Annotated in this window: 38 protein-coding genes and 10 pseudogenes; 22 read left to right on the forward strand and 26 right to left on the reverse strand. The window is 68.6% G+C overall.

Annotated elements, in window-relative coordinates; translation table 11 throughout:
- Positions 1 to 577: 577 nt before the first annotated feature.
- From AB0M99_RS32565 to AB0M99_RS32580, 4 genes and pseudogenes are all read right to left on the reverse strand, one after another.
- A complete protein-coding gene (locus AB0M99_RS32565) occupies positions 578 to 910 on the reverse strand; it encodes a hypothetical protein (protein WP_365926904.1) in 333 nt (110 codons plus the stop codon).
- Positions 911 to 967: 57 nt separating this feature from the next.
- Positions 968 to 1951 carry a hypothetical protein gene (locus tag AB0M99_RS32570; protein ID WP_365926906.1) on the reverse strand — a complete coding sequence of 328 codons (984 nt, stop codon included), beginning with the start codon at positions 1949 to 1951 and terminating at the stop codon, positions 968 to 970.
- 232 nt (positions 1952 to 2183) lie between these two features.
- Positions 2184 to 2660: pseudogene (locus AB0M99_RS32575) on the reverse strand (transposase); the annotation flags it as partial.
- 58 nt (positions 2661 to 2718) lie between these two features.
- Positions 2719 to 3384: pseudogene (locus AB0M99_RS32580) on the reverse strand (DMT family transporter); the annotation flags it as partial.
- Positions 3385 to 3612: 228 nt separating this feature from the next.
- Between AB0M99_RS32580 and AB0M99_RS32585 the strand changes: the two are divergent.
- Positions 3613 to 3792, forward strand: a pseudogene (locus AB0M99_RS32585) (DDE-type integrase/transposase/recombinase); the annotation flags it as partial.
- 137 nt (positions 3793 to 3929) lie between these two features.
- Here the strand turns inward: AB0M99_RS32585 and AB0M99_RS32590 are convergent.
- Both AB0M99_RS32590 and AB0M99_RS32595 read right to left on the reverse strand, forming a co-directional pair.
- Positions 3930 to 4037 (reverse strand): annotated as a pseudogene (locus AB0M99_RS32590) (integrase); the annotation flags it as partial.
- A gap of 71 nt (positions 4038 to 4108) precedes the next feature.
- Positions 4109 to 4246, reverse strand: a pseudogene (locus AB0M99_RS32595) (5-amino-6-(5-phosphoribosylamino)uracil reductase); the annotation flags it as partial.
- Positions 4247 to 4459: 213 nt separating this feature from the next.
- Here AB0M99_RS32595 and AB0M99_RS32600 point away from each other — a divergent pair.
- Positions 4460 to 4615, forward strand: a complete 156-nt coding sequence (locus AB0M99_RS32600) for a hypothetical protein (protein ID WP_365926907.1) — start codon at positions 4460 to 4462, stop codon at positions 4613 to 4615.
- Between the two features lie 182 nt (positions 4616 to 4797).
- Here AB0M99_RS32600 and AB0M99_RS32605 read toward each other — a convergent pair whose 3' ends face one another.
- The 6 genes and pseudogenes from AB0M99_RS32605 to wrbA form a co-directional block, all read right to left on the reverse strand.
- Positions 4798 to 5628, reverse strand: a complete 831-nt coding sequence (locus AB0M99_RS32605; RefSeq protein ID WP_365926909.1) for an MBL fold metallo-hydrolase — start codon at positions 5626 to 5628, stop codon at positions 4798 to 4800.
- A gap of 614 nt (positions 5629 to 6242) precedes the next feature.
- On the reverse strand, positions 6243 to 7328 hold the full coding sequence (locus tag AB0M99_RS32610; protein WP_365926911.1) for an ABC transporter substrate-binding protein: 1086 nt from the start codon (positions 7326 to 7328) through the stop codon (positions 6243 to 6245).
- 507 nt (positions 7329 to 7835) lie between these two features.
- Positions 7836 to 8597 (reverse strand): class III extradiol ring-cleavage dioxygenase, encoded by a 762-nt coding sequence (locus tag AB0M99_RS32615; protein ID WP_365926971.1) that lies wholly within the window; start codon positions 8595 to 8597, stop codon positions 7836 to 7838.
- Positions 8598 to 8651: 54 nt separating this feature from the next.
- Positions 8652 to 8915 (reverse strand): annotated as a pseudogene (locus tag AB0M99_RS32620) (DUF2218 domain-containing protein); the annotation flags it as partial.
- Between the two features lie 428 nt (positions 8916 to 9343).
- Positions 9344 to 10003, reverse strand: a complete 660-nt coding sequence (gene ribA / locus AB0M99_RS32625; RefSeq protein ID WP_365926913.1) for a GTP cyclohydrolase II — start codon at positions 10001 to 10003, stop codon at positions 9344 to 9346.
- A gap of 170 nt (positions 10004 to 10173) precedes the next feature.
- Positions 10174 to 10797 carry an NAD(P)H:quinone oxidoreductase gene (wrbA, locus tag AB0M99_RS32630; protein WP_365926915.1) on the reverse strand — a complete coding sequence of 208 codons (624 nt, stop codon included), beginning with the start codon at positions 10795 to 10797 and terminating at the stop codon, positions 10174 to 10176.
- Positions 10798 to 11117: 320 nt separating this feature from the next.
- On the opposite strand from wrbA, the gene AB0M99_RS32635 reads away from it, so the two are divergent.
- The gene (locus tag AB0M99_RS32635) at positions 11118 to 12026 is read left to right on the forward strand and encodes an AraC family transcriptional regulator (RefSeq protein WP_365926917.1); all 909 of its coding nucleotides are present in this window, start codon (positions 11118 to 11120) and stop codon (positions 12024 to 12026) included.
- Between the two features lie 253 nt (positions 12027 to 12279).
- Positions 12280 to 12699 carry a DoxX family protein gene (locus tag AB0M99_RS32640; RefSeq protein ID WP_365926973.1) on the forward strand — a complete coding sequence of 140 codons (420 nt, stop codon included), beginning with the start codon at positions 12280 to 12282 and terminating at the stop codon, positions 12697 to 12699.
- 392 nt (positions 12700 to 13091) lie between these two features.
- Here AB0M99_RS32640 and AB0M99_RS32645 read toward each other — a convergent pair whose 3' ends face one another.
- A complete protein-coding gene (locus AB0M99_RS32645; protein WP_365926919.1) occupies positions 13092 to 13490 on the reverse strand; it encodes a VOC family protein in 399 nt (132 codons plus the stop codon).
- 240 nt (positions 13491 to 13730) lie between these two features.
- On the opposite strand from AB0M99_RS32645, the gene AB0M99_RS32650 reads away from it, so the two are divergent.
- The 4 genes from AB0M99_RS32650 (at position 13731) to AB0M99_RS32665 (ending at position 18302) form a co-directional block, all read left to right on the forward strand.
- Positions 13731 to 14510: a nuclear transport factor 2 family protein gene (locus AB0M99_RS32650; protein WP_365926921.1), complete on the forward strand. Its 780-nt coding sequence runs from the start codon at positions 13731 to 13733 to the stop codon at positions 14508 to 14510.
- 678 nt (positions 14511 to 15188) lie between these two features.
- Complete coding sequence (locus AB0M99_RS32655) at positions 15189 to 15803, forward strand: TetR/AcrR family transcriptional regulator (RefSeq protein ID WP_365926923.1); 615 nt, start codon at positions 15189 to 15191, stop codon at positions 15801 to 15803.
- Positions 15787 to 17421: an isovaleryl-CoA dehydrogenase gene (locus tag AB0M99_RS32660; RefSeq protein ID WP_365926925.1), complete on the forward strand. Its 1635-nt coding sequence runs from the start codon at positions 15787 to 15789 to the stop codon at positions 17419 to 17421. Before AB0M99_RS32655 ends, AB0M99_RS32660 begins: the two co-directional genes overlap by 17 nt.
- Complete coding sequence (locus AB0M99_RS32665; RefSeq protein ID WP_365926927.1) at positions 17418 to 18302, forward strand: amidohydrolase family protein; 885 nt, start codon at positions 17418 to 17420, stop codon at positions 18300 to 18302. The genes AB0M99_RS32660 and AB0M99_RS32665 overlap by 4 nt, the downstream gene beginning before the upstream one ends.
- A gap of 954 nt (positions 18303 to 19256) precedes the next feature.
- Here AB0M99_RS32665 and AB0M99_RS32670 read toward each other — a convergent pair.
- From AB0M99_RS32670 to AB0M99_RS32685, 4 genes are all read right to left on the reverse strand, one after another.
- Positions 19257 to 19757 (reverse strand): hypothetical protein, encoded by a 501-nt coding sequence (locus AB0M99_RS32670; protein ID WP_365926929.1) that lies wholly within the window; start codon positions 19755 to 19757, stop codon positions 19257 to 19259.
- Between the two features lie 49 nt (positions 19758 to 19806).
- Complete coding sequence (locus tag AB0M99_RS32675; protein ID WP_365926931.1) at positions 19807 to 20493, reverse strand: triacylglycerol lipase; 687 nt, start codon at positions 20491 to 20493, stop codon at positions 19807 to 19809.
- A gap of 154 nt (positions 20494 to 20647) precedes the next feature.
- Positions 20648 to 21985, reverse strand: a complete 1338-nt coding sequence (locus AB0M99_RS32680) for a M14 family metallopeptidase (protein ID WP_365926933.1) — start codon at positions 21983 to 21985, stop codon at positions 20648 to 20650.
- Positions 21986 to 22173: 188 nt separating this feature from the next.
- Entirely contained in the window at positions 22174 to 23376 is a 1203-nt protein-coding gene (locus AB0M99_RS32685; protein WP_365926935.1) for a S8 family peptidase, read from the reverse strand.
- A 457-nt stretch (positions 23377 to 23833) separates the two neighbouring features.
- Between AB0M99_RS32685 and AB0M99_RS32690 the strand changes: the two genes are divergently transcribed.
- Together AB0M99_RS32690 and AB0M99_RS32695 are read left to right on the forward strand one after the other, a co-directional pair.
- Positions 23834 to 24124 (forward strand): transposase, encoded by a 291-nt coding sequence (locus tag AB0M99_RS32690; RefSeq protein ID WP_365926937.1) that lies wholly within the window; start codon positions 23834 to 23836, stop codon positions 24122 to 24124.
- Positions 24125 to 24132: 8 nt separating this feature from the next.
- Positions 24133 to 24522 (forward strand): hypothetical protein, encoded by a 390-nt coding sequence (locus tag AB0M99_RS32695; protein WP_365926939.1) that lies wholly within the window; start codon positions 24133 to 24135, stop codon positions 24520 to 24522.
- 445 nt (positions 24523 to 24967) lie between these two features.
- Here the strand turns inward: AB0M99_RS32695 and AB0M99_RS32700 are convergent, their stop codons facing one another.
- The gene (locus tag AB0M99_RS32700) at positions 24968 to 25363 is read right to left on the reverse strand and encodes a peptidoglycan-binding domain-containing protein (RefSeq protein ID WP_365926941.1); all 396 of its coding nucleotides are present in this window, start codon (positions 25361 to 25363) and stop codon (positions 24968 to 24970) included.
- Between the two features lie 409 nt (positions 25364 to 25772).
- On the reverse strand, positions 25773 to 27062 hold the full coding sequence (locus AB0M99_RS32705; RefSeq protein WP_365926943.1) for a tetratricopeptide repeat protein: 1290 nt from the start codon (positions 27060 to 27062) through the stop codon (positions 25773 to 25775).
- A 417-nt stretch (positions 27063 to 27479) separates the two neighbouring features.
- On the opposite strand from AB0M99_RS32705, the gene AB0M99_RS32710 reads away from it, so the two are divergent.
- Positions 27480 to 29549, forward strand: coding sequence for a S8 family serine peptidase (locus AB0M99_RS32710; protein ID WP_365926945.1), 2070 nt, complete (start codon positions 27480 to 27482; stop codon positions 29547 to 29549).
- A 207-nt stretch (positions 29550 to 29756) separates the two neighbouring features.
- Positions 29757 to 31580, forward strand: a complete 1824-nt coding sequence (locus tag AB0M99_RS32715) for a transcriptional regulator (RefSeq protein WP_365926947.1) — start codon at positions 29757 to 29759, stop codon at positions 31578 to 31580.
- A 53-nt stretch (positions 31581 to 31633) separates the two neighbouring features.
- Here the strand turns inward: AB0M99_RS32715 and AB0M99_RS32720 are convergent, their stop codons facing one another.
- Positions 31634 to 32236: a hypothetical protein gene (locus tag AB0M99_RS32720; protein WP_365926949.1), complete on the reverse strand. Its 603-nt coding sequence runs from the start codon at positions 32234 to 32236 to the stop codon at positions 31634 to 31636.
- A gap of 303 nt (positions 32237 to 32539) precedes the next feature.
- On the reverse strand, positions 32540 to 32839 hold the full coding sequence (locus AB0M99_RS32725; protein ID WP_365926975.1) for a group II intron maturase-specific domain-containing protein: 300 nt from the start codon (positions 32837 to 32839) through the stop codon (positions 32540 to 32542).
- On the opposite strand from AB0M99_RS32725, the gene AB0M99_RS32730 reads away from it, so the two are divergent.
- Positions 32805 to 33230 (forward strand): hypothetical protein, encoded by a 426-nt coding sequence (locus tag AB0M99_RS32730; RefSeq protein WP_365926977.1) that lies wholly within the window; start codon positions 32805 to 32807, stop codon positions 33228 to 33230. The genes AB0M99_RS32725 and AB0M99_RS32730 overlap by 35 nt on opposite strands.
- Here AB0M99_RS32730 and AB0M99_RS32735 read toward each other — a convergent pair.
- Positions 33173 to 34062 (reverse strand): annotated as a pseudogene (locus tag AB0M99_RS32735) (MFS transporter); the annotation flags it as partial. The gene AB0M99_RS32730 and the pseudogene AB0M99_RS32735 sit on opposite strands and share 58 nt — an antisense overlap.
- Before the next feature lie 119 nt (positions 34063 to 34181).
- Between AB0M99_RS32735 and AB0M99_RS32740 the strand changes: the two are divergent.
- The 4 genes from AB0M99_RS32740 to AB0M99_RS32755 all read left to right on the forward strand — a co-directional run bounded on the left by AB0M99_RS32740 (position 34182) and on the right by AB0M99_RS32755 (position 35758).
- Positions 34182 to 34328: a hypothetical protein gene (locus AB0M99_RS32740; protein ID WP_365926951.1), complete on the forward strand. Its 147-nt coding sequence runs from the start codon at positions 34182 to 34184 to the stop codon at positions 34326 to 34328.
- A gap of 414 nt (positions 34329 to 34742) precedes the next feature.
- Positions 34743 to 34907 carry a hypothetical protein gene (locus tag AB0M99_RS32745; protein WP_365926953.1) on the forward strand — a complete coding sequence of 55 codons (165 nt, stop codon included), beginning with the start codon at positions 34743 to 34745 and terminating at the stop codon, positions 34905 to 34907.
- Between the two features lie 117 nt (positions 34908 to 35024).
- On the forward strand, positions 35025 to 35630 hold the full coding sequence (locus AB0M99_RS32750) for a transposase (RefSeq protein ID WP_365926955.1): 606 nt from the start codon (positions 35025 to 35027) through the stop codon (positions 35628 to 35630).
- Entirely contained in the window at positions 35615 to 35758 is a 144-nt protein-coding gene (locus AB0M99_RS32755; RefSeq protein ID WP_365926957.1) for a hypothetical protein, read from the forward strand. Before AB0M99_RS32750 ends, AB0M99_RS32755 begins: the two co-directional genes overlap by 16 nt.
- A 256-nt stretch (positions 35759 to 36014) precedes the next feature.
- Here the strand turns inward: AB0M99_RS32755 and AB0M99_RS32760 are convergent, their stop codons facing one another.
- Positions 36015 to 37925 (reverse strand): oleate hydratase, encoded by a 1911-nt coding sequence (locus AB0M99_RS32760; protein WP_365926959.1) that lies wholly within the window; start codon positions 37923 to 37925, stop codon positions 36015 to 36017.
- Between the two features lie 119 nt (positions 37926 to 38044).
- Between AB0M99_RS32760 and AB0M99_RS32765 the strand changes: the two genes are divergently transcribed.
- Positions 38045 to 38833: a transposase gene (locus AB0M99_RS32765; RefSeq protein ID WP_365926961.1), complete on the forward strand. Its 789-nt coding sequence runs from the start codon at positions 38045 to 38047 to the stop codon at positions 38831 to 38833.
- Here AB0M99_RS32765 and AB0M99_RS32770 read toward each other — a convergent pair.
- Positions 38815 to 39045: pseudogene (locus AB0M99_RS32770) on the reverse strand (ISKra4 family transposase); the annotation flags it as partial. The gene AB0M99_RS32765 and the pseudogene AB0M99_RS32770 sit on opposite strands and share 19 nt — an antisense overlap.
- A gap of 74 nt (positions 39046 to 39119) precedes the next feature.
- On the opposite strand from AB0M99_RS32770, the gene AB0M99_RS32775 reads away from it, so the two are divergent.
- The 3 genes and pseudogenes from AB0M99_RS32775 to AB0M99_RS32785 all read left to right on the forward strand — a co-directional run bounded on the left by AB0M99_RS32775 (position 39120) and on the right by AB0M99_RS32785 (position 40353).
- Positions 39120 to 39437, forward strand: a complete 318-nt coding sequence (locus AB0M99_RS32775; RefSeq protein ID WP_365926963.1) for a transposase — start codon at positions 39120 to 39122, stop codon at positions 39435 to 39437.
- A pseudogene (locus tag AB0M99_RS32780) lies at positions 39434 to 39973 on the forward strand (IS3 family transposase); the annotation flags it as partial. The gene AB0M99_RS32775 and the pseudogene AB0M99_RS32780, both read left to right, overlap by 4 nt.
- Positions 39974 to 40056: 83 nt before the next feature.
- Positions 40057 to 40353: an integrase core domain-containing protein gene (locus tag AB0M99_RS32785; protein WP_365926965.1), complete on the forward strand. Its 297-nt coding sequence runs from the start codon at positions 40057 to 40059 to the stop codon at positions 40351 to 40353.
- A 149-nt stretch (positions 40354 to 40502) separates the two neighbouring features.
- On the opposite strand, the gene AB0M99_RS32790 is transcribed toward AB0M99_RS32785, so the two are convergent.
- Positions 40503 to 41468: a helix-turn-helix domain-containing protein gene (locus AB0M99_RS32790; protein ID WP_365926967.1), complete on the reverse strand. Its 966-nt coding sequence runs from the start codon at positions 41466 to 41468 to the stop codon at positions 40503 to 40505.
- A 135-nt stretch (positions 41469 to 41603) separates the two neighbouring features.
- Here AB0M99_RS32790 and AB0M99_RS32795 point away from each other — a divergent pair, with 135 nt between their 5' ends.
- On the forward strand, positions 41604 to 43694 hold the full coding sequence (locus tag AB0M99_RS32795) for a PKD domain-containing protein (protein ID WP_365926969.1): 2091 nt from the start codon (positions 41604 to 41606) through the stop codon (positions 43692 to 43694).
- A 358-nt stretch (positions 43695 to 44052) separates the two neighbouring features.
- Here the strand turns inward: AB0M99_RS32795 and AB0M99_RS32800 are convergent.
- A pseudogene (locus tag AB0M99_RS32800) lies at positions 44053 to 44180 on the reverse strand (DUF4331 family protein); the annotation flags it as partial.

Here is a 44180-nt window from a genome sequence, read left to right on the forward strand (position 1 = left end):
TCAACATGGACATGCCCACCAAGCGGCCCGGACCGCGATCAGTACCACGATCGAGCGATCACGAACCGAGGAAGATCGGACTTAACGCCCACTCAGGCAGAGCCTGACCGTCATCGTCGAGCGGAAGCAGGCCGACGGCTGGGTCGAGGTGGACCGCGATGCCTTCGACAAGGCGCCCGCGAAGGGGGTCACCAAACAGTCCAAGCTGGCTGTCCCCTGCACCCCTGGGGCGTACCGTACGAGGTACCACGCGACCGTGGAGGCGCTGAAGGAACCCGACGGCATGGCGGACAAGGGTGGCGGCTACTCGCCCACGGCCGTCATCAGCAAGGAGCAGTGCACATGAGCATGAGCGAGGGGCGCCCGGCCAAGTCGTACCCGGAGCCCGCCGGAGAACTGTGGCTCGGCCGGTACAGTAACGGCCCGCTGCCTCTGCGACGCCGCATTCTCGGCTGGTACTGGGCGAGCGGCGGTCGTCACCTCCACAATGCCCGGATCACGCTCCGGGACGCCCTAAGGAGTGTCCGCGCGCTCAAGACACACTGACCTGATGATCACGGGCGGGCCCTTGCCCGGTCTACCGCGGGCGCAGCAAAACCACATCAACGGCAGGACCGCGACGCCTAACGGTAGCGACCAGGTCGCGTAGCTTCGCGTTCGTAGGGTGCTCGGCAAGCAATCGGTCGTCATCGACGATCAGGAAGTACGGGGAGCTTGCACGCCACCGGCGCCACGAGAACCACCGCTTTTTCTTTGCCGATTCACGACTTTCGATCTCGCTCACTACACCGTTCAACACCTTCACGCACACACGGATGCTTGCACTGTCCGGCAGTGTCTTCCCGATTGCCGGACGCCCGCCCCAAGCCGCCGCCGCCGAGCTGTCCGTCTGGCCGATCTTCAGCTCCATGAATCCCATCCTCTCAAACCCTGCCAAGGCCATGCACCGCGGCCGGCGGGGTGCTGTTCATCCTTCGGTCTGGTCGTCCTGGTCCTTGGGGTGTTTGCCGGGGGGTGGGGTGGCGGCGATGAAGTCGGCGGAGAGGCGGCTGACGTGGGGGGCGAGTTCTTCGTGGGTGGCGATGGTGTTGCGGACGATGCGGTTGATGGTGTCGGAGCGGGCCATGCGGGCGCCCCGGGCGCGGGCGGCTGTCGTCGTCAGCAGAGCGCCCCGGCTGGGGTAGGTGCCGTATTTGGGGTTGGTGAGGCGGCCGAAGATGGGGTCGGGTTCCAGGGTTCCGGCGCGGGTGAGGCCGGTGTAGGTGTCGAGGATGCGGGCGGCGTCGCGGCTGATGGTGACGGTGACGGTGCCGGTGGTGTCGCCGGTTTTGGGGCGGATCTTCCAGGTGGTGCGGAAGCCTTCGTTGGTGCCGTCTTCGACGTCGAGGGCGAGGATCGCTCCTGGGCGCAGTTTCTCGTGGCCGAAGTAGCCGTTGAGCAGGAGGTAGATGACGGCGCGGTCGCGGAGGGCGTCGGGGCCGCTCAGGCGGTCGGCGGCCTGCATGAGCCAGCGGGGTCCGTCGCCGCGCAGTCCGGTGCGCAGCGGGTCGGTGGGGACGACGGCTCCGGTGAGGGCGGCGCGGGTGATGTCGGGGCTTATGCCGTCGGCGGCGCCGAGCGCCAGGAGGTGCTGGTAGTAGGAGCGGACGGCGGAGACCATGACGCCCCGGGTGGCGAGTGGCCGGGCCGCGTGTTCCTCGCCGATCCAGTCCCCGATCAGGAGGCGGTCCAGGGTGTACGGGTTGTGGCCGGCGCGGTCGCACCAGCGCAGCCAGTCGGTGACGTACCCCTGGTAGTGGCGGCGGGCTTCGGGGGAGAACGCCCCGGACTCCAGGTGGTAGGGCGAGCCGCCGGCTGTCCAGTGGTCGAGGCGTACCCAGGAGTCGTGGGCGTACGGGCAGGGTTCGCTCTCGTCCGGGCCGCAGGTCGTGCTGTGGAGATGGTTCGTCACACCTCAGCACCCTACTCCCTTTAAGTGTGGTAACGGCCCTGGTGACCCACCGTGATACCGGTTGGTGGCTGATCACGGATGTCACGGTGCACGAAGGCGGCGCAGGGCTCGCGCACCCGGGGTGAGTGGGTGGTGGAGGGCCGTTACCACACTTAACCTCTCTGGGGGGGTGCCTCTATGTCTTTCGTCAAGGCACCTCTGTCGGGTTTCGGGTGGTTCGGGCCTGCGGGGGCTATGCGGCGAGCTCGACGTCCGTCGGTGTCCGGGGTTCGTATAGGGTGCCGTCGCGGAGCATGGCGAACAGGACGCTGATGCGTTGGCGGGCGAGGCGGAGGAGTGCCTGGGTGCGGGTCTTTCCGCGGGCGCGTTGCTTGTCGTAGTAGGTGCGGGAGGCCGGGTCGGCGTTCATGCAGGCGAAGGCGGACAGGAACATCGCCCGTTTGAGCTGCCGGTTTCCGCCTCGGGGTGCGTGTTCGCCGTGGATCGAGGTCCCGGACTGCCTCGTGGTGGGGGCGAGGCCGGCGTAGGAGGCGAGGTGGGCGGCGGTGGGGAAGCTGGTGCCGTCGCCGACGGCGACCAGCAGGACGGCGGCGGTCCTGACGCCGACGCCGGGCATCGACGTCAGGACCGGGGAAAGAGGGTGAGCCTCCAGCAGAGCGTTGATCTGGGCTTCCATCGCCCGGCGCTGGGTGTGGACAGCGGCGAGCGAGGGAGGCGGCCAGTGGGGGGAGCCGCTCTGTTCCGCGGAACCAGATCGGGCAGGAGAGCAGGGCTCCGATGACGCCGAGGTAGGCGAAGCCGCCCAGGTTCTCGGTGGTGAGGGTGGCCGGCAGGCCCTCGGCGAGCAGCATGGTCGGGGCCAGGAGGAGGCCGCCGGCCGTCAGTTGCCAGCCGGTGAAGGTCAGCAGCCCGGTCCCTTCGGGGCGGCCCCAGTGCTTGGTGAGTACGAGCCCGCAGGCCAGGCTCAGCGCGCCGGCGAGGCCGGCGGCCACGCCGACCGCGTCGAGGCCCGCCGCCGGCCGGAGCACCAGCAGTGCGATGCCCGCCGCTCCCAGCGCGCAGGCCATCACATGGGCCGGTGTGATCCGGTCCTTGAGGAGGAGCGCGGACAGCACCAGTACCAGCACGGGCTGGACGGATCCCAGCAGGGAGGCAACCCCGCCCGGCAGGTGATAGGCAGCCAGGAACAGCAGGTAGAAAACGGCGCCGATGTTCAGGGTGCCGAGGGCCAGAGCCCGCCACCACCAGACGCTGCTCGGCAGCGAGCGCCCTGTGAGCAGCAGGACCAGACCTGCCGGCAGGGCCCGGAGTACGGCTGCGAGCAGCGGCCGGTCCGGGGGCAGGAACTCGGTGGTGACCACGTACGTCGAGCCCCAGACCGTGGTGGCGAGGGCGGTCAGGGCGCAGTCCGCGACGATGCGGTTGCCGCTCATCGGAGGGTCACGGCCTGGTCGTTCGTGCCGGGGAACCGGCCCGGGATCACGGGGGTGTGGGGGTTCAGGCGCTCCGCGACGCAGAGGGTGGTGCGCATGACCCGCAGCCGGTCGGTATCGTGTCGACGGAGGGCTTTGGCGCATCCCGCAGCGCGCCCGGGCTGGGCCTGGGTAGCCTTGCCCGGATGAGCGAGCAGTCGGTACGCGAGGACACCCCGGCCAGCCTGCCTGCCGACGGTCGAGGGATGGCTGTATCTGGCGACGGTGATCGATCTGTGCACGCGGGAGGTCGTGGGCTGGTCGATGGCCGACCATATGCGCACCAAACTGGTCGCAGACGCCATCCGAATGGCCCATGAGGGCGGGCAAACGGCAGGAAACGCGATCTTTCACTCCGATCGCGGGTCGCAAGGTGGATTCAATCGGTCGTCGCAACACCTTGATCGAGGAGAGGTGCGACGTGGCCACGGCGGACTGGAGTTTGAAGACCAGCGATGTTTCTGAGGGGGTGCGTCGGCAGTGGCGTGCTGATCGGGCGATGCGGCAAAGAAGCTCTCCGCGGCGGCGTTGTCGAAGCACGAACCGGTGCGTCCCATGCTCTGCCGCATGTCCAACTCGCCCAGTAGATCGCGGAATTGATGGGACGTGTATTGGGTGGGTTCAACCAGTCGTTGCAACACCGGCCTGTTTCAGCGAGCGTAGCTGCTCTTCGAAGACCTCGGCTGGCGTCCGCCCAGGCCCGCACCTCGTCGACACGGTCGAAGTCGGCCGCTCCGGAGAGCAGCAGCCGCTCGGGCCCGGTGTCGTCCATGAAACCGTCAAGGGAGACGGCGGCGGACAGCATGACGTAGGGATGGGGCATGGGAGACGCGCCCTCCGGCTCTCGGCGGTTCGAACCGGCTCGCGTCGGCCAGCCCGGCTGGACTCAGTGGTTCAACTTCTAATCAATGCATAGACCGGCAGCAGGCCGGCCCGCTGACTCTCCCCCGCCGAACAGCGCGCCTGGCGCTCGTACGCCTCCGCCTCCTCGCTTCTGGAAGGCACGATCAACCGCCGACTTCAGGCGGAGGCGGGCGTGCCGCACCTTTACTACTCCCTCCTCGCCATGCCCCCCGGGGCGCCCGCCCGCCGGCGGCTGCACATGCCCGAGCTGACCGAGATCCTGAAGATCACCCGCAGTCGGCTGACGTACGCGGAGACACGACCGACGTTCCTGCACTGGCGGGCGTAGACCCACACCTGGGGGCCGAAAGCACCGTTCGATCGCGCGGGTGGGTTTGGCTGCGCCGCAACTGGATGCTGCTGCGCGGGATGACCATGCTGGCCAGGCAGCCGAGCCGGCCTGCCGCAGCCACCGACGCCGTTCCACAAGGAGCCAGCGAAGGTGGCGGCAGGCGGCTTTCCGGATGTGTGCTACGGGTTGATGTGGCCGTAGAGCATCTGGCTGGAGAAGCCCAGCCACATTTCGGGCGTGCGGTCGGGCATGCTCGCGCTGAGGGCGGCGACATAGTCCTCGGCGGTGGCCGCCGACGCGTATGCCTTCTTGGCGGCTTCGAGGTAGGCGATGCTCGCGGGCAGCACGTCCGCCCCCACGGGGGCGCCGTGGCCCACGATGATCGTCTTCAGGCCGTACCGGCCGACCTCTGCCCGCATCTCGTTCACCCCGGCGATCCAGCCGTCGAAGTGGGGGTTGACGGTGAACAGGTGATGGTGAGCGGCGGCGAGCAGGTCGGCGACGAGGGCGAGGCCGTGGTCGGGCAGGGTGATGGTGAGGGTGTGGTCCGACTCCGTCTCCTCAACGTGCTGGAAGAGGAACCGCACTCCGCTGATGACCACCTCACCGGGCACGATGTCGGCGTCCGGGACGACGATCCGGCTGGCGACCTCGTCACCGAAGACCTTCCTGCGGACGTCGAGGACCTGCTGGCCCGTCCGGGCGAGGTATTCGCGGACCGGGGGCAGAGCCGCGACCTGTACGCCGGGGAAGCGTTCGGTCAGGGTCTGGAAGCCGGAATAGTGGTCCGGGTGTCCGTGCGTCAGGATGAAGCGGTCGATGGGCTTGCCGAGGCTCTCGATGAAGTCGCTGACCTCGCGGGCGAACTTCTGGAAGAGCTGGCCGTCCACGACGATGAGTCGGTCCGCCAGCTCGAAGACCGTCGTGTTCACGAGTACGGATTCGTCCGGGGCGGTGTACACGTGGGCCTTCAGCCCGTCCAGGTCGATGGTCTTAACCGTGCCGTTCATGGAATTCTCCTCATGGTGCTCTCTGCTTGGTGCTTGTGGTGGGAGCCGAACAGCTTCAACAGGCTTCCTTTCACGAGATTGACCGGAATTGTTGATTCCGTCCGTCTTTTAAGCGTATGGCTCCGCCGGCCGGAGGAAAGGTAGGGGCGCGTCGAGGACAGGTGAAAGTGGGACATGTCGCGGTGGGAAGGTGGAAGCAGCGGCTGGCCGTCCCTGGCTTCCGGGAGGCTTCGCTCATGGTGGCAGGGGACCGTACGCCCTTCCTTGTTCACGCGTCTGTCCACGCGTCGCCGTCGAACCGGGCCCGCTGGCGGCCGGATCAGGCAGGGGCGGCCCTCTCCGCGCCGGGTGGTCAGAGCTTGCCCTGTTGTTCTCCTCGGCCGTCGACGGAACGGGTTCGGCGACGCCCCGGTGTTCGACGATCAGGCCGTCTTCCAGCCGGAAGGTGTCGAACACGGCCGTGGGGTTGCCCGCCCAGTCGGCTTCGCTGAAGTTGAGGGCGAAGTTTTCCTGGCCGATCAGACGGTGTAGATCGGGGTAGGTCAGGGACTTTCCTTCGGGCGCGAGACCGGCCGCGATCGCACGGCGGAGGAGGCTGCCCGCCGGTGTGGGTGTCAGGTCATCGCGGGATTGGGGCCCTGGGGAGTGCCGACGAAGTACTCGAGCTGGAGCCGGAATTTCTCGATCTCGGCGCGGTCGGACTGCCAGTCGATGAAGTCGTGCTGATCGGTGTTCAGCTGAGAGAGGTCCGCGAACGGCCCGGACGTGGCGACATCACGGCGGGCTGGCCACTGAAAGGCGGTGGCTTGCTCGGCGAGGGACAGACTCCAGCTGACGAACAGTTTCGCGGCAGCAGGGTGTGTGGCGGCCTTGAGAATGGCCGAGGGTTGACCCCAGGTCATGAACCGACTGCGCGCGGGTGCCTGCCATACGAGTCCGGCAAGGGGCGTGCGGGACCAGATGTTGGAGAAGGAAGCCGCCCGCTGCCCGGACATGAGTGCGTTGTTCATCGCTCCGGTGCCTCGGACGATCAGCGGGTCCTGCCTCATCAGGGCTTCCATGTAGCCCAGGCCCATGCCGGACTGGTCGATCATGTACTTCCAGGCCAGCAGGATGGCCTCGTCGTCGGTCGGGTAGGAGAAGACCAGCCTGCCCTTCAGGCTCGGGTCCAGGTAGTCCTTGGGGTCGCGGGGTGCGGAGGCTGCGGGGATGACGTTGGTGTTGACCACATTGGAGAAGGAGAGAACCGTCGTGGCGGTGAAGAAGCCGTCGGGGTCCTTGATGTGCGCGGGCACGGACCGCCAGCCGAGCGGCTTGTACTGGAGGAGCCGGCCTTCGCGCTTCCAACGGGGGAAGCTGTGTACGTTCTGCAGAGAGGTGACGTCGGCTTCGACTTTGCGGGCGGCGAACTGCAGGTCGAGACGGGTTTCGTGGTACTTGCTGTAGTCGGTCAGCTTCGTGACGCGCATGCCGGGGAAACGCGCCTGGAACCTCTCGACGGTGTCGGAGCCCTGCTCCTTGCCGTCTCCGCCGTTGTACCAGACGAGGTTGCCGCCCTCGGCCTTGGCGGCCGCGTACAGCTCGGCCAGCGCCTCCTCCTCCGCGGCGTAGCCCCCTGCTCTTGCCGTCGCTGACGCGGTACTCGTCCAGCCCGCCGTGACGGCTGCACCGGCCGCCGCTGCGGCGGAGGCCCTGAGCACCGATCGACGACTCCATCTGTCGGATGTCGATCCGTTGTTCGCGTTCACTTCGTGTCCTTTGAGTGGTGGTGGCGAGCATCGGGGCGCAGGCTGTCCCGTTGCTCCATGACGTGTGGTGTGCGGGTCAGGGAATGATGACGGTCTTGGGGACCAGGTCCCGGACCGGATCGACGCCGTCGGGGTGGGCGGCCAACACCTGCGGGCCCGGAGATGGGAACGATGGGCACCGCGACACGGGAAACGAAGGGTGGATCTGCACGCTCTCGACGCGCGCCGTGAAGCCTCATCGTTCGCCTGCCTGGTCAGCCGACCTCGACGGCGCAGACTCAAGCCACGCCAGACACACCTTGCCGTGCTCGGAGATGAGGGTGTACTCGCTGCAGGAGCGGACCAACATCTCGCCGCTGCCCGGCTCGGGGAGGGGAAGGGGGACGATTCGGGGCTGCGCTCCGAAGGCGGTGACGGTCACGGCTTTCATGGCGTGCCCACTTCTCAGAAGGAGTTCGGTCAGCCGATCTGGAGGGAGCGTTTGGCCATGCCGGACCAGAAGCCGTCGATGACGGTTCGCTGCGCTGCCATATCCTCGTGCCCTGCTCCCAGGGTCACGAACAGCGGCGCGAAGTGCTCCGTGCGAGGGTGCGCGAACGATCCGGCCGGTGCCTTGTGCTCGAAGTCCAGCAGCGCGTCCAGGTCCTGGTCTTCGAGGGCGCGCCGGCCCCAGTCGTCGAACTCGGCGATCATCGACGGGACCCGGTTGTGCTGGAAGTCCATGGCGCGCAGGTTGTGAGTGAAGAAGCCGCTCCCGACGATCAGGACGCCCTCCTCTCGCAGCGGGGCGAGACGACGGCCGATCTCCATCAGCTTTCGCGGGTCCAGGGTGGGCATGGAGATCTGCAGGACAGGAATGTCGGCGCCCGGGTACATCTCCTTGAGCGGGACGTAGGCGCCGTGGTCGAGACCGCGGTCGGGGACGTCATGGACCGGCGTGCCGGGGTGGCGCAGCAGCTTGCGGACCTTCTCGGCGACCTCGGGAGCTCCGGGGGCCGCATAAGTCACCTGGTAGTACCGCTTCGGGAAGCCCCAAAAGTCGTAGAGCAGCGGCACGGTCTCGGTCGCGCCGATGGCCAGGGGCGCTTCTTCCCAGTGTGCGGAGATCATCAGAATTGCCTTCGGGCGCGGCAGGTCGGCGGACCAAGCGGCGAGTTCGCCGGGCCAAAGGGGGTCGTCGGCCAGCGGTGGCGCGCCGTGCGACAGGTAGAGGGCGGGCATCCGGCCGCCCGCGGCCGGGGTGTTCTCAGCCACTCGGGGTTCCTCCCAGGTCACGGTCAGTTCGTTGCGGCGGCCGAACCGTTCGAGGTGGCTGCCCAGGACGTCCTGGACGGTGGCGAGCGCGGCGGTGTCGGCAGCGGTGGCCCGCATCACCAGGTGACCGTCCTCGGGAGTGAGCAGCGCCTCGGCTTCCTGGAAGGTGAGGCGATGGCCCTCGGGCGTCTCCTCGACCGGGATCTTCCGGCCCAGGTGCGCGGCCAGCTGCTTGGCGTAGCGGTGGGCGGCCTTGGTCGCCACACGGGCGATGGATGCGGGCATGAGCTTCCTCCAGGGGGTTCGGATTTCGTCGGTGGCCCCTGGGTGGGACCGACTCCGGAAGGGGGTCAGCAGACCGCGCCGCCAGATCGGCCGCGGCGGCCAGATTTATCGTGTGCTGGGTGTGCTGCGCCCTGGTGTGCAGGTTGCGCGGGTTGGAGTCGGTGGCGAAGCCCCCATGGGCTGTCGCGGACGCCCATCCGTAGTTCGCGGAACTGGCGGCCCTTGTCGGGGTTGTCGGTTGGAAGGTCCAGTTCGGTGTTGTTCAGGGCGGTAAGCGTCTGCGCCGTGCTGTGGTCGCGGCCCTTCTCGGGTGCCGTCGACCAGGCCATCGAAGGTGACCACCTCGCCGGTGACCGAGTAGCAGTCATGAGACCGCAGCCGGAGCAGCAACGCCAGGCTTCCGGCCGTGGACCGGTCTAGCGGGTGTTTCAGCCGACTGGAGTGCTCACGCGTGTACCGCTCTCGGCCAGGCCGCCAAGGTGGATGGTGTGGCGGGTGTGTTCCACCTTGGCGCGCAGGTAGCGAAGGTTGTCGGCGGTGGCGAAGACACCGGTGGGTACCTGGTCGCGGACCGCGATGCCCCGTCCGCGCAACTGGTCTGCCTTGTCGGGGTTGTTGGTGAGCAGGTCGATTTCCCGGACGCGGAGAGCGGTGAGCATCTGGGCGGCGGCCGTGTAGTCGCGGGCGTCCTCGGGGAGGCCGAGCGCGGTGTTCGCGGCGTACGTGTCCAGGCCCTGGTCCTGGAGCGCGTAGGCGTCGAGCTTGCGGTACAAGCCGATGCCGCGACCCTCCTGGCGCAGGTAGAGCAGGATTCCGCCCTGGTCGGTGATCTTCTCCACGCCTTCCCGCAGCTGCGGACCGCAGTCGCAGCGGGCCGAGCCGAAGACGTCGCCGGTCAGACACTCGGAATGCAGGCGAACCAGAGGCCTCGACGCCCTGTCCGGGTCTCCCAGGACGATGGCCAGGTGCTCTGCGCCGTCGACGAGGCCGTGGAAGGTCACCACCTGCCCCTCGGCACTGTAGCCGTCGCCGAGGTGCAGCGGGACACGCACCCGGCTGCGGACCGTCGCGGCTGGGATCTCTGTCATGAGGGCTCCGCTCGATGAAGAGTGATTCAAATTCGAACTACTGGGCCCATAGCATACAGTTCAATGTTCAACAATGTCGAGATGTCCCCTGCCGCTGGCGGCGGCAGAAGTTCCGCCGCCGGGATTTCGTCGCCGGGCCGGTCCTGCCCCAGTCGACGGTGGCGGCGCGATCAGGTCGCGAGGCGGCCCTTGAGGGCGGCTGCCACGTGGACGACCCGTTCTGCCTGGACGCGGGCGGCCTCGCGAGTGGTGTCGCTGATCGGGTTGTGCCCCTGGGCGTCGACATGGCTGGTGCCGTAGGGATTGCCGTCGGCGAACTTGGCGGGGTCCGTATAGCCGGGGGCGACCAGGATGCCGCCGAAGTGGTGAACGGAGTTGTACAGGGCGAGGAGCGTGGACTCCTGGCCGCCGTGGGCGCTGGAGCTCGTGGTGAAGCCGCTGTAGACCTTGTCGGCGAGCTGTCCGCGCATCCACAGCCCGCCCAGGGTGTCGATGAACTGCTTCAGCTGTGAGGCGATGTTGCCGAACCGGGTGGGGCTTCCGAAGATCACGGCGTCGGCCCAGATCATGTCGTCAGGGGTGGCGGTCGCGATACCCGCGGTCGCGGCGTGGTTCGCGGCCCATGCGGGGTTGGAGTCGATCGCCGCTTGCGGAGCCAACTCGGCGGCCTTGCGCAGACGGACCTCGGCGCCGGCCTTCTCGGCGGCTTCGGCGATCAGCTGCGCTATCTCTGTGTTGACCCCCGTGGAGGAGTAGTAGACGACGGCAAGCCTGACGGGAGCGGCGGTGATCACGGAAGTGTCCTTCTCGTTCAATGGGCTGGCGCTCTCTCCAGGCGGAGAAGGCCGGAGGCGAGTCGCGCTTCGGGTGCCGGAGGGATCGGATCCTCAGGCGGCCCGCCCAATCTAGGAAGCAGGCGGACTACCGGAAAAGGTGCGCACGGGCCGGTTCCTTGTGAAAGTGGGACTGGCCGGGAGGCGCAACCGTCGGAACGGACGAACAGGCGAACAGAGGAACAGACGAACAAACAAACCGACGGACGGATGGCCGGATCGGGGGCCGCCGCCCGATGGCCGCGTACGAATCCGCACGGCGCCCCGGGAGGAGCGATGCCATGGCGAATACCCGGCGGCGGGACAGCGCGTACGACACGATCGAGGTCGAGGGCTTCCCGGCCCCCGGCTCGCTGGAGGCGGATCTTCAGGTCCGGACCGTGAGGGAGTTCGCCGAGGCCGGGCTGGCAGCCCGGATGGCGCGCCCGCACCGCGCGGACTTCCTGGTGGTGATCCTCTTCCACGGCGGTCCGGTCACCCATGTGATCGACTTCACTGAGTACGAGCTCACAGCGGGGGACCTGCTGTGGACCTGGCCCGGCCAGGTTCATCACTTCTCCGATCCCGCACGGTACGACGCGACAGCGGTGGCCGTCCGGAAAGGCTTTCTACCCCGCGCGACCATCGACGCGGCCAGGGTGTACGACTGGGACCGCCCGCCCGTGCTGCGCCCGGACAAGCGGGAGCTGGCCGGCCTTCAGCGGGCTCTGCAGGCGCTGCGGTACGAGTACCTCGACATCCTCACCCTGCCGCAGGACGTGCGGGCCAAGGTACTGCGGCACTCGGTGTCCGTCCTCCTGCTCCGGGCCGCCCAGGTCGCCTCCCGGGTGACCCCCTCCCGGCCGGAGACCGACAGAACCCCCTTCGTCCGCTTCCGCGCAGCGGTGGAACGCGACTACGCGCGGACACGCAGCGTGAGCGAGTATGCCGACCGGCTGGGCTATTCCCGCCGTACGCTGGCCCGATCGGTACGGGCGGCGACCGGGCAGACCCCGAAGTCATTCATCGACAGCCGGGTGGTCCTAGAGGCGAAGCGGCTGCTGGCGCACTCGGACGCGCCGGTCTCCCGGATCGGTGTGGCGCTCGGATTCCCGGACGCGGCGAACTTCGCGAAGTACTTCCAGCAGCGCAGCGGTGCCTCGCCAAGTGCGTTCCGGTCCGCCGAGCGCCGCGACCCGTCCGGGGATTGACGGCGCGAGGGCGCGGAGGGGCCTGTCAGCTCGTGCCCGGAGCATAGGGTCCGCCACCCCGGATGGCGCAGTCGGCGGCGCACAGTCGGGGGATACCGGGCAATCGGACCGGGCCTCTACAACCGGAGCTGGACGCGGCTCGCGGTCGGCGCTGCCGAGACATTACGCCGGTGGGCCCGGCGTGAGTCTTGTGCTCGGGGTAGCCTGGAGGCGTGAGATCGGTGCTTCTATCGAACTCGTGCTGGAGGCCGCTATGGACGTCCTCGTGCTGATCGGACGCGTACTATTCGCGGCCCTGTTCCTCGGCAGCGCATTCGCCCACATGACCCAGTCCAGGGCCATGGCCGCTTACGCTTCATCGCGGGGCGTGCTGGCCCCCGTTCCGGCTGTGTTCGGCAGCGGTGTACTGCTGCTCGCGGGCGGGCTGAGCGTTCTGCTGGGGATCTGGCCGGACCTTGGGGCGCTGCTCCTGGTCGTATTCCTCGTGCCGACCGCCCTGCTGATGCACGGTTTCTGGAAGGAGACTGATGCCCAGGCGCGTCAGATGGAGATGGTCCAGTTCCAGAAGGACTTGGCGCTCGCGGGCGCCGCACTCATGCTGTTCGGCTTCATCGCCCGTACGGGCAGCGACCTCGGTCTGACCGTGACCGGACCGCTCTTCGACCTCCGCTAGAACGGGCTGACCGGCATTCGTCGCCGGGCGCCGCGCCCGTTGGCCCGCCCCGGGTCAGCGGTCCTTGCCGGGGCAAGCGGCGGTGAGAGTCTCGGCAGCGGCCAGCCGAGGGGCTCGCCGACCCGGAGTCATCCTTGTGCTCTGATCGGAGATCCGGGCCACCGTGTCGCTGCCCGTCCGGCGCAGTGCAAGCCATCCCCCGAGAGCGAGGAGCGAGCCGGCGGGTGTGGAGCCGGGACCGTCCAGCGCAGTCGGCCATGTCCTTGGCGCCGCAGGTTGATGGGCGTCCTGAGATCTGTCGGGGAGGACGGGGATCCGACCTCGGCACCAGGCATTCAGCACTGTTTCGACGGGGTCGAAAGCGGGCTCCGTCCTAATGCGCGAGGGGGCCGTCACCGTGCTTCGCTCAGTTTGAGCAGGTGTCCATCTGGGTCTCGGAAGAAGCAGCGCACCTCGAATCCGTGGTCCACGGGCGGGGTCAAGAACCGCGCGCCCCGGGCGCGCAGCGTGTCGTAGGCGGCTTGGCAGTCGCTCACCCAGAAGGTCATGGCATGGCTGACCGTGTAGGGGTGCTCGAGCTCGGTGAAGGGCATGGTGGGCTTGTCGTCGGTCGGTCCGCCGCCTGTGACCGGTAGTAGCCAGGTGCCGCACAAGCGGAGGACAGCGCTCGTGCCCCCGTACTCGCGGATGAGCTCGGCACCGGCGATGTCACGGTAGAAACCACGGGACCGGTTGACGTCCCTGACCACCCGGATGTGGGTCAGCTCGGCTCCGGCCGGGAAGTCCTGCATGTCGTGCTCGGCCTTTCAGGAAGTTGCGGACACCAGACCCGAGCGCTGGCCCGGGTCGAAGCAGCCGGACACGCCGGCAATCCGACGCCTCCTCACATCCGTTGTGCTCGGTTAGGCGCGCGGGGGACATACCGCACATGCTCCTGGACCGTTCAGCCTGTCATAGCGGCCCGCAACGGGAGGTGAACACCCGGGCGTGTGTCGAGGACGCAGGCCGTCCCGGCTGTCACAATCGTGCGTATGACGGCGAAACTGGACAACGCTGTGGGGCTGTATCTCCGCGGCATCCGAGACGGTGAGGCCCGTGAGGCCCTGGACCAGTACGTGGGCCACCGGTACACCCAGCACAGCACGGGCGTCGCGGACGGCAAGGAAGGATTCCTGGCCTTCTTCGAGCCGTTCCTCGAACGCAATCCGCACCGGGAGATCGAGGTGGTCCGGGCCATCGAGGACGGCTCCTACGTGTTCCTCCACGTCCGGCAGACCCTGGGCGCGACGACCCACTGGGTCACCGCTGACCTGTTCGACACCGACGACGACGACCGGATCGTCGAACACTGGGACACCATCGCGGCCGGGGGGCTGACCACCCCGTCTGGTCATACCCAGACCGACGGCGCCACCGAGGTCACCGATCTCGACCTCACGGAACAGAACAAGCAGCGGGTCGGCGAGTTCGTCACCGAGGTTCTCCAGGGCGGCCGGACCGATCGAATCGGCGAGTTCGTCTCTCCGTATCAGTATGTGCAGCACAATCCACTGGTCGGCGACGGCATCGAGGGGTTCGCGGCCTTCGCGGCCGGCCTCGCAGCCGAGGGTCAGTCACTGAGATACGCCAAGGTCCACCGCCTGATCGGGCAGGGAAACTTCGTCGTCACCCTGAGCGAGGTCGACTGGGCAGGCACGCCCACCGCCGTGTTCGACATCTTCCGGCTGGCCGACGGCCTCGTCGTCGAGCACTGGGACGTGGCGGAACCCGTTCCCTCCCCAGCCGAGGCGAACAACAGCGGCAAATTCTGACGTCCGCACACCGGCCGGGGCACGAACGGCAGGTCCATGAGCAGGCCCCAGGACGACGAGGCAGATGTCATAGCCGATGTTGTCGCGTCCGGCGGCGGAACCGTCGCGTTGCCAGGCGGCGCCGAAAACCTTCTCCCCGCGCCGTTCGAACAGCGTGTCATCCACCACCACGGCCAGCGGAGCACCGTCCAGAAGCATCGGCGGACACCTACTTCGGGACGTGGCACAGGCACCGCCGACGCTACCTCCGCCTCGGCTTCCCAGCCGTGCTGACGGCCGCACATCACCCGCACGCGTAGCTTGTCTGACGGTTGGCCAGAGCGGCGACAGCCGAGTGCTCGGGAACTGACGAAAACAGATGCTGCCTCCTTCGTGGCCGCCTCGACGAGGGAGATCCCGGCTGCACCGGTGGCGCCCAGGACGACGGAGTGCCGAGAGCACGAGCGGTCACACCGCACGGCAAGGAGCGGTACGGAGCCTGCAGAGGCCGAAGGCCGACCCCACCGGTCTGGCCCGCATGCAAAGGCTCCTGGACGACGCCGCGTCTTCAGCGATCTCCCCGAAGCCCGGCGGTCAGCCGGAGACGGTGGCGGACGCCGGGACGTGCGCGGGTGAGCCGGCCTTGATGAGCGTCGGCCGGAGGGCATGAAGTAGTGAATCTGTGCTTCAATGCTTTGTATGCCCTACCGCAGACCTCCCGCTGTCCAGGCCCGCCTCGACGCCCGACGCGATCAGGTGCTGGAAGCCGCCGTCCGCCTGCTCTCCCGCGAGGGGTACGCGGGCTGCTCGGTGGCCGCCATCGCGGCCGAGGCCGGGATCTCGGCAGGCAGCGTCTACCAGTCGTTTTCCGGCAAGGCGGAACTGGCGGCCGCCCTGTTCCGCGCCCTGGCCGCGCGTGAGGTGGCGGCGGTCACGGACGCCGCCGCTGGGCCCGGTACGGCGGGCGAACGTGTCGCCGCCGCGGTGGAGACGTTCGCCGCCCGCGCCCTTCAGTCCCCCCGGCGAGCTTTCGCCCTTCTCGCCGAACCCGTCGACCCGGCCGTGGACACCGAACGCCTGGTCTTCCGCCGAGCCTTTCGCGATGTCTTCGCCGTGCTCATCGCCGCGGGCGTGGCCAGCGGCGAACTGCCGGCCCAGACACCCGAGTCCACCGCCGCGGCACTCGTCGGCGCCGTCTCCGAATCGCTGGTCGGACCACTGGCCGACGGTGACGCCGCGAGCGGCGACGTCGTACCAGCCCTGATCACTTTCAGCTTGCGAGCCCTTGGAGGACACGTTGCCGCAGACGCATGAGGTCACCAACCAGGTGCCCCCGCACCACGGTCACGACGTGGCCGCCGACCCCTCTCTCACCGAGGCACTCGGACGCGAGGGCGCCGGCTGGGCCGCCTCCGAACTCCACGAGCTCGGTGTGCTGGCCGGCTCCGAACAGGCCGCCGAATGGGGCCGGCTGGCCAACGAGAACCCGCCCGTGCTGCGCACTCACGACCGCTGGGGCCACCGCGTCGACGAGGTCGAGTTCCACCCCTCCTGGCACGAGCTGATGAGCATCGCCGTCAGCCACGGTCTGCATGCCGCCCCCTGGCAGGAGCCCCGCCCCGGCGCCCATGTCGCCCGCGCCGCCAAGTTCTACGTCTGGGGCCAGGCGGAGGCAGGCCACTCCTGTCCGGTCTCGATGACGTACGCCGTCGTGCCGGCCCTGCGCACCACCCCGGAGCTGGCCGGCCGGCTGGAACCCCTGCTGGCCTCGCGTACCTACGACTTCGGTCTGCGCGAACCGAACGGCAAGCGGGGCCTGATCGCGGGCATGTCGATGACCGAGAAACAGGGCGGTTCGGACGTCCGAGCCAACACCACCACCGCGGTGCCGGCCGCGGACGGTACGTACCGGCTCACCGGCCACAAGTGGTTCACCTCCGCGCCCATGTCCGACGTGTTCCTCACCCTCGCCCAGGCTCCCGGGGGCCTGTCCTGCTTCCTGCTGCCCCGCGTGCTGCCCGACGGCACCCGCAACGCTCTGCGCCTGCAACGGCTGAAGGACAAGCTCGGCAACCGCTCCAACGCCTCCGCCGAGATCGAGTACGAGGAGGCGCACGGCCAACTGGTCGGCGAGGAGGGCCGCGGGGTGGCCACCATCATCGAGATGGTCAACATGACCCGCCTCGACTGCGTCCTGGGCAGCGCCTCCGGCATGCGCCTGGGCCTGGTCCGCGCTGTCCACCACGCCACCCACCGGCGCGCCTTCGGCAAGGCCCTCATCGACCAGCCCTTGATGCGCAACGTCCTGACCGACCTGGCCCTGGAGTCGGAGGCCGCCACCACCGTCGCCCTGCGGTTGGCCGGGGCCACCGACCGGGCCGCCGCGGGCGACACGGCAGAGGCCCTCTTCCGGCGCCTGGCCCTGGCCGTCACCAAGTACTGGGTGTGCAAGCGGGCCCCGATGCACGCCGCCGAGGCCCTCGAATGCCTGGGCGGCAACGGCTATATCGAGGAGTCCGGCATGCCCCGCCTCTACCGCGAGGCGCCGCTGTCCTCCATCTGGGAGGGTTCCGGCAACGTCGCCGCCCTTGACGCGCTGCGTGCCATGGCCCGCGCGCCGGAGGCCATCGAGGCCTTCTTCGCCGAAGTGGACGGCGCCGCGGGGGCCGACCGGCATCTGGATGCCGCCACCGCGGAGCTGCGCAAGCAGCTGGCCGACCCCGCCGAAGCCGAGTACCGGGCCCGCCGCCTCACCGAGACCATGGCCCTCGTACTGCAGGCCTCGCTGCTCCAGCGTCACGCGCCGAACGCGGTGGCCGACGCCTTCTGCGCCTCCCGGCTGGGCGGCGAGCACGGCGGGGCCTTCGGCACCCTGCCCCGCGGCGTCGACACCGAAGCCGTGCTCGGACGGGCCCGGACGGTCACGGCGTGAGCCGGCCGACGGATGTGCAGCAGGTGACCGCTTTCTGGCGGGAACTCGGCCTGCCCGGACTCGTCGACGTGCACACCCACTTCATGCCCGAACCGGTGATGACCAGGGTCTGGGAGTACTTCGACGCCGTCGGCCCCCTCACCGGACAGTCCTGGCCCATCACCTACCGGATGGGCGAGGAGCAGCGGCTCGATCGCATCCGCGCCTTCGGGGTACGGGCCTTCACCGCCATGGTCTACCCTCACAAGCCGGCCATGGCGGACCGGCTGAACTCCTGGGCCGCGGACTTCGCCGCCCGGACTGCCGACTGCCTCCACACGGCCACCTTCTACCCCGAACCCGAGGCACCGTCCTATGTCCCCCGAGCGATCGCGGCAGGCGCCCAGATCTTCAAGGCTCACCTGCAAGTCGGCGGCTACGACCCCAACGACCCGTTGCTGGACGACGTCTGGGGGACGCTCCGGGACAACGGCACCCCCATCGTCATCCACTGCGGGCACAGTCCGGTCGCGGGCGCGCACACCGGGCCCCGTCCGGTCACCCGGCTGCTGGAGCGCTTTCCCGGACTGCGCCTGGTGATCGCCCACATGGGCCACCCCGATTACCCGGCGTTCCTCGACCTCGCTGACCGGCACCCCGATGTCAGGCTCGATACCACGATGGCCTTCACCGACTTCGCCGAGCGGGACGCCCCCTTCCCGTACGAGGAGCGGCACCGGCTGCGCGACCTGGGAGATCGCATCCTGTTCGGCAGCGACTACCCCAACATTCCTTACGCCTACGATCACGCGCTGCACGCGCTGGCCAGACTGGATCTCGGCGACGACTGGCTGCGGGCAGTGTGCCATGACAACGCGGCCAAGATGTTCGTCCTACCCTGACCGCGGACTGCGGCAGCCGTCCACCCGAAGACCCAGAAGACCAGAAGACCCGCCGGAGAGGAGCGTTTCCCGTTCGAGCCGAAGTCAGGGGTGTGCGCGGCCGTAGGTCTTCTGCGCAGCCGAGGCCCGCATGGGCGGCGATGACGGGCTCGTCGCGGTGAGGCCGGTGGCGGTCTTCAGCAAGGTCCTGCTGGAGCACTTCAGCGCACGGCCGCCCGGAGGACATCGCGGAAGCCCTTGCGGGGGACGCGCTCCTACTGTCTGGACAGCGGATGCCCTGACCTCGCGGCCCTGACTCCGGGCCGTGGGCCGCTCAGATCGGGCTCCGCCTCGGAACGGAGTCGCAGATTGGCGTCGAGCGGACGGGCGCCGGGCAGCACCGCCGCAGTATCACCTCAGCGACCGCATCCGGCGAGGCGGAGAGGATCGTGGGCCTGTAGGATTTTGGCCATGCCGTCCGCCGCGGCGCCCAGCGCGGCGGACGGGCTGGGGGGCTGGCCAGACCCGGGGAGGGTACCGGAGGCGGCCCGATGCCGCGTGCCCGCGGGGTACGGCACATTCGGGCCGGCTGGAGCACGGGCCGGACGGCCGCGCACGTGCGCGAGGCAATCAAGGGATGGTGTAGTCGAGTTGATTTCGACGAGCTCGGACGCGTACAACAACGACACCAGGGCCTCCCGGCACTGCTCGGTCAGATTCTCATAACCGAGCTACCGAGAGGCCCTGCCTTCATGCGTGCACCCCGAGAAAGATCACCCCGGCGGGAAACCCGTTCGACCTGCCGGTTTCATGATCGGTTGAGGCGTGGCTGCTGACGCCGCCCTGGTACGGAGGTTCTGAGCAGCGCGGTATACGGCCGCGAGGAGGAGTTGACGACGGCCTCACTGCGGGGAACGCGTCCGAGGTATCAGACCGGAAGGAAGACCGTGCCCAAGGGCGCAACGCGGTGGGGGCTCAGTGGAACAGGACGGACGCGTCACCGGCGTCCGCGTTCACGGTGCCGGGGCATAGGGAGCCGCCGGAGATCCTGGGCGCGGTGAAGGGCCGGTTGACGTAGTTCCTGGTCGTCCCGTCGCGGTCCCAGGTGATGTTCGTCGCCTTGTAGCGGCAGGAGACGAATCCCTGGCGTCCGGTGATGTCGATGACGTCGGCGGTGGCGGTGCCGGCCGCGTCGTCGAAGGTGAAGACGGGGCTGTTGTTGAGGGTGGCGGAGAGGCCTCCGCTGCAGGACAGGTTGCCACCCGGCTTGTTGATCGTCGTCCGGTCGATGGTCACGGTGCCCGGGGGGTTCGCGCTGGTGGCCGCGTTGGTCCAGGTACAGGTGTCGTCCCCGACCACGATCTTGCCGTCGGCCTTCTGGTGGGAGGCCGTGCCTGCCGAGGCCGCGGTCGTGCCGCCGACCGCCGCCGTCAGGACGAGCGCGGTGATCGCAGCCCACTTCGGTAAGTTCTTCACTCTGAATCTTCTTTCTGTCGGGTTGGTGAGGAGGTCCGTGGGGGGCCGGTCAGCCGGTGACGAAGGACTTGACCTGGCCGTAGACGGTGGTGTCGGTGCGCAGTTCGCCGTGGCTGAGGCAGGCGGTCTTGGTGTTGGCGGCGCCGGTGAGGGCGACGCTGCTGTCGGGGTTGATGACGCTGTCGCAGGGCGACCACCAGGTGGCGTACCGGGAGACGCCGGGGGTCTCGTCGCCGGAGTTCAGGGCGTTGAGGAAGGCGGACCCCGGGCGCATCTCGGTGCAGGAGGCTCCGCCGCACCAGTAGGCGGTGTCGGTGCCGTGGTTGGGGCCGCCGAGGGAGATCCAGGCGTCGACCTTCGCGTCGCCGCCCAGGTTCTTGAGGTAGTGGCGGGAGGAGAGTCCGCCCATGGAGTGGGTGACGACGTCGACCTTTGCCGCGCCTGTGGCGGCGAGTACCCGGTCGATCTCCGTGGAGAGCTGGGAGGCGGTGGTGGCGTTGGACTGGCTGGTGTTGTACGTCCACTGGTCGAGGCGGTCGGCCGGCCAGCCGTCGGTCTTGAAGCGGCCGGCCATGGTGTCCCAGGTGGAGCCGTTGGAGTTCCAGCCGTGGACGAAGACGATCGGGTCGGGGCCGGCCACGGCGGGCTGGGCGCCGGCGGCGGGGGCTTGGAGGGACAGGGCTGCGAGGAGGCCTGCGGCCAGGACGCCGTAGGCGAGGGGGCGTGAGATGGGCATGGTTGCACTCCCGATGGCGTGAAGGGGGCGGCCCGGGCTGCCTGTGGCAGCCGGTGGGCAGGTGAGTGCGGGGCCGGGCGAGAGGTGATGGAGGTCCGGTGCCGCGGGCGGGGGAGGGATCCGCGGCACCGGAGGTCAGATGGTTACCGGCCGTTCAGGAAGCCGGGCAGTACTGGGCTTCCTTGCCGATGGAGCGGTACATGCAGTCCGAGTTCTCGATCAGCTGCAGGACGGCGTCCCGGTTACGGCTGGTCTCGCTCTCGATAACCTCGTCCGGCGGGTAGAAGCCTCCGCTGAATGCACTCTTCGGGTACATCTCGAAGGTGTAACCGAAGATCTTCTGCGAGCCCCAGAGGTAGTCGTCGATCGACCCGTCGGTGATGTAGAGGTCGCTGGACTGCTCCGGCTTGTAGCCGTTGCTGGCGGCCATCTTCTGGCCGACGGTGGCGAAGGCGTCGCGGTCGTCCTGGGTCATGCCCGCAGCCGTGTCCGCGGTGGTGTAGCCGAACGGCCACAGCACGAGTTCGCTGTAGGTGTGGAAGTCGATGCCGGTCCTGATCTGCTGCTTGCCGCCGACGACGCGGCTGCGGACGAAGTCCGCGACGACCTTGACCTCGGGAGCGGATTCGGGGTTCTTGCCACGGTAGGTGTCGGAACTGGTGCTGCCGGAGGAGCCGCCGCAGCAGCCCCACTTGTAGTCCCAGTTGCGGTTCATGTCCGTACCGACGTACGAGGAACCGGTGTTGGGCTGCCGGTTCTTGCGCCAGTTCTTGTAGTTGCCCGTGGAGATGTCGTATTCGCCACCGTCCGGGTTGAGGTCCGGGATGATCCAGATCTCGCGGCTGTTGACGGCATTCGCGATGCGGGAGTCGGTCGCGTAGTCCTCGCCGAACTCGCGCAGCAGGTACAGGGCCATCTCCACGGTGAGATGCTCGCGGGCGTGCTGGTGGTGGGTGAAGAGCACCTCCGGCTCGTTCTCGTCCGTGCCCACGTTGTCGCTGACCTTGATGGCGACGATATCCCTGCCCTCATAGGACTTGCCGATCACCTGCTTGCGCATGATGTTCGGATAGGCCGCGATGCGCTGGTCGATCTCGGCCATCATCTCGGCGTAGTTGTGGTACTTCGAGTCGGCGGACGGGAAGTCCATCGCCCCCACCCCCTCGTCGTGCGCGTGTGCCTCGGGGACGGCCAGCTCCTGGAGCCGGTAACCGAGCGCGCGGAGTTTCGCTGCCTCGATCCGGTCGGCGCTGACGATCACCGAGCGGGCGTGGACCTCGTCGATCGAGACGCCGGTGGCGGCGAGTGCGGTGCGCTCGGCCACGGTGGCGGGCCCTTGGATCTCGTACTGGCGGATGTCCTCATCGAGGGTCGCGGTGGAAGGCCTCGGCGGTGGGGACGCGGTAGCGGACGCGGTCAGCGGGGCCGCGAGGGCCAGTGCCATCACGGCCGCGAGGGTGGCGGTGCGGCTGCGGCGGGTGCGAAGTCGCATGGAGACTCCTGGTCAGAAGCGGGGGTAATGGGGGGGATGCCTGGAGCGGTGGCGAGACGGGCGCGGACGGGAGAGCTGACGTGACGGCCGGCGACGGTGATCCGCCCGGCCCGGCCCCGGCGGGCGCCGAAGCGCCCACCGGAGCCGGTCGGTCGCCGGGCCAGCCCCCACGTTCCGTGCGACGACGGTCAGAAGAGCGTGTAGAGGAGCTTGTTCGGGGAGCCGGTCTTGGGGTCCTGGACCTTGCCGCTGGTCGCGTTGTTCACCAGGGCGTCACGGACCTGCGCGGGCGTGGCGCCCGGGTTGGCCGCCAGGTACAGGGCCGCGGCGCCCGCCGTGTGCGGCGAGGCCATGGACGTGCCGCTGATGGACTTGGTGGCGGAGTCGCTGTCCTTCCAGGCGGAGGTGATGCTCACACCCGGGGCGAACAAGTCCAGGCAGGTGCCGTAGTTGGAGAACGAGGCGCGCTTGTCGGAGCTGTCCGTGGCACCCACGGTGATGGCCTCGGGGACCCTGGCCGGAGAGGAGTTGCACGCGTTCTGGGGCTGGCCGAGGAAGTTGCCGTTGCCGGCGGCCAGGGCGTAGCTCACGCCGGAGGCGATCGACCTCTTCACGGCATCGTCGAGGGATGTGCTGGCACTGCCGCCCAGACTCATGTTGGCGACAGCCGGCTTGACGGCGTTGCTGGTGACCCAGTCGACGCCGGCGATCACGCCCGAGGTGGAGCCGGAGCCGTCGCAGTTGAGGACCCGGACAGCGACGATCCTCGCGCCCTTGGCGACCCCGTAGGTGGACCCGGCGGCGGTGCCGGCGACGTGGGTGCCGTGGCCGTTGCAGTCGTTGCCGTTCTGGCCGTCGCCGACGGTGTCGGTGCCGATGGAGGCCCGGCCGCCGAACTCGCCGTGCGAGGCACGCACCCCGGTGTCGATGACGTAGACGCTCACGTTGGAGGCGGTGGTGTTGTAGGTGTACGTGCCGCTCAGCGGCAGGTTCCTCTGGTCCACCCGGTCGATGCCCCACGTGGCGTTGGGCTGGGTGTCGGTGACGGCGACCACCGAGTCCTGCTCGACCAGGGCGACGCGCGGGTCCGCGGCCAGCCGACGGGCCTGGGATTCCGTCATCTTCACCGAGAAGCCGTTCAAGGCGCTGCGGTACACATGGGCCAGCCGGCCGTTGCCGCGCTGCGCGAGCTGCTGCGCGACCGAGCCGGTCGAAGCGGTGCCGTTCTTGAGGGTGACGATCCAGCTGTCGGTTATCCCTGTTCCGGACGCCGCGAGGCGGACGTCGGCGGACGGGGTGGCGCCGTGCGCCGGGAAGCCGGCGAACTGAACGCCGGCCACCAGAAGGACTGCGGGGGCGAGGGCACTCAGGCGGCGTGTGAGGGGTCGCATGGGTGGGGCACCAGACCTTTCGTAGACCGGATCGCGGTACGTACGGACCGCGCGCCCGCGACTCGCTCCTGGGTAGGGAGAAGTGCACGGTTCGCGCGCTGTGCGGTGGGTCAGGTGGTGCACGGGGCCGCATGGGGCGACGTCAGGCGCTGGAGTCCGCCCAGGCGCGACGCATCCGTCAACAGAAGTTCCGGAGCGTGTTACCCCGCTTCCGTGCAGTCTGCGGCCCGCTCGAACAGAGCGTCAAGTACCCTGTGGGACAAGGGATATGGAGAGTTAGCGTGGATCTTGGCGATCAGCTGTTTTCGATGATCTCCAGCCCTCTCGACTTTCGTCGTTCTGGCCAACTGTCAGATAGGTAGCTCACACGGGTGACCTGTGGCCGTTGGCCCGGCCGGGAGACGACGCGAAGGAAGCATCGGCGGTGCTTGTGTCGCCTGCTGTGAGGGACCCGCCGATGCTTCCGGATCCGACCGTACCCGCCTCGCTGCTCGCGGTGCTGGGCGCTTTGCGCTACTGCTTCACCTGTCCGACCTTCTCCACGTTCGCCGCGCTGGTCACCGGGCTGATCTCGAACACCGGCCGGGGAACGGTCACCGGGATGCTGCTGGGCGCGAACTTGACGCGGCACTGGTCTCACGACCGGGTCCACGCCTTCTTCGCCCGCGCGAGCTGGGACCCGCATACGCTCGGCGCGTCGCTGTCCCACCTGGTGTGCGCGCGCTGGTGCCTGACGGCGCCCGATTGACGGTGGCGGTGGACGACACACTGTTCAAACGGCGGGGGAAGAAGGTCTTCGGCGCCGCCTGGCAGCACGACGGCTCCGCCGCCGGCCGCGACGGGATCGGTTACGGCACCTGCTTCGTCGTCCTGGGCCTGGTCGTGGACCTGCCGTTCCTGCCCCGGCCGGTGTGCCTGCCGGTGGCCGCCCGGCTGCACCGACCCAAAGGCGAGCAGACCAAGGTCGAACTGGCCGCATCCATGATCCGGTTTGGGTGCAGATCCTTTGAGGGTGCCTGTCCATCCTGGCTGACCTGCACTTTCACGCTTCGGTCGCTACGCGACGGCCACTTCGCGCAGTCGGCACCGCGCTGGTCAGCGAAGCCCGAGACTGCGGCTCGGCTATTCCCGCGTGAAAGGCCATAACGCGGGTCCTCCCCGATCACGGGGCAACGACGAACGCGCTGGTTGCGGAACTCTGATTAACCCTCAGAAGATCTGCACCTATCACCGATCGCGGACTGCGGCCGACGTCGTCTACGGCGATCACAGGGATCTCGCGGATGAGTTCCGAGCGCGGGCCAAAGCACAGAACCTCACCAGGCCGGGGCAGGGAAGCCGCCTTGTGGTCCTGCGCGGGCGACGCTTTCCCTTCGCGCCGACCGCGCTGACGGACGATCTTCTCCGCAGACTGCCGCCCACGACCCGCGTGAACACCCCGACAGACCAGCACACCAGCCCTTTGACCCGCGACTTCAAGCTCGCGGAGGCTCTGTGAGTCTGAGGACACCTGGATGAGCTCAGCGAGGTCCGCTCGTGCGTAGATGCTCGCTGTCTCCTCTGGGACGCAGGAGGAGACAGCGAGGCTGGGCTATGGCACCCGTATGCAACCCCCGTTGATGGCCTGGTGGTACATCGCTTTGCGGGTGTTGGGTCCGTACTCGCCGTCTGCGGCGGTTCCCGCCTTGCGCTGTGTGCGGATCAGAGCGTCTCGGGTCTTCCCGCCGAAGTCGCCGTCCTCGACGAGGTTTTCGCCGTAGCACAGGTTCATCGAGTGTTGGAGTTTCTGGACGGCGGGGCTGTTGGTGCCGCGGACCATGTTGCAGTCCACGGTGTTGCTGGCCTTGTACATCGGTACCCAGGCTCCGGCGTACGAGGCGACCCAGTCACAGGTCGGCGTGGCGGCGTGGGCCGTGCTCAGGGGGACGATTCCCAGCAGGCCTCCGGTGATGAGCGCCGCGGCGAGAGTGGTGGCTCTCTTGCGCATGTGAAATCCCTTCGGATAGGGGTCAGGTGATGTACAGCAGTCGTTCGGATCAGACGGCTCAGCCACGAAGGACTTGACCTGGCCGTAGACGGTGGCGTCGGTGCGCAGGGCGGGGTGCGGTGTGGGGCACGGTGCAAGGCGCTTGATGGGGCTGGCGAGGTAACAGCCGACCGAGAAAGCCTGTTGCCCCCCGCTACCGTGACGCCCGAGGGTCGAGCCTCGCCCCTGGGAACGGCAGCGGCATGCAGGACCAAAGGTGCGCCATGACTGTCAACAGAAGTATCTGATGGTGTTACCTCGCCGGATGGAAGTGTGCCGTCCGCACGGGGGGTGCGTCAAGACAACGGCAGGCGAGGAGTAGCAATGCGCGGATTCCGGCCGACTGGTGCAGATCTGGGGGAGTTTGGGGTTATGGCTTTTCCAGTGCCATCAGCCCGCGGCGGTAGACGGCCACGGCTGCGTCGGTACGTCCCCACTGGATCAGCTGGTCACCGAGGAGCCTGCAGGTCGTCGCGATTTCGAGCGTGGCGCCGACCGTCTGGTAGCGGTCGATCGCCGACTCGAAGAGTGCCTCCGCACCGGATTCGTCACCGCTGTCCACCGCGATGTGCGCGCCGATGCGGTCCAGCTCCGCGGCCTGCTCCGGGTCGTGGCAGGAAAGGGAGAGTTCGCGGCACTCCTCCACCAAGGCGCCGGCTTCCTCGGTGCGCCCCATCCGGCGCAGGACTTCGGCGAGTTCCGAGGTGGCGTTGACCTGGCGGGGCAGCGCGCGCGTTTGCGAGAAGCCGGCTGCGGCATGGCGCAGACGCTCCTCGGCCTGCCGGAGGTTGCCCCGGCGCGCCGACAGGTACCCCTGGGCGAAGTGGCACATGCCGACCTCGGTGCGCAGCCCCAAGTGCTCGTACAGGGCCACCGCCCGGGTCAGGACCTGTTCCGCTTCCTGATAGCGCGCCTGGGCCACCAGTACGCGGTTGATGTGGTAGTAGCCCTGCGCGAGGATCTCGGCATCCTTCACCTGCGGGGCGATCGCCAGAGCGGCGTCGGCACAGGCGGCGGCTTGGTCGATGTCGCCGCGTTCCACCAGTGGCAGGACGGTCGCCGCGCGCAGGGCGAACTCCGCAGCAGTCTGTCCGGTCCGCTGGGCTGTGCGCAGCTGTTCCTCCGCCAGCGTGAGCGCGTCGGTGATCGTACCGCGGGCGAAGAAGGCTCCCATCCGCCCGATCACGGCGTGCAGCCGGACGTTCAGGGGTTGTGCGGCCAATAGTTCTTCGGCCCGGGTGAACAGCGTCAGGGCGCGGGCGGGGTCTCCCTGGTGCCGGGCCACCAGTCCCAGCCCGCAGTGGCCCGCGGCGTTCAGCTCCGGATCGTCGTGGAACTCGGCGGTGGTGGCCACCTCCTGGTACGCCTCGGTCGCCTGCGTCACTTCTCCCCGGGACAGCGCGAGGCGGGCTTCCGTGAGGGTGTTGCGCAGAGCCTTGCGCCGGCCGGGCTCGTACGGATAGCAGAGGTCCTCCATGGTGACGCCGAGGCGCTCGGCGAAGTGAGAGGTCGCGCGTGCGGACGGGGTGCGCTTGCCTCCCTCGATCGACGACACGTAGGCGCGGGTGAACAGATCCCCTGCCAGGTGAGCCTGGGTAGCGCACCGCTGGGTGCGCAGACGCAGGATCCGTGAACCGATCCCGGCAGCGTCAGTACCCACGGGAAACACATCTTCGGACATGCCCGTCACTGTAGGCCCTCCATTGATCCCGGTTTGCGGCGCCTGGCACCGAGCTGCTCCAACTCCCCTAGAAGCAGCTTGCGTTCATCCACTTGACGTTCTCCGAGGGCCGACCCCAGACTCGGCCCCAGCGAGGTAACGGCGATCGTAACGTCTGTTTACAGCATGGGCGCGATATGTGGTTACTGAGGTCCGGTACGCCCGTGGGGGGTGCAAGTCCGGACCGCGCGCCCCATCCGCAGCCCTCCCCGGGCGGAGGGTCGCCGTTGCCTCGCCCCTGTGCACGTCCAGATCAGCAGCCCGTGCCGCCACACACCTTCGCTCGCCGCCTCGCGTTCCTGGGTGCCCGGGCGAGAGCGGCGCGACGCGGGTCTGCCCGTACCCACGAGGAGCCACATGCGATCCGCCCTCGGCCGCAAGCGCGGCCGGATATCCATCGCCATCACCGCCAGCGCCGTGGCCACCGCCGCACTGCTCGGCGCACAGGCCACACCGGCTGCCGCCACACCCGGCCGGGCACCTGCCCAGGCCCAGGTCCCCGTCGTACCCGCCGCCGGAACCTACGACGGATTCATCGTCGGTTTCCGCAAGGGCACCGCTGCCGCCGGCTCCGATACCGAGGCCGCAAAGGCCATCGCGGCTGTCGCCAAGGCAGACAAGCGGCAGGCCGCGCTCCAGCGGCGGCTGGCCACCGGCGGAGTGCTGGTCAAGACTCCGGGCACACTCAGCCCGGAGCACGCCCAGCGTCTGATGGAACGGTTCGCGGCGCGCGGCGATGTCGCGTTCGTCGAGCCGAACACGGTCATGCAGGCCTTCTCCACCCCGAATGACACCCGCTTCAGCGAGCAGTGGGACTTCCACGAGGCCGCGGCCGGCATGAAGGTGGACACCGCCTGGGATGTCGCGACCAAGCGCGGCAGCGGGGTCACCGTCGCCGTGATCGACACCGGCTACGTCGCCCACTCCGACCTCGCCGCCAACGTGGTCGCCGGCTACGACTTCATCTCCGACGCCAACAACGCCCACGACGGCGACGGCCGCGACGCCGACGCCTCCGACCCTGGCGACTGGTCCGCCTCCGGCGACTGCCTCTTCGGCAGCGCCCGCAACTCCTCGTGGCACGGTACCCACGTCGCCGGCACCATCGCTGCCGTCACCGGCAACGGCAAGGGCGTCGCCGGAATCGCCTACAACGCCAAGATCCAGCCCGTCCGGGTCCTCGGCCGCTGCGGCGCCACCGCCGCGGACATCGCCGACGCCATCATCTGGGCCTCCGGCGGCACCGTCAGCGGGGTGCCCGCCAACGCCACCCCCGCCAAGGTCATCAACATGAGCCTCGGCGGCGAAGCGGCCTGCGACACCACCACCCAGAACGCCATCAGCAGCGCCGTCTCGCGCGGCACCTCCGTGGTTGTCGCGGCGGGCAACTCCAACAAGGACGTCTCCGGCTTCACCCCGGCCAGCTGCAACAACGTGATCTCGGTCGCCGCCTCGGACCGGGCCGGCAACCGCGCCTCCTACTCGAACTTCGGCGCCAAGATCGACGTCACCGCGCCGGGCGGGGACGGCAGCGCCGCCGACGACCCGGGCCGCATCCTGTCCACCCTCAACAGCGGCGCCCAGGGACCGCAGGCCGAGTCCTACGCCTTCTACCGCGGCACCAGCATGGCCTCCCCGCACGCCGCCGGACTCGCCGCCCTCATGCTCGGCGAGAAGAACATGACCCCGGCCGAGGTCGAATCCACCATGAAGGCCAACACCCGGCCCCTGCCCGGCACCTGCACGGGCGGCTGCGGCGCAGGACTCGCCGACGCGGACAAGACCGCCCGCGCGATCGCCGGTACTCCCGCAAGCGGAGTAACGGTCACCAACCCCGGCAACCAGACCAGCACCGTCGGCACTGCCGCAAGCCTTCAAATCCAGGCCACCACCACCGCGGGCGGCACCCTCTCCTACAGCGCCACCGGCCTCCCCGCCGGACTGACCGTCACCAGCTCCACCGGCCTGATCTCCGGCACCCCGACCACCGCCGGCACCAGCACCGCCACCATCACCGCCACGGACAGCACCGGCCCCACCGACAGCAAGTCCTTCACCTGGACCGTCAACAGCACTGGGGGCGGGGGCTACTTCGAGAACACCGCCAACCTCAACATCCCCGACCCCGGCAACGTCACCAGCTCCATCACCGTCACCGGCATGAGCGGCAACGCGCCCGCCGCCCTCAAAGTCTCCGTCGACATCAAGCACACCTATCGCGGCGATGTCATCATCGACCTCATCGCCCCCGGCGGCACCTCCTACCGGCTCAAGAACCTCGACGGCTGGGACAGCGCGGACAACATCCTCGCCACCTACACCGTCAACGCCTCCTCGGAGGCCGCCAACGGCACCTGGAAGCTGAAGCTCACCGACTGGTACGGCGGCGACTCCGGCTACCTGGACGCCTGGAACCTGCAGTTCTGACATCCATCCGCCAACAGCGGTAGCCGGCCTCTGCGACCGAACCAGTCGCAGAGGCCGGTTCTGCCCCATCTCCGGGCCCGGGCCTTCTGCGCCGTCCATCACTGAGGCCGGGTCGCATGAGCGGTGCAACTCACGGGACAGCTATCAGTCTATCCTCGGCGCTGCGAGTGCCGTATCGCGGGAGCAAGGACTTGCATGGGGGGTCGCGTGCGCTTCAGTGTGCTCGGTACCGTCCGCGTCGAAGACGAGGGCGCCGAACTGCCGTTACAGGGAGCGAAACAGCGGGCGCTCCTGGCCGTGCTGCTCGCCCGTCCTGGGGCCGCGACCCCGGCCGAAAAGCTGATCGAGGCATTGTGGGCATCCCCACCGCCCTCCTCGGTCAGCCAGATGGTCCGCTGGCACGTCCACAAGCTGCGCAGGACGCTGGGCGCCGAGGACCGGGTAGTGCGAGTGGACTGCGGGTACAGGCTGGTTACCGCCCCCGGCGAGGTCGACGCCGAACGGTTCCAGTCCCTTTACGCGAAAGCCCGCGTCTTCTTTGAGGCGGGCGACCCCAGGCGCTGCGCAGATGCGCTCGAGGCCGCGGAGAGGCTGTGGCGCGGTCCCGCCTATGGGGACCTCGACCTCAAGGTGCTGCGCGAGAAGGCAGCCAGCCTGGAGGCGCTGCGGCTGTCGGCCATGGAGTTACGCGCAGAGGCCGACCTCGCGCTCGCCCGGACCGAGTACGCGATCGCCCTGCTTCAACGGCTCGTCACCGGGCATCCGCTGCGGGAAGGCCCCCGCGCGCTGCTGATGCGGGCGCTCTATCTCGCGGGACGGCAGGCAGAGGCCCTGCAGGTCTACCAGGAGGGCCGTCGGCTGCTCGCGGACGAGCTGGGCATCGACCCCGGTCCGGAACTGCGCAGGACGGAGGTCCTGATCCTGTCCCAGGCGCCGGAACTCCGCTCCGGTGTACAGGTGTCTCCCACCGCCCTCCATTCCACCGCCGGCCCGCCCGGACGGCGGGTACCGCCTGCTGCGGCCGTGCCTTCATGCCCGTTCGCCGCGCCGCCCAGCGAGCTGCCCCGCGACCTCGCCAGTCTCATCGGGCGGGCTGCCGAGACCACGGCGCTGGTGAGTGCCCTGGCGGACGGGGGAATCGGCGCCATCTGCGGCCCGCCCGGCGTCGGCAAGACGGCACTCGCCGTACATGTCGCCCATCGCCTGGCCGACACCTACCCGGACGGGCAGTGCTACGTACGGCTGGACACCGGTACCCGGCCCGGCCAGCTGCTCGGCAGGCTGCTATGGGCACTGGGCGTACCCGCGGAACGGCTGGGTACGGAGGAGCGCGCGGCCGCCTTCCGTACCGCCACCGCAGAGCGGCGGATCCTGTTGGTCCTGGATGGTGCCGACCACGCGGCCAGTGTGGCCAGCCTAATTCCCGCCGGGCCCGCCGCGGTGCTGACCACCTCCTGGTCCCCTCCCACCGTGCTCACGGTGGACCACCGGATCCAGCTGGCTCCTCTGGGCCTCGACGATTCAGTGGCCCTGCTCGCACGCGCGGTACCGGATGGCAGGATCCTGGCCGACCCGGCGGTGGCGGCCAACCTGGCAGGGTTGTGCGGCGGACTGCCGCTGGCCCTCTCCGTACTGGCCGCCAGGATGCTGGCCCGACCACACTGGTCCGCCGCCGAGTTCGCAAGGCGGCTGAGCGATCCGCAGCGGCGGCTGCACGAGCTCGACGACGGCGAGAGATCGGTTCGGTCCGCGCTGCTCGCCGCCTGCCGGGCTGTGAGCAGGCGCCAGGGCCCGGGCAGCCTTGCCCGGCTGTGGCAGATGTTCTCGATGGTCGGGGCGAGCGGACTGGTCGATGTCCGTCAGGCCGCCGGGTCGGCTGGGCTGACGGACCGGGGGGCAGAGATTCTGTTGGAGGCGCTGGCCGACGTACATCTCATCGAGAGTGAGGAGCCGGGCCGCTACCGTGCGGAGGGGCTGTTCCGGCTGTTCGCCCGGGAGTGTTCAATGATCATCGGATCCGCCGATCATTGAACACTCCCGCCCCGGCGGACCGTCGCCAGGTGATCAGATGCTTCGGCCGGCGATCAGCAGGGGTCGATGTAGTAGACCGAGGTCCAGTTGACTCCGTAGGACTGGGCGGCGTACGCGCCGGCCGAGTAGCCGATGATGCCGTAGCCGGAGTTCTTGAACTTGGCGCGGGTGCCAGCAGTCTGGTTGTTGATCCAGGACCCGTTCGTCGTGGTCCAGGGGATGAACGTGTTGGTGTTGCACTTCTCGGCCTTGCGGGAGTCGCCGTTATAGCCCGACTCCGCGAAAGCGCAGAACCAGTAGTACGCGCAGTCGCCGCCCAGGGTCGCGGTCGGGTTGAGGCTGCGGGCCTTCTTCTCGCCGGGGAGGGTGAGGGTGAGGGTGCCGCCGCCGGCCGCGGGGCTGTACGTGATCTCGTTCGCGGCGGTCTGGGTGCCGCCCGTCTGGGCCAGGTAGCCGTTGACCCGGGTCTGCAGCGCCTTGGCCTGAGTGGCATTCAGGCCGGCTTGCTTGGCCTGCGCCGCGAACGGCACGTCGGTGGCGCCGGCGCCTGAGGCGCTCGCCGAGGACATCCCGACGGTGATCCCCAAGAGGGCGGTGGCGGCGGCGACGGAGGCCCGCAGCAGGGCGCGGTGCGAGGCGGGGCGAGGAGCGGTCACGTCGAAACTCCCAAGTCGGGTCGGGTTGCTGGTGTGTCGTGATGTCCGACGTGTGCCACTCTCACAGCGGCCCGTTGGACGGACGTTGTCCCTCCGTTGTGGTGGTGGCGGGCGGGGACAGCGTGGCGGGAAGTACCGCAGCGGGGTCGGCAGGCCACCCACCCGCCGCGCAAGAAGCCCGAGCTGGTCGCCGACGGGCCGAACCGCGTGTGGTCGTGCCGAGTAGCCGGGAGGAATCTCACCTCCCGGCCCTCACAGAGTGCGTAACAGTCTCCCGTTACAAGGCTCTTGTCGCCCTGATCATCAGACCATCCAGAGCGCCATCGTCACTCGCCAGTGCGCGAACATGCCGGGATATCGCTTCGAGATCTCCTGGAACTTCGCGATGGCCTTGCGCTTCGGCGCCAACCGTTCGTATTTCCGTCGGATCCAACGCACCAGATAGGCGTTGATGCGCCTCAAGACCGGGTTCAGTTCCCACGGCCGAAACCGGCCGTAGTAGTTGACCCAACCCGCCACCACAGGATTGACCCTGCGGGCGAGCTGCACGAAGGACAGGTCGGAGCGTGTGTGCAGTCGCCATGACCGCACCTCCCGCCCCATCCGTTTCAGGGCTTCGGGCGCTGACGCCGAGCCCTCGGCCGCGATCGAACCGGCGGCCGCGCCCGCCCAGCCCGCGCTCCCCGTACCGCCCGCGCCGACAGAGAGCCAGGAGCCGCCGATCGCCCTCCCCGCCGACCTGTTCGCCGCCCACCGCCTCCTCGAGCAGGCCCTCGCCGACGGCGCAGCCCTGACCCTGCTGCCCTCACGCCACCCCGGCCGGACCGCATGGATGCTGTTCCAGTCCGACGGCACGCCCCTGCCTGACCCCGGCCGCGTGCCTGCGCCGCTTCAGCCGGTCACCCGCGATCTCGTCCTCGCCGGCGCCAGCGGCATCATGCCGACGGCGGCCGGGCTCTGGACGATGTGGAAGAACTTCCCGAAGGGGATGTAGATGAGGGTGAACACCACCGACACCATGTGCAGGACGGCCAGGAACTCGTATCCGCCGCCGTGCAGGAAGATCGACGAGAACGTCAGCAGCAGCCCGGTCACCGAGATGACGATCAGGCAGATCAGCGGCAGCAGGTCGTAGGCGAAGCGCTGGCCGGTCATGGCCCCGCGGTCCTTCATCCGCCGCCACAGGAAGTACGAGGCGCCGGGGATGACGAGGACGGCCGCGATGTCCAGGCCGTGGAACATCAGCCAGCCGAGGACGTTGAGCGCGTCGAAGCCGAGGATCTTCACTCCCCAGATGCGCATCTCGTAGCCGGGGCCCGAGCCGGTGGACGAGGTGAAGGTGAACCAGCCCCAGGTCAGCGGGAAGGTGATGGCCGCGGCCAGGATGCAGCCCAGAAGATGAGCTGGTGGGCGATCCAGCGGGAGCGCGAGCGGGCGCCGAGGAACTTCTGGAAGCCGAGGTAGGTGGCGATCATCTTCGGCAGGGCGGTGGGCGCCTTGCGGAAGTTGGCGGCCGAGAAGAAGCTCCCGAAGCCCTTCTTGAACAGGCGTCGCGCGCCGGGCGCGGACACCCACACCGTGTAGCGGTAGGCGACGCCGAAGGCCAGGAAGACGGTGGCGACGGCGTACGGCAGCAGCGCCGAGTCGAAGTCGCGCAGCAGCCGGCTGCCCAGCACGATGGCCGCGATGAGCAGCAGGGAGACGACGGTGCCGGCCAGGGTGGCCCGTGCGGTGACGGATCTCCTGACCGGCGGGGGAATCTCCGGCGGCTGGGGCGCCTCGGGGGGTGGCGGGGGTGCGGCGAGGACTTCAGTGGGCTCGGACACAGCACCACACTAGGTGGTATGTACCGGTTTGGCCCGTTATGCAGCGCCGGGCCCTGGGAGGCGATCAGAAGATGCAGGGCCTGCATCCGGGAAACCAGAGAGTCCGTCCCACCGGACGGATGATCCTCTACCACCTCTCCGGCCTGCGGCTGCGGGTCGGCCACGCCACCGACCCGCCCACCATCGTCATCAGCCGAGGCGTCCAGCTCCATCTCCTCGACCTCCTCGGCCTGGAACCCACACATCCCCGCCGGCCAGAGACCTGAACGAGCTACCCGCGAAGAACGGAGCTAGCCGATGATACCGTCGGCTAGCAGTTGCTGTGAGGGAGTCGGAGCCACGGCAAGATCGCCTATCAGGCGGGACTGAGGTTCCCGGACGCCGGGAATCCGCCCGCCGACACAGGCGGCCCTGGAATGATGAATCACCACATCGCACCAGATGGCCAAAGGGGACGCATGGGCCTGCACATTTCGCGGACTCGACTTTCGACGTTCTGGCAGGTTAGGGCGATCACGCTGCGCTGGCCGCGGCCCATGCCTGCTCTCGGCTTTCGACGTTTTCGTTGATCGTCGCCTGGGTCGCTCGGCTGGGTGATGTGGCGTCATCGGGCCTCGCGGGCTGGGAGAAGCAAAGAAGCATCGGCGGTGCTTACGTCTCCTCCGGGGAGGGACCCGCCGATGCTTCCGGATCCGACCGTACCCACTTCGCTGCTCGCCGTGCTGGAGTTGGTACGGGGCAACTTCACTACGCCGACGTTCCACACCTTCGTCGCTCTGGTCACCGGCTTGATCGCGCAGACTGGCCGGTGCACGGTCACCGGGATGCTCACGGCGCGGGGTTGACGCGGGTCTGGTCCCACGACCGCGCCCACGCGTTCTTCTCCCGCGCGGCCTGGAACCCGGACATCCTGGGCATCTCGCTGTCCCACCTGATCGTGCGCCGACTGCTGCCCGAGGGCGGTGCTGACGGTCGCGGTGGACGACACGCTGTTCAAGCGGCGCGGGAAGAAGGTGTTCGGGGCGGCCTGGCAGCACGACGGCGCGGCCAAGGGCCCCAAACCGGTCGGGCGCGGGACCTGCTTCGTCGTGATCGGACCGGTCGTCGAACTTCCCTTCCTGGCACGGCCGGTGTGCCTGCCGGTGATGGCCCGCCTGTGGCGTCCGGGGCAGGAGCGGTCCAAGGTCGACCTCGCCGCGTCCATGATCCGTTTCCTGGCCGCCTGCCACTTCGGCCGGCGCATCCACGTCGTCGCGGATGCCGCCTACCACGGCAAGGCGCTGCGCGACTTGCCCGCCACCTGCACCTTCACCACCCGGCTGCCCGCGTCGGCGGTGCTGTTCGACCTCGCCCCGCCGCGCACCGGCCGCCGCGGCCGACCCGCGCTCAAGGGCGAGCGCCTGGGCACCGCGGCCCAGTTGGCCGCCACCGCCGTCTTCCGGGCCGTCCAGGTCACGCGCTACCAGCGCACCGAGGCGCGCTGCTGTCCTATAACCTCTCCGCCTGGCTGCAGATGCTCGCCCCCATCGGCGCTCGCCGCCGCATCGCCACCGTGCGCCGCCTGCTGATCGCCCGCGCGGCCCGCCTGGTGGTCACCGCCCGCCGCCACCGACTCCGCTTCGCGCCCGCCGCACGCGAGTTGATCGCCACCACCCTGGCCCGGATCCGCGCAGCCAGACCCCTGCTGACCGACTGACAGACCGCCCGCCCCGGGCCCGACCACCCCCCACCGCCCTGGATGGCCGTCCACCCGGCACGACAGCCGGGCCACCATCCTGCCCGCACGCTGTGGATCAACACCGACGGCGAGCCAGAGCTGAATCTGACCGACCGTCGGCCGCTACCTGCGGATTCGGGGTCTGACGGGGATGTCTCCTCGTGCCGGACCGTGAAGTCAGGGGAGAGGCGCGGGGCGCCGTCGGCGCACGCGGTCGGCCGCGGTGCCGTGTGCGTCAGTCTTCGTCGGAGATGAGGTGGAACTCCTTGAGCAGTGCGCCGATCTCGGTGGTGTCCAGTTTCTCCAGCAGGAGGCGGCGCAAGATCGCCGGGCCGGGAAGGTCCAGCCCCTCCCCGTCGCGCAGGCAGATCGTGGCGTTCAGCAGCTTGCGCAGGTCGTAGGTGGAGCCGAACACCTCCGGGACGCCCCGTTCGACGCCCAGCAGCTGGTAGGCGGCCTCCATGCCGGTGCGCACCGAGTACTCGGTGGTGAAGATGCAGTCGCGGGTGGTCTCGGCGAACTGGCCGATGAAGGCGAAGTTGACCGAGCCCGCGGGGACCACGTCGGGCCGGTCACCGGCTTGGCGGGGCATGAAGAACGAGGTGACGTAGGGCATCATGACCGGCACGCACCTGGCGGCGCGGGCTGCCAGTTCCGGGATCTCGGCCGCGGGCACGCCCAGGTGGTACAGCCATTCCTGGACGATTTCCTCGCCGGTGCATTCCTGCATCGGCTTGGCGATGTAGTCGCCGGGTACGTCGACAAAGAGGGAGTAGAGCCAGACGACGATCTGATCCTTGGGCTGCTGCTTGAAGTGCGGCTGCCGGTTGACCGTCCAGCTCAGCAGCCAACGGGAATCTCTGGCCGTGACGATACCGCCGGTGACGACTTTGCCGCTGAACGGATCGCGTTTACAGATCCGCTGGATGTATGCCGGGATGCGCGGGTCCAAAGTGGTGACGGTGGCCGATTCCCACTTGGTCTGCGGAATGTGCGCGCCGAACATGTCGGGGCGCCCGAACGACGGGTCCTTGGCCGCGATCCTGCGCCACAGCTCCCACGCGGGCGCCGGCCCTTCGTTGAGCCTGGCCGGGGTGTGGTGGTCTCCGTTGTCGGAGTTCTCGGTCAGCGAGCCGATGGTGGCCAGTACCAGGTCGTCCGGGCCGAGATCGACGCCGCCCGTGGCGCCGTCACTCACCCAGTGGATGCGGGTGGCCTGCTTACGGTCGGCGGTGATGGCGAAGTCGATGTCGGTGACCTCGGTGTCGAAGCGGAAGGTGACGCCCTGGTCGAGCAGCCACGCGCGCAGCGGCAGCACGAGTGATTCGTACTGGTTGTACTTGGTGAACTTGAGTGTGGACAGATCGGGCAGCCCCCCGATGTGGTGGATGAAACGATGCAGGTACAGCTTCATCTCCAGAGCGCTGTGCCACTCCTCGAACGCGAACATGGTCCGCCAGTACAGCCAGAAGTTGCTCTTGAGGAAGTCCTCGCCGAACGCCTCGTCGATGCGCTTGTTCTCCATTTCCTCGCGGGTCGCGAGGAAGACTTTGATCATGTCCTTCTGGGCCCGCTTGCTCAGGGCGAACAGGCCCGCGGTGTGGGCGTCCTGTCCCTGGCGCTCGGTGACGCGTTGCAGCGAGAAGTTGGGGTCGTCCTTGTTGAGCCAATAGAACTCGTCCAGAACGCTGGCGCCCTCGATCTCGATGGAAGGGATCGACCGGAACAGGTCCCACAGGCACTCGAAGTGGTCCTCCATCTCCCGGCCGCCGCGGATGACAAAGCCCTTCTCCGGCTCCTTGATGCCGTCGAGAGCGCCGCCGGGCAGTTTCAGGCGCTCCAGGACGGTGATGTTCGCGCCGGGCATCTGGCCATCCCGGACAAGGAACGCGGCCGACGCCAGCGATGCCAGCCCGGAGCCGACGAGCCATGCGGTCTTGCCGTCCACCCCGGCGGGCTTGCGCGGCCGGGCGAACGCCTCGTAGTTTCCGCTGCTGTAGTACATGTCAGCGCGAGCCTTTCGTCCTGTTTGCCCTTGACCGTATCGCGCCGCGTGCTGCCGTGGCAGCACCGACTCGACTGACGGGCGGTCATACCCAGTGCGGGGCCGGTGCGAAGCCCCGGGCGCGCGGGCCTTGGGCGGCATCGAGTTCTCCGCCCGAAGGCCGCGCCCCAGATGGCCGCACGTGCCGTCCGGCGGCTCGCACCGGGCCCCGCGAGGGACCGTTACCGCCGTTCCTCACCCGCCCGGTGTGCCTGCCGGCAATGGCCCGGCTGTGGCGGCCGAAGACCGGACCGTCGAAGGAAGAACTCGCCGCGTCGATGATCCGGCTGCTGGCCGTATGCCTGAACCGGCTCCTGCACGTGGTGGCGGACGCCGCCTACCACGGCAGGGCCCTGCGCCACCTGCCCGAGGCGATCACCCTCACCACCCGGCTCCCGGCCGGCGCCGTGCTGTTCGACCTCGCGCCGCCGCCGACCAACAAGCGCGGCCGACCCCGCCTCAAGGGCGACAGGCTGGGCACGCCCGCCGAACTCGCGGCGACCGCCACGTTCACCACCACGCGCGTCGCCCGGTACGGCCGCACCGACCAGGTCCACATCGCCGAGGTCCGCTGCCTTTGGTACGGCTCCTTCCACACCCAGACCGTCCGCGTCATCCTGATCCGCGACCAGGACACCACCAACGGCTACGGCCTGGCCCTGGTCACCACCGACCTCGCCACCCCGGCCGCGGCGCTGGTCACCCGATACGCCTGGCGGTGGTCCATCGAGACCACCTTCGCCGAGGCCCGCACACTGCTCGGCGTCGGACAGGCCCGCAACCGCTCCGAGAACGCGGTCCGCCGCACCGTCCCGTTCGGCCTGTACTGCTACTCGATCACCGTCGTCTGGTACGCGTTGCACGGCCACCATCCCAGCGACGCCGCCGACCACCGCGCACGGGCCCCCTGGTACACCACCAAGACCGACCCGTCCTTCGCCGACATGCTCGCCAGGGTGCGTTTCTGCTTGAGGGAGCTGTGCCGTCTTGATCAGGCCGCGATGGTGTAGTTCTGCTGGTAGCGGGCGGTGTGCTGGCGGTCGTGCTCACGCTGGCCGTGGTAGGCCCAGTAGGTCTCGAAGTCTCCGTTGTCGATGACGGCGCGTAGGAGGAGGACGGCTTCGGCGCCGGTCAGGCTCCATCTCGCACCGGTGATGTCGAGCCGGTCTTTGATCAGGTAGCGGCAGCAGCCTTCGATGACGCCGGTGGCGATCGGCCAGCCCAACGCGAGGGCGAGGTCGTAGCTGACATTCCCCTCGTAGCGTGGAGTCGTGACCAGAGGGGAAGTTGAGGGTCATGGCGGGGAAGAGGCGCTCGTACGATGCGGAGTTCCGCGCGGGGGCGGTACGGATCGTGGCGGAGACCGGGAAGTCGGCCGCGGAGGTCGCGCGGGACCTGGGTGTGCAGGCGAGCACGCTGCAGAACTGGGTCCATCGTGCCCGTGCCCGGGCGGACGCGGAGGCGGCCGGGGGTCTGAGCGAGTCCGAGCGCGACGAGCTGCGCCGGCTGCGCGAGGAGAACGCCCGGCAGCGCAAGGAGATCGCGGAGCTCGGGATGGAGCGTGATGTCCTCAAGCGATCGGTGGTCCTGTGGGTGAAGGAGGCGATGAAGTGACGGTTGCGGCCTTCATCGTCGACCAGAGGACCGAACACGGTGTCCCGCACACGGTCGCCTGCCGGGCCCTGGGGGTGTCCGGGTCGTGGTTCTACAAGTGGCGCCGCCGACCGGCCGAGCCTACGAAACGCGAGGTCAGGCGGGCTGAGCTGGCCGAGCGGATCCGTCACTTCTTCGCGGCCTCCGGCAACACCTACGGCTCGCCCAGGATCACGCTCGATCTGTGGGCGGAGGGCTGGCAGGTCTCCGAGAACACCGTTGCCAAGATCATGTCCGAGCTTGGTCTCCAGGGCCGCAAGCCCCCGCGCCGCCGTCGGTCACTGACCCGGCAGGGCAAGTGCAAAGCGGCACGTGACCTGGTACTTCGCCGTTTCGACGCCATCTCACCCAACGTGCTGTGGGTCGGCGACATGACAGAGATCGACACCGGCGAGGGCAAGCTCTACCTCGCCACGGTCATCGACCTCTTCTCACGCCGACTGCTCGGCTACGCGATGGGCGCCCACCACGACACCGCCCTGGTCAGCGCCTCCCTCAGGATGGCGGTAGCCACCCGAGGCGGCGACGTGGACGGCGTGATCTTCCACAGCGACCGGTTGAACTCACCGAATACACCAGCGTGGCCTACAACGACCTGTGCGACCGACTGGGCGTGGTGCAGTCCATGGGGCGCGTCGGGTCGGCACTGGACAACGCCGCCGCCGAGTCGTTCCACTCCACGATCAAGGTCGAGTACATCCACCGGCACCGCTTCGCCACCCGGACCGAGGCCCGCATCAGGATCGCCACCTGGATCACCGACTTCTACAACACCCGCCGTCGGCACAGTGCGGCCGGCGGCCTGCCGCCGGTGGAGTTCGAACGGATCATCAGCAAAGCACGAGCCGAGGCCCATCAGGAGGCCCAGGCCGCATAGCGGACGACTCCACGGTTAGAGGGGATTGACACTCGGCTACACCGTCCGGTTCGACCCCATCGAAGCCGCATGAAACCACCCCACCAGTCAACTCGCTGAACTGGCCTCATCCTCTATTTTCGGACCAGAGTCAAGCTCACACCAGCCACCTAGAGCCAGCCTCGTTTGGAGGCCTGGAGCGCGGCTTGGAAGCGGGTTTCGGCGCCGAGGGTGCGTAGCAGGTGGCTGACGCGGCGGGTGACGCTGCGTTCGGTGATGCCCAGCGCGCGTGCGACCGTGCGATCTTTCATTCCGGCGGCGAGCATGGTGAGCATTTCCCGGTCGGCATCGGTGGGGCCAGTATCCTCTGGCTGGTTGCCGTCGAGGGGTATCGCCCGGTCCCACAGGGATTCAAACGCGATCACCAGCGCGTCGAGCAAAGGTGATGGGTGGACCAGGATCACGCTGTGCAGTTGTACGGCCTGGAAGCTGATCGGGATGACTGCGGTCTGCCGGTCGGCTATCAGCATTTTCATCTGGACTGAGGGCAGCACGCGGGCCTGCTCACCGGAGGCGATGTTGACGCGTAGGTCACGCACACGGTCGGGTTCCTCGAGGCGGGGTGCGTGGTAGACGGCCCGATAGCACACGCCACGGCGCATGGTTTGGGTTTCCTGAGGGTTGCCGGTGGCCCCGTCGTACAGGTAGGGCGGGCAATCCACGATGAGGACTTCTTCGCGGGCGGCGAGCTGGATGGCGACAACGTGATCCACGATGGCTTGCTCCCCGTCCACGATCTCGATCATGTCTGAGCCTCGGCCTCTGGGAGCGCCTTCCATCTGCTGGGCAAGCCCTCTCGCCTGGATCCGCAGCGTCCTCAAAGCCTCTTCTCTGCGGGTGGCCAGCGCGTCGATGGCTACTTCGGGTGGGGCGGGTATGTACCGGGTTGGGCTGCCGGTCAGCCGGGTGATCAGCCCGGCGTCGACCAGGCGTCCCAGGGGTTTGCGCAGCCGCGCGGGCGTCAGATGCAGCCGGGCGGCGAGCTCGGTGGCTGTGGCGCGTGGGCATGTCACCACCTGCAGGTAGACGGCGCCATCTACATCGTCGAGCCCCACCGGTTCGAGTAGCCCCTCCATACGTGCTGAGCCTAGCCGGGTCTGGCGTCGCAAGCATCGTCTGGTTACCGACGTTCGTCGGTTTTCAGACCTTCAGCCTACGGGCGAGCGGGGCTAGCGTGCTGCATCAATATCCCTCAGTGACGGAGGAGCGACATGAAACGCCGAGTGTTAGCGGGAGTCGTGGCGTTGGCTACGGCGTGGATGCTCGCCGCTGGTGCGGCGTCGGCTGCGCCGCCGCCGTTCGCCGGTGTTCAGGGCGACTACATCGTGGTGCTGGCCGGTTCGGTCGACGACCCGGCGGGCGTGGCCGCCGTGCAAGCGCGGCAGTTCAAGACCAATGTCGGGCATGTGTACCGGCACGCGCTCAAGGGTTACTCGGCCCGGATGCCGGAAAGCGCCGCGGCGGCGCTGCGGCGCACGCCCGGTGTCGTCTCGGTCGAACGGGACCAGATAGCCTACATCACCGGCGCCTCGGGCGCGACCGCGGCCGCCGGTAGCCCCAGTGCGGCGGCGCAGACCACCCCGACCGGGGTTAAGCGGATCTTCGCCGACCAGAACCCGGATCTGGTCATCGACGGGGTCGATGACCAGCGCGTCGATGTGGACATAGCCATCCTCGACACCGGCTCCGATTCGACGCACCCGGATCTAAACGTGGTGCGGCGGGTTGACTGCGCTAACAAGACCAGCTGTGTCGACAACTCCGGTGTCGATGACAACGGGCACGGCACGCATGTGGCTGGCATCGCCGCGGCAATCGATAACGGTGTCGGCGTGGCCGGAGCCGCGCCGGGCGCGCGGGTCTGGTCGGTCAAGGTGATGGGCTCCAACGGTGGGGGCAGCTTCTCCGGGATCATGGCCGGCATCGACTGGGTCACCGCACGGGCCGGTGACATCGAGGTCGTCAACATGAGCCTGGGCTGTGACGGTTGCACCGACAGTGCCACATCAACCGCGATCACCAACGCTGTCAGCAAGGGCATCGTGTTCGCCGTCGCCGCCGGAAACAGTGCCAAGAACGCCTCCACCTCCTTCCCCGCCAACCACCCCGACGTGATCACCGTGTCGGCGCTGTCCGATTCGGACGGCAAACCCGGCGGCACCGGCGGGGCGCCGGCCTGCCGCACCAGCGAAGGCGACGACCGGCTCGCGACCTTCTCCAACTTCGGCACCACCATCGACGTGGCCGCGCCCGGGGTGTGCATCCTGTCCACCGCGCTGAGGGCGCAGCCGCCATGCTCACCATGCATCTGGGACCCGTCCGGCTACGCGCTGGCCTCGGGCACCTCGATGGCGGCCCCGCACGTGGCCGGGGTCGCCGGCTACTACACCGCCGGAGCGAACAAACCCACCACCAAATCAGGCGCGCTGGCGATCCGGCAGAAGATCACCGACGCCGGGAATCTCAACTGGACCGACCAGTCTGGCGACGGAGTCAAAGAACCGCTACTGGACGTCAACGCCCCACTCGACCCCGGCGCCCCTCGGGCCATTCTCACCGCCAGCTGCTCAGGCAACACCTGCAGCTTCGACGCCTCCAGTTCCTCGGACCCCGATGGCACGATCACCTCATACGCGTGGACGTTCGGTGACGGCACCACCGGCACTGGCAAGACCGTTTCCCACACCTACGCCCCGGACAAGGCCTACACGGTCAAACTGACCGTCACCGACAACTCCGGAAAGACCGCCGCCACCAGCGAGCAGATCGCGGTCGGCAACCCGCCCCCGGTCGCGGCCTTCACCAACAGCTGCTCCAGCCCCACCACCTGTGCCTTCGACGCGTCTGACTCCACCGATCCGGGCGGTTCGATCAGCAGCTACACGTGGACGTTTGGTGACGGCACCACCGGCACCGGCAATACGATCACCCACCGCTATCCCAACCCTGGTGGCGGCACCTACATCGTCAAACTCACCGTCACCGACAACCAGGGCAAAACCGCGTCCATCAGCAAAACCATCACCCTGCCCGCCAATCAACTGCCGGTCCCGGTGATCACCGTGAGCTCCTGCTACGACGCCTCCCACAGCTGCTTCGTCGACGGATACGGCACCCGCGACCCCGACGGCGGCCTCTACACCACCTTCACCTACGTCTGGGACTTCGGTGACGGCACCACCGGCACTGGCGTCATCAAGAACCACCGGTGGCCCGCCGCCGGCACCTACACCGTCAAACTCACCGTCACCGACGACGAAGGCACCAGCGCCTCGGTCACCAAGAACGTCACCGTCCCGTAGTCCTGCCCCTTCCTGTGGGCTCGGCCGCCGCCAGGCGCGCCGGGCCCACGCAGCAATGCCGGGTCTTCGAATAAATGAGCGACTCAACCCCGTTGCGTTTGAGTCTTGAGTCGCAGGTCAAGCCCGGGTGAATGACGCAACGGGACGTCCTGATAGATCAACTTGTTGTCGAGGCAAGGTGATCACCGGGAGTCCCGTTGCAGGAGAAGTCCGTCATCACGCGCACGGTCGAGGCGGCGGGGGTCTGTACTGTCAACGGCCGTGTAGTAGTGCTGGCTCTGGCGCGAGTTTGGTGAAAGACCCCATGTGGATCTTGGTGATTCGTGATCATGCTGGGTGTCTGTCGCAGAGTTGATCGCCAGTTCGCCACCATCGTGACGGTGTCCGTCTTGTCGGGGCTGGTGAACGCGTACACGTCGGTGTTGTCCGCGCGCGGGTCGCCCGCGATCAGTGGTGCCTCGCGGTGGCTGGAGGCGGAACTGACCC

It is taken from the genome of Streptomyces sp. NPDC051183 (assembly GCF_040682455.1).
GTDB lineage: Bacteria > Actinomycetota > Actinomycetes > Streptomycetales > Streptomycetaceae > Streptomyces.

Bases quoted from the DNA above. Each gene is read 5' to 3' on its own strand.
- AB0M99_RS32565 (WP_365926904.1), bottom strand. From the start codon at position 910: ATGGAGCTGAAGATCGGCCAGACGGACAGCTCGGCGGCGGCGGCTTGG.
- AB0M99_RS32605 (WP_365926909.1), bottom strand. From the start codon at position 5,628: ATGAACGGCACGGTTAAGACCATCGACCTGGACGGGCTGAAGGCCCAC.
- AB0M99_RS32615 (WP_365926971.1), bottom strand. From the start codon at position 8,597: ATGCCCGCCCTCTACCTGTCGCACGGCGCGCCACCGCTGGCCGACGAC.
- ribA (WP_365926913.1), bottom strand. From the start codon at position 10,003: ATGACAGAGATCCCAGCCGCGACGGTCCGCAGCCGGGTGCGTGTCCCG.
- AB0M99_RS32635 (WP_365926917.1), top strand. From the start codon at position 11,118: ATGGCGAATACCCGGCGGCGGGACAGCGCGTACGACACGATCGAGGTC.
- AB0M99_RS32640 (WP_365926973.1), top strand. From the start codon at position 12,280: ATGGACGTCCTCGTGCTGATCGGACGCGTACTATTCGCGGCCCTGTTC.
- AB0M99_RS32645 (WP_365926919.1), bottom strand. From the start codon at position 13,490: ATGCAGGACTTCCCGGCCGGAGCCGAGCTGACCCACATCCGGGTGGTC.
- AB0M99_RS32650 (WP_365926921.1), top strand. From the start codon at position 13,731: ATGACGGCGAAACTGGACAACGCTGTGGGGCTGTATCTCCGCGGCATC.
- AB0M99_RS32655 (WP_365926923.1), top strand. From the start codon at position 15,189: ATGCCCTACCGCAGACCTCCCGCTGTCCAGGCCCGCCTCGACGCCCGA.
- AB0M99_RS32675 (WP_365926931.1), bottom strand. From the start codon at position 20,493: ATGCCCATCTCACGCCCCCTCGCCTACGGCGTCCTGGCCGCAGGCCTC.
- AB0M99_RS32680 (WP_365926933.1), bottom strand. From the start codon at position 21,985: ATGCGACTTCGCACCCGCCGCAGCCGCACCGCCACCCTCGCGGCCGTG.
- AB0M99_RS32685 (WP_365926935.1), bottom strand. From the start codon at position 23,376: ATGCGACCCCTCACACGCCGCCTGAGTGCCCTCGCCCCCGCAGTCCTT.
- AB0M99_RS32690 (WP_365926937.1), top strand. From the start codon at position 23,834: ATGCTTCCGGATCCGACCGTACCCGCCTCGCTGCTCGCGGTGCTGGGC.
- AB0M99_RS32700 (WP_365926941.1), bottom strand. From the start codon at position 25,363: ATGCGCAAGAGAGCCACCACTCTCGCCGCGGCGCTCATCACCGGAGGC.
- AB0M99_RS32710 (WP_365926945.1), top strand. From the start codon at position 27,480: ATGCGATCCGCCCTCGGCCGCAAGCGCGGCCGGATATCCATCGCCATC.
- AB0M99_RS32725 (WP_365926975.1), bottom strand. From the start codon at position 32,839: ATGGGGCGGGAGGTGCGGTCATGGCGACTGCACACACGCTCCGACCTG.
- AB0M99_RS32740 (WP_365926951.1), top strand. From the start codon at position 34,182: ATGATCCTCTACCACCTCTCCGGCCTGCGGCTGCGGGTCGGCCACGCC.
- AB0M99_RS32745 (WP_365926953.1), top strand. From the start codon at position 34,743: ATGCTTCCGGATCCGACCGTACCCACTTCGCTGCTCGCCGTGCTGGAG.
- AB0M99_RS32760 (WP_365926959.1), bottom strand. From the start codon at position 37,925: ATGCCGCCCAAGGCCCGCGCGCCCGGGGCTTCGCACCGGCCCCGCACT.
- AB0M99_RS32765 (WP_365926961.1), top strand. From the start codon at position 38,045: ATGGCCCGGCTGTGGCGGCCGAAGACCGGACCGTCGAAGGAAGAACTC.
- AB0M99_RS32775 (WP_365926963.1), top strand. From the start codon at position 39,120: ATGGCGGGGAAGAGGCGCTCGTACGATGCGGAGTTCCGCGCGGGGGCG.
- AB0M99_RS32790 (WP_365926967.1), bottom strand. From the start codon at position 41,468: ATGGAGGGGCTACTCGAACCGGTGGGGCTCGACGATGTAGATGGCGCC.
- AB0M99_RS32795 (WP_365926969.1), top strand. From the start codon at position 41,604: ATGAAACGCCGAGTGTTAGCGGGAGTCGTGGCGTTGGCTACGGCGTGG.